The sequence below is a fragment of the Congregibacter litoralis KT71 genome, from assembly GCF_000153125.2.
Taxonomy (GTDB): domain Bacteria; phylum Pseudomonadota; class Gammaproteobacteria; order Pseudomonadales; family Halieaceae; genus Congregibacter; species Congregibacter litoralis.
The window spans coordinates 2,063,664-2,121,334 of the sequence record NZ_CM002299.1 but is presented as its reverse complement, the minus strand read 5'-3'; the positions used below and the strand labels follow the sequence as shown (position 1 = coordinate 2,121,334).

Sequence of the window (57,671 nt, the reverse complement as noted above, 5' to 3'; positions counted from 1 at the left end):
TGGCGCAGTGCATCGTGGATGAGATTGATGCCCTGGCAGCCAATCCCAAGGTGGCGGCGGGGATCATGGGGGCGGTACAGGCGCAGCTCAGCCTGGACGTTGTTACCGAGGCCTCGCAGATGGCGGGGGGCGAGGGCTTACGCATTCTCCGTGAAGGGGAGGCCTATGCGCATCCGGACTTCCCGAAAGCACTAACACGCACCATGATGGTCATCGCCGGAGATTCATCACATCAGGCGATGTATGCCGAGGAGCGTTTCGGTCCCGTACTCTTCGTCGTGGCAACGGACAGCGCCGATGCTGCCGCCCAAGAGGCAACGGAGCTTGCACGTACTCGCGGCACGATCTCCTGTTACATGTACTCCACGGATGAAGACTTTATTGATCGATGGGTGGATGTTTACGCCGCGGTGGGCGCAAACCTGAGCATCAATCTCACGGGCGCCATGTGGATCAACTTTGCCGCCGCTTATAGCGATTATCACGTCACCGGCTTGAACCCTGCGGGCAATGCCTGCCTTGCGGATCTCTCCTTTGTGGCCTCACGGTTTCGTATTGCCCAGCGCCGGCGCCCCATAGTGACACCCTTGTCGGGCAGCGCGGAAAAAACGGCAAGCACCGGATGAGTGGGGATGTTTACGTCATCGGTGCGTCCATGACGCCCTTCGGCAAGCGTTTGGATGAAACGGTAAAAACCCTCACGGCAAGCGCCGTTGCTGCGGCACTCTCCGATGCCGGACTTCAAACCCGGGATATCCAGTCCGCGTGGTTTTCCAACACCCGGCAACCGATGCTCGAAGGACAGAACACCATACGAGGACAGATCGCCCTGCGGGCGGCGGGCATCGAGGGCATCCCGATCATCAATGTCGAAAATGCCTGCGCCTCCGGCTCCACGGCCGCGCATCAGGCCATGACGGCGATCCGTGCGGGTATGGTCGACATTGCCCTGGTCGTTGGTGCAGAAAAAATGGTCTACAAGGATCGGCCCGAAAAGGTGGCAGCCGCCTTTGCCGGAGGCACGGACATCCACGACCGGCAGAGCGTCCTTGACTACATTGTTGCCATGGGTGGCGAAACCCCCGGCCCGGACCGCAGCCTGTTTATGGATCTCTATGCGGCGCAAGCCAAGGTCCACATGGAGCGCTTTGGCACGACGGTTGAGGACTTTGCGCGGGTGGCTTCAAACACCCACGGCCATGGCCAGCACAATCTCAATGCTCAATACCACACGCCGTTTACCGTCGCCGAGGTGTTGGCAGACAAACCCATCGTGGACCCGTTTACCCGCGCCATGTGCGCCCCGGTCAGTGATGGCGCCGCGGCACTGGTACTGTGCAATGAAGCGGCGGCCAGGCGGCTCGGAATATCCCGGGCCATCCGCCTCCGCTCCATTGCGCTGCTAAGTACCCAGTCACGGGACAAGTTGGATTATGAAAACCACATCGGACGCCGCGCCGCGACCGCAGCATACAACGAGGCGTCCATCGACCCCCGGGATATTGATGTGGTCGAGGTTCACGATGCGACAGCGTTCTCGACGGTGCAACAAATCGAAAACCTCGGTCTTTGTAACCCCGGAGAAGTTGGCAGGCGGTTGCGGGATGGAGATTTCGCCCTGGGCGGCAGGACCCCGGTGAATCCGTCGGGCGGACTTCTCGCCAAGGGGCACCCCGTGGGTGCCACGGGCGTTGCGCAGCTCTATGAACTGGTGACCCAGCTCCGCGGGGAAGCAGACGCGCGACAGGTGACTGGCGCCCGGATTGGCGTTGCCGAAAACGGTGGAGGATTCCTGGGCGTGGAGGAAGGTGTCACGACCGTCGCAGTACTGGAACGGGTAACGCAATGACCTCAGACCCTTTTCAAAAACTCCGTCTGCCGGTTTTCTGTGCGCCGATGTTTCTCGTGTCCGGACCGGAGATGGTCATCGCCGCCTGCAAGGCGGGCATAGCGGGCTCCTTTCCATCAACCAACACGCGAAGCATCGAGGAACTGGAGCAATGGATGGCCCGGATCTGCGAGGCCCGATCAGACGCAGATGCGCCCTGGGTGATGAACCTCATTACCCACTCGTCCTATACGCGACTCGATGAAGAGCTGGAGCTTGTGGCGAAATACAAACCTGCGGCGGTCATTACCGCCCTGGGATCACCCAAGCCCGTCATGAGTACCGTAAAAGCCTATGGTGGTCTCGTATTCGCCGACGTCATCAACCTCAAGCTTGCGAGAAAAGCGGCAGAGGCGGGTGTCGACGGCCTGGCGTGCATCAGCGCCGGTGCCGGCGGGCACACGGGAGAGCTGTCACCCTTCGCCTTCATATCCGCCGTCCGCGAGTTTTTTGACGGATACATCGCCGTGGGGGGAGGGATCTGCGATGGAGCGGGGGTGGCCGGCGCCATTGCCGCTGGCGCTGATTATGTCTACATGGGTACGCGATTCCTGCCTACGCGGGAGAGCATGGCCCACGAGGCATACAAGGAAATGATAATCGCCGCAGATTCCGAGGATCTGGTGGTATCCGCGGCGATTACCGGCACCAGGGCCTCATGGTTAAAAGCCAGCGTCGCAAAGGCCGGTATCGACCTTGATAATGCCGGCAGTATGCCCCGGGATTATTCCGGCACGGAAGCCAGCAAGCGCTGGCGGGACATCTGGGCCGCGGGGCAGGGGGTGGGACGAAGCCGGCGTATTGAGGCTCTGGCTGACATTGTTGATGATCTGGAAACAGAATATCGCGACGCCATCGCCCGCTTTCAAAGACTCACCAAGGCCTGATTTTACGAGTTGATACAACCCGCATCGCAGACCTGAGAAACCGCTAAGGCATTAACAGCATGAAGCAAATACTCCACGGTATCCGGGTGCTGGATTTCGGCCGCTATATTGCCGGACCGTTTTGCGCGACTCTACTGGCAGACCTGGGTGCCGACGTTATCCGCATCGAAAAACCCCGAGGGGGCGAGGATCGCTACACAGTCCCCGTGAGTGACGACGGAGAGGGAGCTTACTATCTGCAGCTTGGTCGTAACAAACGGGGAATGACCCTGAACCCCACTACAGAGGAAGGCCGCGGAATTGTAAAGCGCCTCGTCGAGACCGCGGATGTCGTCGTAGCAAACCTGCCGTTTCCAGCCCTCAAAAAGCTGGGACTTGATTATGAAACACTCAAAGAGATCAAGCCCGATATCATCCTTACCACAGGTTCGGCCTTTGGATCGACGGGACCCTACGCGGCCCGTGGCGGCTTCGACACCGTCGCCCAGGCAATGTCCGGGAGTATGTATCTCAATGGCACCCCGGGTTCCCCGGGTAAATCTTTCGCCCCCTACGCTGATTTTGGCACCGCATCCCTCAGCGCCTTTGGCACGCTTGCAGCAATTCTCCACCGCAATAAAACCGGCGAAGGGCAGATGGTCGAGGGCTCGCTTCTTGGCACGGCCCTGACTTTCAACAATGCGGCGCTGATGGAAGAGGCGATACTCGAACAGGGCAGGGAGGGGACCGGTATGCGCGGTCAATACAACGCGCCGACAGATACCTTTGCCACCCGGGACGGCTGGGTGACGGTGCAAGTTGTGGGTGCCGGCCTGTTCAAGCGATGGGCGACGCTCATGGACGAGACGTCATGGCTTGAGGATCCGCGATTCGCCACGGATCAGTCCCGGGGGGACCACGGTGAAATCATCGGTGAACGTATGGCTGCCTGGTGTGCAGAGAGGAACTCCGAAGCGGTGTTAAGCGAGCTTGCCGCCGCAGGGATTCCCTGCGGTGAATTACTCAGTCCGAGAGAGACCCTGAATAACGAGCAGGTAGTGGACGCAGGTATGTTCCAGGCCGTGGACTACCCGGGTTTATCAAAACCCGCACCGATTGCTGACCATCCTCTTCGCTATTCCGCGACGCCAGCGGGAACCTTCCGTCGGGCGCCGCGCCTTGGCGAACACACTCAGGACATTCTGACGGAACTGGGATACGACGCTGACAGTATTTCAAAACTCCAGGCAGAGGGCGTTATCTAGCACGACGTAACCGTGCTTGATCTCCAGGCCTCTTGTGATGTCTAATCCCTTGCGTAAACATACTTACTTGCTGAGAGCCCTTTTGCTCCCGGGAGATGTGCGATGAATAAACCTCTGATCGACCATGATGCTCCTTTTGGCCACGCTCACGGCCCCCATCTCACGGGGTCCTTTGCCCCGGTCTCCGAGGAACTGGAACTGAGAGGTCTCGATGTCGAAGGCGAGATCCCCGCGGATCTCAACGGCGTGTATCTGCGCAACGGCCCCAATCCGCGCTTCGAACCCAAAGGCGCACATCACGTCTTTGACGGTGACGGGATGATTCACGCCGGTGAGTTTCGCAATGGGCAATTTACCTATCGCAATCGCTACATACAGACCCAGGACTCCCTGAAAAACCTCGATGCGGGCAAGGAAACCTTCTGGGGGGTGCGTAATTCCGAAAAGGGCAGTGCCGATAAACCCATGGCCGATGTGTCCAACACCGACGTTATTGGACATGGCGGTAAAGCACTCACCAGCTGGTACCTCGCAGGGATTCCCCACATTGTGGACCCCGTGACCCTCGAAACCGTGAGAGCTGCGCCGGAATACGTGAGTGGTCTGGGCAATGGGATGTCCGCGCATCCCAAGGTGGATGAGCACACGGGCGACCTGATGTATTTTGATTACTACACCGAAAAACCGCATATGAGCTACGGCGTGGTAGATGCACAGGGCAAGCTGGTACACCACGTCCCCGTTGAGTTACCCGGCGACCGCCTGATGCACGACATGGGTATTACGGAGAATTACTCAATTCTCCACGATGTCCCGGTTTATCACGACGAGGAGGCGCTTAAGGCCGGTCGGCACAAGATCGTTTTTAACAGTGATCTCAAAATGCGCTTTGGCGTCATCCCGCGATTTGGTGCACCGGAGAGTATTCAGTGGTTTGAGTTCTCCTCCTGCTTTTTGTATCACGTCGTCAATTGCTGGGAAGAGGGCGATGAAGTCATTCAAATCGCCTGTCGCTATATGCCCGCGCAGAACCCCGATGGCAGTATCGATGAAGGTCGCACGGCAAAAATGATTGGCGGACTCATGATGGATGCGCGGCTTTGGCGCTACAGCATGAACCTGAAGACCGGCGAAACAACCGAGCGCTGTCTGAACCCCGATTACAACATTGAGTTCCCCAGCTATAACAGCGCTCTCACGGGCAGACCCACGCGCTGGGGGTACTTCATCGATCACCACCCCACGGATTTTCGCTGGGTGGGCGTTCGCAAGATGAATCTTGAAACCGGAGAGAGCGCGGGCGCCTGGTCCGACGATGTCGATCATTGCTGGTACAGCGAACCGTGGTTCGCACCAGCAGACAATCCAAAAAGTGAAGATCACGGATACCTTGTGGTGTTCTGCTGGAATGATGACACCCGGGTGCAGGAATTACAGGTGTTTGATGCTCAGCGGATCGACGACGGTCCCGTTGCCCGTATCAAGATACCCCGGCGTATTCCTCTGGGGTTCCATGGCTGCTGGATGAAACCCGAACAGATAGACGGCTGGGAAAACGCTGCCTGAGTTTGAGTTTAGCCAGGCCCCTGGCCAATGAGTTCGTAGTGCGTGTCGTGGGGTTGGACCTCCTGATCACAGGCGGAGCAGGCCATCTCGATCTCCAGGGCGTTTCCGCAGGGTGTGTGCGTCAGCAGTAACGGGGGGCCCTCAGCGGCCGGCAGCCATTTATCGCCCCATGCAAGCAAGGTCAGAATAATAGGGTAGATGTCCCGCCCTTTCTCCGTCAGCTTGTATTCGATCTGCCGCGTGTCGCCGGGCACGCTCTCGGCATAAATTACCGCCTTTTCGCTCAGCTCTGAGAGGCGCTCCGAGAGGATGTTTGTCGCCATGGCAGTGTCTTCGAGAATCCTCTGAAACTGGTTAATGCCGACAAACATCGACCGCAGAATCAGCGTCGACCAGCGATCACCCACAATGCGCACCACATCGTCCATCAAATCGTTAACCGGTACCGCACTTTGCCTCCGTCGCCTGCTGTAGTCTGACTCGGTAACGCCCTCGCCAGGCCCCACAGCCCAGCTGACATCCCGGGGACTGATGAGCTCCCGACAGCACTTGCAGACCGGCCGAGGCTCGGTGAGCTTGCCACAGGACCTGTGGACGAGTTCCACGGACAGGGCGCCGCTCTTTGCGCTCCAACGTCGCTCCCAGTGGAGCATCGCCAGGGCCATGGGGAAAAAATCCACAAAGCGCTGGGTGCCGCGATATTCAAAACGTTTGGGAGTATCGCTATAGGCGACTTTCACCAGACAGTCATTGTGAATCAGACGCTTGAGTCGATCACTGACAACGGTTTTCAGCAGCCCTGTTCGCTTGCAGAATTCATCAAAGCGCCGGGCGCCCAGCCAGTAACTTTCTAGTATGAGCAGAGTAGGGGTGTCGCCAATAATCTCCAGCGTCCGCCAGATTGAGCAGCTGCGGATCAGTTTGACATTGCCTGCGGCTTTTCCCACGGAGTTACTGTCCTGCTTTGTTGAGGGTGAAGCCAAGGACGTCGGCTTGCAGGTCCTAGATTAACATCCAGCCTTGGCATTCGCGGCGACCCTGGGGGAAGATAGTTGCCCCCGGGGCGCCCGGGTAGCCGACTGTCACGAGACGATAGGAAGCACGATAAGACGCACTATAGGGCAGCTGAATCTCTTTTTTCACGAGGGCTCATGATGCAGTTTTCTACTATCAGCCAAAACGATACGGACCTGATCGTTCAGCTGTATAAAGACAGCTTTAGCGAGGCAGAGGGGCCTGAAGAGGGCGCTGCCATAGCTAAGCTCGTGCGCTCACTGCTCGCTGAGGAGGAGCTTGAATCAATCATTGGTTTTGTGGCGGCTGATCAACAGGGCTTAGAGGCCGCGATCATCTTCAGTCCGCTCAGCTTTGCAAAGGGTGATGCCGGTTTTTTGTTATCCCCGGTGGCTGTGCGCAGTAAAACGCAGGGACAAGGCATAGGAAGCCGTCTTATCAGACATGGCCTTGAGGCCCTGAAAGCCCAGGGCCACGATATCGTGTTCACATACGGAGACCCCGCCTATTACTCGCGCTTTGGTTTTGTGGCCGTGAGTCACGAAAAAGTCGTCGCACCTTATCCCTTATCAATGCCCGTGGGCTGGCTAGCTGTATCACTCAAAGGAGACGACGTAACTAAACTCGAGGGGCGCTTGCAATGCGTCAGGGCCTTCGACAACCCGGACCTGTGGTGAATTCGCCATAGAGTTTGATTAGTACACAAAGCTGGATATGGAAAGGGGTTGATATCCGTCTAGTTGTAACAATGCATACAACAGGGTGTTTCCGTGGCCAATGACGCGTCCTCTCAACGTCGACCGCTCATCACGGCGCTCCAAGCCTGATGATTCTTACTACCTTCATGTCGCGGGCACCATCTTTGTCTTCGATTAAGCGCACACCCCCGCCGATCACCGCAGCTTTTCCACCAATCTCAACTACTGCTTGCGTACTCAACGCTTCGCGATCTTCACCAAGCCCAAGAAACCTGTAATCCAAGTTCACCAGAATTCTCCCATCATCCAACAACGACGGTCTTAGCGCGATTTCAAGCTCGCCACCCAGCACCTTGAGCGAGTGTTCGACCCTCCTGTCACGTGCAGTTATTAATGTGCTTGTAGACCGACTCCACGGTGTTGTGAGGACGGTATCCAAATCCAAGCCCTCTTGCTTATGCATAAGCGTCTTATTGGAGGTATCACATAATTCCTGTTCTGAAACTTCGGGAGCGCAGTAGAACTCCGCTATTTCCAAACTCAATCGAACGTTGTTATCGACATCGGCTGCACCGGCAATTCCAGACACTGTCCATACCAATGAAGCGATTAACTTGAGTTTTTTCATATCATCATCCCATCACTTGAAGCGTGGACACAGCCCGCATATCTGAGACGCCGCAATGCGCGTGGGGAGGGGCGGGCGTGCGCTTCGGTCGTACTGCCCTAAGCGTCGTCGACATACGAAATGTCACCTTTAGTGTAGCGAGTCACGTCGAATTCCGAGAAATACTTAGTACACTTCAAGTATGACCACGCTAACACCGCTTCGCCGGTTCTAGTTTATAAAAAAGACTAAAACGTTGAGGCGAATAAAGTTCCTTTACCTGTGAGTAGATAGCGACACAAAGAAGATTCAAAAGGGTATCGTGATAGCGTCGACTGAAAGAAGGCACCGAGATGAATAATGCAGAAGCCAGACAGGTGTATCAGGACATGAGACGTCGAGACGAGATTATCGTTGAAATCGAGGAGTTGCGACCTTCGGATAATCCGTTCATCCCAATCGTAGACATTCTGGTGGCTGTTGTTGTTTTTTTGTTTCTAACAGAAACAATTGACTTCGACATGACGCGAGAAACTGTTATGTCGATCACCTTGGGCGTCGCAATCTCTACGGCGCTGATCCTACGAGAAGCCAACCGGCGAACACATAAACGTATAGACGCGGTTTACAAGCTGATGAGGCTCTCAAGGGCTGAAGACAATGTGTAGCCCTCAACGACAACAGCCATACAAAGCTTGGGAACCATAACTGCGCATAATACATATTATGTTAAATAAGGGATGTTGGATGAAAGGATGTTAGACAATAAGCATTAGCCGCCAAGCAGAAACCTGACTCCCCTATCTTTATCCTCTAACGCTTAAAAGCGCTCTGAACCATAGCTTCACGGGCATAACCACGCCCGCGAACCGCTCGACCGGGCGACGCGCCGGTGTGCTCACCCTGCGCGACAACTTGCACACCATTCACCACGACGTCGCTGACGCCAACGGCATACACGTGAGGATCATCGAAGCTTGCTCGATCTTCTACAACGGCGGGATCAAACACCACGATGTCCGCAAAGAAGCCATTGGCGATACGGCCACGCTCTTCGATGCCCAAAACCTCTGCGGGTAAGCTCGTCAGACGTCTCACAGCCTCTTCGAGGCTGATCACCTGCTCATCACGCACGTAACGCCCCAGCAATCGGGCAACGTTGCCGTAGGCTCGTGGATGCGTCGCCTGCTTCAGATTGTCCCCCTCGGCGGCCATAGCCCGCGCATCAGAGCCGAACATCATCCAGGGCTGTTTGATCTGCGATTTGAGATTGTCCTCGTTCATCAGAAAGTAGACCGTATCCACGCGGGAGCCGTCGGCGATCACCAGATCGATGATCGTATCTCTTGGATCCTGATCCCGAAGCTCAGCAACTTCAGCGACGGTTTTACCGGCATAATCCTTTAAATCGGAATTTCTGAATCCGATAAGCAGCATGCCGTCCGGGCCCGCAAAATAGCCCAGGTTCTCCCAATCACTCGCGTTCTCGGCCATTTCGGCCTTTACCTGCTCGCGAATCATCGGGTCGCGAAGCCGTTCTGCCCACTTATCGTAGCCCCCCGCCTGCACCCAGGTAGGCATGGCTGCGTCCAAACCCGTCGCGCCCGCGGTATAGGTATACATGTCTGCCGACACCTCACCCCCGGACGCGGCATAGGCATTGATCCTATCGATGGCTTCCGCCATTTTTGGCCAGTTGGGCGTGCCCCCCGCTTTCAGATGGTGAATCTTTACGGGTATGTCAGCCTCTTTACCGATGCGAAAGGTTTCTTCCATCGCTTCAAGGAGCATGTTCCCTTCACTGCGCATATGCGCTGTGTAGATACCATCGTATTTCACCGCCACTTTGGCCAGTTCAATGAGTTCTTCCGTATCGGCAAAGGTCCCGGGGGCATAGATCAGTGCAGAGGTGAGCCCCAGTGCACCATCAGCCATGGCTGCTGCGACTTGCCCACGCATAGCTTGCATTTGCCCGGCATTGGGCGACACATCACCGGCGCCCAGCACATTGCTTCGCACCGTGGCGGCCGACACAAAGGTCGCAAAATTAACCGATACGCCGCTTTTTTCGACGTGCTTGAGATACTCATCGACGGTATCCCAGGGCAGCTCGTCTTCTGACACGCTTCGGCTGCGTGCGAAGAGTGTCCGGGTTTCCGGCGTAAGGGGACTCAGGGAGACTTCACTCAGCACTTCAAAGGTAACGCCCTGGAGAACATCACTCATCGCCCTGCCGTCCTCTATCAGGGAAAGATGCGCGTGACTCAGGAGGTTAAAGAAACCCGGTGCTACAGCCTTGCCCCGGGCGTCGATTTCGATAGTGGCTCTTGCGCCATCCAGGCCTCCGACAAATGCGATCCGGTCGTCTAGGACGCCGATATCAGCGCTGAATACGGCGCCACCGGTGCCGTCGTAAATGCTGCCGTGACGGATAATGAGATCGTAATCAGCAGCTTGGGAGATCGCACTTTGCAGGGCGATTACATTGACAAGGGTTAGGCCTAACATCATCGACAATGAACGCATCATTCCTTTGCCCTCTCCCGCAACTTTTCCGCAACGCATCGACAATTCCCTCAAGACTATCTCAAGACTATCTCAAGACTATCTCAAGACGATCTCAAGACTATCTCAAGACCCCTGAGAACCGGCGTCTTTAACTACCTTGGTCGTTTTTTAGCGCTTTGGCAAATGCATTGGCAAAGGCGCCGGCGGGCTTCCCTGCGCCCGGTGACGAGCGCCCTCGCCCGTTTGTGTTCTCTCTGCCCTGGCGACCGGATGTGTCTGTGGCTTTTTTATCGTGGGACCTTTTAGCCTCAGGCCGGGACCTGCGCTGCCCTGGGTCCTGCTGACTGTCCTCGGCGCTGTCACTTAAACGCATGCTCAAGCCCACACGCTTTCGCTCGACATCGATGGACATCACCTTCACGGTCACAATGTCTCCCGCCTTGGCTACATCCCGCGGATCCTTTACAAACTTCTCTGCCATGGCCGATATGTGTACGAGGCCGTCCTGGTGTACACCCACATCCACAAAAGCACCAAAGCTCGTCACATTAGTGACCGTGCCCTCAAGAACCATATCCGGCTTAAGGTCGGTGATTTTCTCGACCCCCGCCTGCAGCTTTGCCGTTTTAAACTCCGGACGCGGATCTCGCCCGGGTTTTTCCAGTTCCCCGAGGATGTCCTTAATAGTCGGTAGGCCCACAACGTCCGTGACATACTTCTCGGCGTTGACGGCGCGCAAAAAAGGGCCGTCACCGATAAGACTGCGAAGCTCGCGACCATTCTCCTTTGCGATCTCCTCGACCAGGCCATAGGATTCGGGGTGTACCGCGGACGCATCCAGGGGATTCTCGCCATCCATTACGCGAAGAAAACCCGCGCTTTGCTGATAGGTCTTTGCGCCCATCCCGGATACGTTCATCAGCGCTTTACGCGTGCTAAAGGGACCCTGGCTGTCGCGAAGAGCAACAATGTTTTCAGCGATACGCTGGCTTAAACCCGAGACCCGGGTGAGCAAGGGTCCCGACGCGGTATTGATATCAACACCCACGGCATTCACACAATCCTCAACCACGGCATTGAGTTGGCGCCCCAACTGCAGCTGGCTAACATCATGTTGGTATTGCCCTACGCCAATGGACTGAGGGTCAATCTTTACAAGCTCCGCGAGAGGATCCTGCAGACGCCGGGCGATGGAAACCGCGCCGCGGATAGTCACATCCACATCCGGAAATTCCCGCGCCGCAAGCTCCGAGGCGGAGTAAATCGAAGCGCCCGCCTCATTCACCACAACGCGCTGGACCGATAGATCCGGATGTTCCGAAAGCACATCAGCCACAAAGCGATCGGTCTCCCGACTGCCCGTTCCGTTACCAATACTGATTAACTCCACGCTGTGACGCCTGATCATTGTCATAAGTGTTGCCGCAGCCTCACGTGTCTTATTCTGCGGAGGGGTTGGATAAATGGTGCCTTGATCGACCAGTTTTCCTGTCGCGTCAACGACCGCTACTTTGACCCCTGTTCGCAATCCGGGATCAAGGCCCATGGTAACCTTGGGCCCTGCGGGAGCCGCCAGTAAGAGGTCCTTCAGGTTGCTCGCAAACACCTTGATCGCCTCTGCCTCGGCATTCTCTCGAAGCTGCATCAAAAGATCGCTTTGTATATGACTGGCCAGCTTGACGGACCAGGTCCAACGAACAACCTCGGCTAGCCATTTATCGGCGGGTCGACCGCGGTCATCAATCTTCCAGTACGCAGCGATCATGCTCTGGCAAGGATGGGCATCACTGCTGCTCTCCTCCGGCGTCAAGCGGATATCCAGCGTCAATATCCCCTCATTGCGGCCCCGAAACATCGCCAGCGCGCGGTGGGAAGGAACACTGCGCAGGGCCTCCGTGTGCTCGAAGTAGTCGCTGAATTTGGCGCCCTCCTTCTCTTTGCCAGAAATCACACGCGCGGCCAGGAGCCCTTCTGCCCCGAGAAACTGTCGCAAACGATCAAGAAGATTGGCGTCCTCCGCAAAGCGCTCCATCAAAATTTGCTTGGCGCCGTCGAGAACCGCTTTCGAACTATCAAAACCCTCATCAGCGTTGAGAAAGGCCTCAGCCTCCACCTCGGGTACGAGCTCGGGGTTTGCGAGCAATGCGTCCGCAAGAGGTTCCAGACCCGCTTCCCGGGCAATCAGCGCTTTAGTTCGGCGCTTGGGCTTGTAGGGTAGATACAAGTCTTCCAGACGACTCTTGGTGTCTGCAGCGCGAATCGACGCTTCCAGCTCCGGCGTCAACTTGCCCTGGTCACCGATGCTGCCAAGAATGCTGTCCCGCCGCTCCCAAAGCTCTCTCAGATAGCGCAGGCGCTCTTCCAGAAGACGCATCTGCGTATCATCAAGGCCTCCCGTCAGCTCTTTGCGATAACGCGAAATAAAGGGCACCGTGGCGCCCTCATCTAACAGTGAAATAGCCGCTGCGGCCTGTTTTTGATCGATAGCAAGTTCGTCTGCAATACGTGCAGCAATGGATGCGGTCATAGAGGAATACGAGCCTTGTGAGAAGAGCGAAAGGTGAACGCGGCGCATTATGAGTGCGAAAAATAAAACACTCCAGAACTAATACACTTTTAATCCTGATGGGCGACTTCAGGCGTTCGCAGCCTGTCGGGAAAGCGCTTTTTCAGCGTACATTTTCTCATCAGCACGAGCTAGAAGCGCCTCGGCGCTGACGCCATCCTCGGGGTAAACCGCAAATCCAACGCTGACGCTGGTCCTGTACTCACCATGGTCCAGGTACAGCGGCTGTTGCATACGTTCGGCGATGGCAAGGGCTGCGACCCTGGCATCGCTGCGCCCCGCGAGCTCCGAGAGAATCACGGCAAACTCATCCCCACCGAGACGGGCGGCGACATCGGAGCCTCTACAGGACATCCCGAGGCGTTTCCCAATGGCAATGAGCACCTTGTCCCCCGAGGCATGACCATGAGCATCGTTCAAGGCCTTGAACTCGTTAACATCAATAAACACAACGCCCATGGCTCGGCTGTTGCGCTCGGCCAGACAGATCGCTCTTCTCAGGTTGCGATCAAACTCGCCGCGGTTTACCAACCCCGTGAGCCCGTCGGAACGGGCCGAGCTTTTCAGTGCCTCCATGCGTAATCGGTTCCCGGCAAACTGCAAGGCAATCAGCCAGCACATCGAAAAAATCAGCAGGGCCAGAGCTAGCTGAGCAGAAGCCGTAGGCAGCAGGCGACTGGCGACGAGAACGCTTTCTAACTGCGCAGGGGGCAAATGGGACAGCACGATCCACCCCCCCTCGCCCTTACTGCCCGCTCTGGGGATGGTCCAGCTTATGGGATTTATGGAAGTGTCCTGCCCCAGCGTTGCCGGCAACAACACCCGATAGGTGAAGAGCCCGTTTTCCGAACGAAAGGACCCCGCCGTGCGTTCTCGTATACGGCCCCACTCCTCAGGAAACTGGCTTACGAAGCTTCTATCCTCCGGTGAGTTCAGAATATAGGTCTCGGGTTGAATGCTTCGGCTTTCCATGAGCCAACGTCCCTGGAGGCTCAGGATATTCGCGCTGCCCGTCGCCAGCTTACCCGCGTCAAACAGCCGATCAAGGAGCACCCGCACTTTGTAGTTGATCACGGCAACACCGACTTTATTGCCTTCTTTGTCGAAAACGGGGGTGGCCAGACGCATCACCGGCTTCAGGGGTAGCTCAAGTATCCCCCGCTCCTTATTGAACTGCACGGGAACGACGAGTACCCGGCCCTTCTTCGTAGCAAGTGCCCGCTGAAAATAACTACGGGACGACTTATCCTGAAGCTCGACTTCAGGAACGATTCGTGCACCGTCCGCCGTCGAGTCCACGCGCACAACTTCCTGCCCGTCGACATCGAGATATCGTAGTTGGTCAAAGGACGGGTGCGTCGCCGAAAAATCCAGTAAGGTTTGCGCCACGTTTTCCAGAGGACGAGATTCAGCGAGATTACGCTCCATGAGCGAGACCAGGTATTGCAAGCTGGCCGTGGTGGCAAAGAGCTCCTGCTCCACTGTTTGAACCATCGAGACCGTCACCTGGCGCTCCTCGTTTTGCAGAGACTCCAGCAAGGACTCCTCGGCGCGCTGGTCGGCATAGCGAATCACGGTAGCTACCAGGCCGCCGAGGATGATGAGCGCGATGGTCAGAGCACGAAGAAAAAGAGGGCGTACCTTCCGGTTGGGTAGGAGAAACTCGCTGACGTTATTTTTATTTGATTCGTTCACAGTGCTCCGTTCGGGCTAGTCGACCGAACCCGGTGAACATTGTGACGAAGTACGGGCTCCATTAAAACGCTGAAGGCCCATTAACTCGGGGAATTTTGCCACTCTATGAACTGCCGCAAAGGCTGTGGTGCCTGCTGCATCGCGCCCTCTATTACCAGCCCTCTTCCGGGCATGCCCGAGGGTAAGCCCGCGAATACCCCCTGCGTCAATCTGGATATGTCCACTTACAGCTGCGGCATCTGGGGCAGCTCTCGGTACCCGGCCGTCTGTGAGCAATTTACTGCGCAGGAAGATGTCTGTGGTGACAGCCGCCAGGATGCTCTCAAGCTCATCGGCGACATGGAACGCGATACGGTTTAACCACCGGTTTTCTGGGTGCTTGCGTGGACGGGACACGCCCTGCATTATCGGGCGAACTTTTCCTATTGCGGAGTGATCATGAGTGAATCGACAGTGGAGCCGCAATCAGGCGAAGGGGCAGCACCAGGGGGGCTAGTGCATTCACTGCTCCTCGACGGTGCCGGCGGCGCTCGGACCTGGGATTGGGATCGTGTCAGAGACTGGACGGCGGCGGATGGCTGTCTGTGGCTTCACTTCAATTTTGAGGACGAGGAAGCCCGGCAGTGGTTGCAGGACCACAGCGGCCTGAACGACATTGCCTACAGTTCTCTCACCAATGCAGAGACCCGCCCCCGCGCCCTGAATCGAGGTGACAATCTGCTGCTCACGCTTCGGGGTATCAATATGAACCCCGGCGAGGATCCCGACGATATGGTGTCTCTGCGCATCTGGACCGACGGCACCCGTCTCATCAGCACCCGCCGGCGGAATCTCCTTTCGACCAATGACGTACTCGAAGAGCTGTACTCCGGCAATGGACCAAGAAACGCCGTGGAACTTCTGGTTATCTGGACGGAGCGTATTACGGAGCGCATGACGGGCACCATCGAAAATTTCGAAGATCGCGTCATGGCCATTGAGGAGCGACTGTTGAGCGGCGAAACATCGGGGATACGGATAGAACTTGCCACCTTGAGAAAACAAATTATTTCTGTGCGTCGCTATCTATCTCCCCAGCGAGAGGCCATGAATCGCCTGGGCGCCGAGAACCTCACCTGGCTGGATGATCTCAATCGCCTGAGGCTGCGGGAAATCAACGATCGTCTCATACGCCACATTGAAGATATGGATGAAGTCCGGGACCGAGCCGTCCTGGCGCAGGAGGAACTCACCAGCCGCATTGCCGAGCAAATGAACGCCCGCAGTTATTTGTTTACCGTAGCGGCCGTGATTTTCCTGCCCCTTGGATTTCTTACGGGTCTTATGGGTATCAACGTGGGTGGCATGCCAGGCGTCGACAACGACGCCGCGTTTTGGATCGTCGTTTTCCTGTGCGGCATCGTAGGCCTGGGACTGACGCTGATTTTCAAGATGCGGCGCTGGGTTTAAGCGCCGGCACCTATGGTTGTTCTGTGCAACAACCGGTCGTGTCCGTCGTAGCCCCCCGTGGCGCGGTGGAGCAGACAGCGGTTGTCCCACATGATCAACATACCCTCTTCCCACTCATGGGTGTAGATGTTTTCTTCCCGGGTCTGCCAGCCGTAGAGCTCCATCAGTAGCTCGATGGCCTCGTCATCGGGCATGCCTTCGATACCGACGATATAACCCAGACAGCTGTAGAGAGACGCCCGCCCGGTTTCACCGTGCCGGCGAATGAGAGGATGTGTCTGTACCGCCTTTGCATCGGGTGAGGGACGGATATCCATACTTCGATCACCCGCGGCATCCGCATCGCCGTACATACCATCGGGCGCATACCCCGCCTTGGCCGAGTGCATGGCCATACAGCCCTCAATGCGCTGACGAAGATCGCCGGGAAGCGTGTCCAGGGCCTTGTGTTGATTGGCAAACAGGGTGTCCCCGCCCGTCGGTGGAATCGTGACCCCATGGAGACAGGTTCCGATGGGGGGCGTTGCCTGAAAGCTCCAGTCGCTGTGCCAGGCCTCGGCAAAAATAGGCGATGTCTCCTGCGCGCGACGCTCCACGGCGATCACATGCTCACGCCCGGGAATGGGGGCGATAAAGGGATCCTCACCAAAGGGTCCGAAATATTGCGTAAAACGCTCCAGATCATCATCGCTGATCGACTGATCCGGAAAAGCGAGCACGTGGTGCTCAAGCCACGCCCCGCGGAGCGCCCGCACGGTATCTGCATCGAGATTTTTAGAGAGATCAAGGCCGGTTACCCGCGCCCCGCAGGCCTGACCTGACGGTTCGACGTTAAAACTCATCGCTCTTATCCTTCTATTAGTGAGTCATAATGGAGATAGTACCAGTGCATGGGCAGCATCGCGCAAACGACGACTGACACTGGGAAAGAGGCTCAAAAGCCCCGAGAGAGGGAGAACCTGAAAGTCACGTCCGGCGCGCTTCCCACGGCGAGATCTTCCACAAACTGCGCATCAATGAGCCATCGCGTCGCAGGCTGCCAGCGAAGCCCCAGCGTTCCCCAAACGGGCGACCCGTTTTCCCTGAGCACTGCAGCCTCATAAATCACGTCGTGAGTATCAATTTGCGCAAGAATCGACACCGACGGATGTATCAGCCATGCAAGACTAAAACCCAGAAAGGGGGTGACCGTATCCGCATCTTCATCGAAGGCGCTGTCACCTACCTCGCTCACGCCGATCTGTAGATGACAACTGACATCCGCGAAGACACAGCGCTGTCGCGACCATCTCGCCCCCAGGGAGGCCCCGGATTCCCCGCTGCCCGTGAAGTCGGACGAATCACCCGTCGCAAACTTGTACTGCGCGAAAACCCCCAGGGCCCAATTGTCGCCGGCGGAGACCTGGAGCTTGGCGCCAAGCTCCACGTCCCCCAGCCCCGAGCGAGAGGAATCCAGCTCAAAGCCCTCGGGACCCGTGTAGGCATAGCGCAGTCTGTCGTCAGGTTGAACGCCGCGGGGGCCGTCGGGCATACCCCAGAACGCATGCCAGCCATCTATGAGTCCGTCGAGGTTCCCACCACTGTGGCGGATGTAAGGTAGGTTCAAGGAGAGAGACAGCTTTCGTCCAAAGCCTCGCTGGAGACGAAGGTCCAGACGCTGGGTTTCACCATCGAGTTCCAGTCCCTCACCCCCTCGTCGCTCCAGCACTGCATGGCTGGCCCAGTGCAGCGTCGAGTCCACAATCCACTCACCCTCCTCCAAGGAAGCTGCCCGGGTCATCACGGGAACGCCTAAGTTGGCATAGAGCGGTGACAGGTTCCGACTGGCGATGGGCGCAGTGAGATCCCGGCTGTCGTCGCCCCGGCTTGCCGCTGGCATCGACGCGGCGCAAAGGCAAAGGATCATGGCCGCTGCCGGCCCCAGATGTTCGCGCCATGTATGCAGGCAATGCGGTATGGTAGACATCATGCGTTTAGACACCCTCAACACCCCGCAAACCCCCCAAAGCTCGGAAGCAGAGTCTAGCAAGCCGCTCCGCCAGTGGCGCGCCCAACTGGACCTTTCTTTTCGTAAAAGTGCCGGTCTGACGCGTTTTGCCCATTGCGCGCATGAGGGCCCCTTACGGGTACAGAGACTGTTCCACCCGGAGCCCGGCGGTAAAGCCCATTGTTACCTCCTCCACCCCCCCGGCGGCGTTGTCCTCGGCGATGATCTGCAGATCAATATCGCGGTGAAGAGCGGCGAGGCGCTGGTGACAACGCCAGCGGCCGGCAGGTTCTATACCGTGGACCAACATCGGGAAGTGCAGCGCCAATCGGTGAACCTCCTTGTGGATGATGATGCCTGCCTCGAATGGGTACCCCAGGAAACCATTCTGTTCAACGGCGTGAATGCCGAGCTTGATACGCGCATTGAACTCCAGGCCCGGTCCCGACTGGTATTTTGGGACGTTGTGGTCCTCGGCCGGCCCGCCTGCGACGAGGCCTTCACCCGGGGTCGCCTCAAGCAGCGGCTGGAGATATCTCGCAAAGGCCGTCCACTGCTTATCGAGCGCCTGAGCTGCACCGCGGGCGATCGTCTCAGCCAGGCTGCCATGGGCATGCAGGGACAGAGCACCGTCGGCATCATGGTGCTCACGGACATTCCCGCGGCGCCTTGCCTGGAAGACTGGCTCCGGGCCGTAAACCCTGCGCCCAATCAGGGGGCATTCACCGTCACCCACCGGGGAGAGCTTGTCATTGCCCGCTATCTGGGCGATGACGCCCAGCACTGCCGCGCCGGGTTCGCGCGCCTCTGGCGGGCAGCGACGGAAGACGTTCTCGGAGTAACGCCGGCTACGCCCAGAATCTGGCATACATGATGCTATTACAGTGCTTGCCGAGCAAAGAGCCGATGCCTATGCTCTCGCCAACGGCAGAAAACCTAAGGAATCAGGATGGAGCTTAGCCCGAGAGAAAAAGACAAACTCCTGCTGTTTACCGCAGCGCTCCTCGCCGAGCGTCGCCGGGATCGTGGGGTAAAACTCAATTATCCCGAGGCCCAGGCCCTGATCAGCGCGGCGATTCTTGAGGGCGCCCGGGACGGGCGGACCGTTGCCGAGCTTATGAGCTTTGGGCGCACCATTTTGACGCGTGATGACGTAATGGAGGGCGTTCCCGAGATGATCAAGGAAGTACAGGTCGAGGCCACGTTCCCCGATGGCACCAAGCTCGTCACCGTGCACGACCCCATCGGCGGAGGTGATGCATGATTCCCGGCGAAACAATTACCGCCAGTGGTGAACTGCTACTTAACGAACACCGTGAGGTCCTCAGCATTTCCGTAGTTAACAGCGGGGACCGTCCCGTACAGGTGGGCTCCCATTATCATTTCGCCGAGGCCAACCCGGCACTGCTGTTTGATCGCGACCTTGCGCGGGGTTTCCGCCTCGATATTGCAGCGGGCACTGCCGTACGCTTTGAGCCGGGTCAGAAGCGCGATGTCGAACTGGTGGCGCTGGCGGGCGACCGCAAGGTCTATGGATTCCGCGGCGACGTGATGGGAGAGCTCTGATGCGCAAGATCAGTCGCAGTGACTATGCAAGCATGTTTGGACCTACCGTGGGTGACAAGGTGCGTCTCGCGGATTCCGAGCTATTCATCGAGGTGGAAAAAGACCACACGATCTACGGCGAAGAGGTGAAGTTCGGTGGCGGCAAGGTCATTCGCGACGGCATGGGGCAATCCCAGGTCAGCTGTGCAGAGTCACCGGATACGGTGATTACCAACGCCCTGATTCTTGATTACTGGGGCGTAGTCAAAGCCGACGTGGCAATCAAGGGGGGGCGCATCAGCGGTATTGGCAAAGCGGGCAACCCCGACGTGCAGCCAGGGATTGATTTTCCCATCGGGCCGGGCACGGAGATCATCGCCGGCGAAGGACAGATTCTTACCGCCGGCGGCATCGATGCGCATATCCACTTTATCTGCCCGCAACAGATCGAAGAGGCGCTCATGAGCGGCGTCACTACCATGATCGGCGGCGGCACGGGACCTGCAACAGGCACCAATGCAACAACTTGCACACCGGGTCCCTGGCACATCGGCAAGATGCTTCAGAGCGCTGAATCCTTTCCCATGAATCTCGGCTTCCTGGGAAAAGGCAACGCAAGCCTGCCCATCGCCCTGGAGGAGCAACTTAGCGCCGGCGCCCTGGGCTTAAAGCTTCACGAGGACTGGGGCACGACGCCCGCGTCCATCGACAACTGCCTGAGCGTCGCGGAGCGTTTCGACGTACAGGTGGCGATTCACACGGATACGCTCAACGAGTCGGGTTTTGTGGAGGACACCATTGCAGCCTTCAAGGGCCGAACGATCCACACCTACCATACGGAGGGCGCCGGCGGCGGCCATGCGCCGGACATCATCAAAGCCTGTGGCCTGCCCAACGTACTCCCCTCCTCCACCAACCCCACGCGGCCTTACACCATCAACACCGTCGATGAGCATCTGGACATGCTGATGGTCTGTCACCACCTGGACCCCTCGATTCCTGAGGATGTGGCTTTTGCTGATTCACGCATCCGCAAAGAAACCATCGCCGCGGAGGACATACTGCACGACCTCGGTGCCTTCTCCATCATCTCCTCGGATTCCCAGGCCATGGGGCGGGTCGGTGAAGTTATCTGCCGAACATGGCAGACCGCGAGCAAAATGAAATCCCAGCGGGGCGGACTCGGATCCGGTGCTGCGGACAATTTCCGCGCCATGCGCTACATCGCCAAGTACACCATCAATCCGGCCATTGCCCATGGCATTGCGCACGAGGTGGGCTCCGTGGAGGTAGGTAAGCTCGCCGATTTATGCCTGTGGAAGCCGGCCTTCTTTGGTGTAAAACCCGCGCTCATCATCAAAGGTGGGGCCATTGCCGCGGCACCTATGGGCGATCCCAATGCCTCAATCCCCACGCCCCAGCCCGTGCATTACCGGCCCATGTTCGGCGCCTTTGGCAAGGCAAGCCATGCCACCAGCGTCAGCTTTGTCAGCGCCGCCTCCCTGGATGCGGGCATCGGCGAGTCCCTGGGACTGGATCGGCGGCTGGTGGCGGTCAAAGACTGTCGCAGCGTGACCAAGGCGGATATGCGGCTCAATGACTTCCAGCCGCATATGGAGGTTGATCCCCAAACGTACGAAGTGCGCGCCGACGGCGAGTTGCTCACCTGTGAACCCGCAACTGTGCTCCCCATGGCGCAGCGCTATTTTCTTTTTTAGGGGCCTGGTCCGTGGACGAAATGATGCTAGAGGCTTACCACCATGCCACGGCTTTCGATGGCACCTGGCAGGATGAGGTGCACCTCGTGTTTTCCGAGCGGGAAAAATCCCGGTACCGGACGACCACGGAACGGGGCCAGGAACTGGGCTGGTTTCTTCCCCGAGGCATTGTGCTTGGCGACGGCGATGCCCTGGTTTGCAACAACGAGGAAATTATCTTGATACGTGCAGCGAGAGAATCTCTGACAGAGGCTTACACCGACGATGAGCTACTGCTTTTACGCGCGGCTTATCACCTCGGCAATCGCCATGTGAGCCTGCAGATTTTGCCGGGCGCTCTGCGCTTCCCCCGGGACCATGTGCTGGAGGACATGCTCCAGGGGCTGGGATTAGACGTGCGTGCGGTGGATGACGCCTTCACACCGGAGTCTGGCGCCTATGCCGGCGTCACCCACACTCATGAGGGTGATCACGGGCACGCCCACAATCATTCCCACCGCTAAGCGCCGTCCGACTCGCGCTAAAATAGACAATGATGCCCACGCAAACACATTCGCCACCGCCCATGGATCCCCAGCTGCATCTGCTGCATCTTTCAAGTCCTGCGCTGCCTATCGGGGCCTATGCCTATTCTCAGGGCCTGGAGTACGCCATCGAGGCCGGTTGGCTGGAGGGCGATGAACTCGCGAAGTGGTTCGAGGACGGTCTCAATCTGGGTGTCGCCCAACTGGACCTACCGGTGTTACTCCGTGTGCTGGCCGCCCTGGACGTCGACGATGGTGCCGCGCTCGATCACTGGAATGACCGTTTACTGGCCAGTCGGGAGACGGCAGAGCTGCTCCTCGAGGATCAGCAGATCGGGGCCGCACTGTGGCGCCTGCTGGGCACCCTAAACACGGGCGAGCTACCACAACTGCAGCAACGGCCCGCCTACGCGGTGGCTTTTGCCGTGGCCTGCGTCCACTGGAAAATAGACACGGGTAGTGCCTTGCAGGGCTTTGCCTATAGTTGGTTGGAGAATCAGGTAACGGCGGCCACCAAGCTGGTTCCCCTGGGACAAAGTGCGGCGCAACAGCTGCTGCTAGGGCTACTGGCAAAAATCCCCGACGCCTGCGCGAAGGCAATGACGGTAGAAGACGATGACATTGGCCTGAGCCTGCCGGGTCTCGCCATGGCCTCCTGTCATCACGAGCGACAGCACACGCGTTTGTTTCGGTCATGACCGCAGGGCTGCGCCATCCAGTGACAACTCCAGCGTCAACTTTCGGGACAACTTTTGCGACGACAAAACGTTTCGTTAAAACACAAGGATCAAGGAATGAGTAAACCTGCGCTCCGCGTTGGTATCGGCGGCCCCGTCGGTTCGGGTAAAACGGCTCTCGTGCGTCTCCTCTGTCAGCACCTTAGGGAGCGCTTCAGTATCGGCGTGATCACTAACGACATTTACACGCGTGAAGATGCCGAATTTCTCCTTCGTCACGATGCTCTTGAGGGCGAGCGCATTCTCGGGGTGGAGACCGGCGGTTGTCCCCATACGGCCATACGCGAGGATGCCTCCATGAACCTCGCGGCGGTAGACGAGCTGCAGGGCCGCTTTACGGATCTCGACGTGCTCTTTATCGAGAGCGGTGGTGACAATCTCGCCGCCACCTTTAGCCCGGAGCTATCCGACCTCACCCTCTACGTCATCGATGTATCGGCCGGGGACAAAATTCCGCGTAAAGGGGGACCCGGCATTACCAAGTCCGATCTTTTGATCATCAACAAGACCGATCTTGCTCCCCTCGTGGGCGCAGATCTTGGTGTCATGGATCGGGATGCCCGCACCATGCGTGGCGAGCGTCCCTTTGAATTCACTAATTTGAAGTCCGAGGATGGGCTGCAGGCAGTCATCGATTTTATTATCGACCGCGGCATGCTTGGCAGCGCTGATGGTAACGAGGGCAAGTCTCAGTGATTCGATTTTTGCATCAGCAGCGAGAAGTTGCCCTCGAGCAACTCCCCGCCGACACCAGCATTCTCGATTATCTCCGCGAACACCGTGGTCTTACGGGCACCAAGGAGGGCTGCGCATCGGGCGACTGTGGCGCGTGTACCGTGGTGGTCGCGAAAGCGGGTAACGATGGTCTTGAGTATGCACCGGTCAACGCATGCATCGCGCCCCTGGGAAGCCTCCACGGCACCGAGCTCATCACCGTAGAAGATCTGAAAGATGGCGACGAGTATCACCCGGTACAGCAGGCCATGATCGACAATCACGGCTCCCAATGCGGCTTCTGTACGCCGGGTTTTATTATGTCGCTCTTTGCGCTCTATCACTCACAAAAAACCGGCGATCGCGAAGAGATCCTCGAAGCCCTGGGGGGCAATCTCTGCCGCTGCACCGGTTACCGCCCCATCATCGATGCCGCGGAACAGGCCCTCGCCGGGGAGAGTGACGATGCCTTTTCCCGCCGGGCCAGGGCCACCCTGGATCAACTACGGGCGCTCTCTGACAAGGAGCGTGAGACGGAAGCGCTGGAGTTACCCCACGGCCATTACTATCGCCCCAAAGATGCCGAGCAGGTAGCCAGGCTTCTAGGAGAACACCCTCAGGCACGGGTCATCGCAGGAGGCACGGACCTTTTTCTGGAAAGCACCCAGGGCCTTAAGGACCTACCGGTGCTTATTGACGTCACGGCTGTACCTGCGCTTCACGTTGTTTCCGTGGATTCCAAGCACATTCGACTGGGCGCCGCCGTCACCCATAGAGCCTCCCAGGACGCTGTGCTGACGGACTACCCCGAGCTTCACGAGTTGATTCAGCGCTTTGGTTCCCTGCAGATACGCTCCCGGGGCACCATCGCAGGAAATGTTGCCAACGCGTCGCCCATCGGCGACTGGCCTCCCGTGTTGCTGGCCCTCGGGGGCAGCATTCAACTGCAATCCGAGGCCGGGCAACGCAGCATTGCCCTTGATGATTTTTTCCTCGACTACCGAAAAACAGCGCAGCGCGACGGCGAGTTTATAGCCGAGGTTTTCCTTCCCCGGCGCAAGGAGAATCTATTCCTTCGCGCCTACAAAATCAGCAAGCGCTTTGAGGATGATATCTCCTCCGTGTGTGCCGTCTTTGCGCTGGAATTAGAGGGTGATCGGATCACGGGCGCCCGAGCCGCGTTCGGTGGCATGGCCGCCACACCCAAGCGAGGGCAGTCATTGGAAAATGCACTGGAGGGCATGAACCTCCGCACGGACTCCCTCGATACCGCCGTCGCTGCCATCGAAGAAGACTTCCAGCCCATTTCCGATGCCCGCGCATCAGAAGATTATCGGCGCCTGGTCAGTGCAAAACTCCTGTACCGGCTGCAGGCGGAGTTTCGGGGAGACGTGGACACCCGCGTCCACGCAATGGAAATACACAGCGGCGAGTTGGCCATCCATGACTGATTCCAGCGCAGCAACAGGCCGTAACCATGCGGGACCCAGGGGCTCTGCCGGTCAGGGAGTAGCGCACGAAAGCGCGGCAAAGCACGTCTCCGGCGAAGCGATCTATATTGACGACATGATGGCACCGAAGGGCACGCTCCACGCCTATGTCGGACTGTCCACCATCGCCCACGGCGTAGTAAACGAGATGTCCCTCGCGGCGGTCAAAAACGCCCCGGGGGTTGTAGATGTCATCACCCGGGACGACATTCCCGGCATTACCGATATTGGACCCGTCTTCCCCGGCGACCCTCTGATGGTGGGTCTGGGCGACACGGTGGAGTTTCATGGTCAGGTGCTGTTTGCCGTCGCAGCCACCAGTTACGCCGCCGCGCGCAAAGCCGCTCAGCTGGCAAAGATTGAGTATTCTCCCCTCCCCGCCTGCTTAAGTATCGAAGACGGATTGGCAGCAAAGAGTTTTGTGCGGCCGGCGCATTTTCAGCGCCGCGGCGATGCAGAGCGCGGTCTGGAAAACGCCGCCCACCGTATGCAGGGCGAACTGCAAATCGGCGGTCAGGAGCAAATGTACCTCGAGGGACAGGCCTCGCTCTGTGTTCCGGAAGAAGACGGCGGCATGCTGGTGTATTCGTCCACACAGAATCCCACGGAGGGACAGAAGCTCGTGGCCGAGGTCCTCGGCGTGGACTTTCATCAGGTGACGGTGGACACGCGCCGCATGGGCGGCGCTTTTGGCGGCAAGGAGACCCATGCCAATCAATGGGCCTGCCTGGCAGCGATATTAGCCCGGCGCACCGGTCGCGCCGTAAAACTTCGCCTCGCCCGGGCCGACGATATGCGCGCTACGGGAAAACGGCACCACTTCCTGAGCCGCTATGACGTGGGCTTCGACGATGAGGGTCAGATTCAGGCGCTTGATCTTATGCTCGCCGGCGGCTGCGGCATGTCACCGGACCTCTCGGACGCTATTGTGGATCGGGCAATGTTCCACTGTGACAACGCCTACTACCTCCCCGACGTCGCCGTGGCGGGACACCGGGTCAAAACCCACACCGTGTCGAACACCGCTTTCCGCGGTTTTGGCGGCCCCCAGGGCATGGTGGCCATCGAGGACATCATTGACGCCATCGCGCGCAAGACGGGCATGGATCCCCTGGATGTCCGCAAAAAGAATCTCTATACCTCTGCCGGAGGTCGCGATGTCACCCACTACGGACAGACCATAGAGCAACACGTATTGCCGCAAATTATCGAGCGTTTGGAACAAACCTCGGACTACCACGCTCGCCGCGAGGCTATTCGCGCCTTCAATGCCGACAGCACCGTGATCAAAAAAGGGCTGGCCCTGACGCCGGTGAAATTCGGGATCTCGTTTACGGCGAAGCATCTCAATCAGGCGGGGGCCCTGATCCACGTTTACACCGATGGCAGTATCCAGCTGAATCACGGTGGCACCGAGATGGGCCAGGGCTTGTACACCAAGGTTGCGCAGGTTGTTGCCCGGGAATTGCAGGTGGACATCGCCTGCATACGATGCACTGCGACTCGTACGGACAAGGTCCCCAACACTTCCCCGACGGCAGCCTCCTCCGGGAGCGACATCAATGGCATGGCCGCGCTAAATGCAGCAAGGAAAATTCGCTACCGCCTCACAAAATTTGCCTGCGAACATTTCGACGTGAGCGAAGACGCCGTCGTTTTTGCACCCAATGAGGTACAGGTTGGCGCTCAGTCCTTCACCTTTGCCGAGCTGGTCAACCTCGCCTACCACCAGCGTATTTCCCTGTCAGCTACGGGTTTTTATCGCACGCCAAAAATACACTACGACCGCGCCACCGCCACGGGCCGACCGTTTTACTACTACGCGAATGGTGCCTGTGTGTCTGAGGTCCAGGTTGATACGCTCACGGGCGAATATCGCGTCGAACGCGTGGATATCTGCCACGACGTCGGGAACTCCCTCAATCCTGCCATTGATATCGGTCAGATCGAAGGCGGTTTTATTCAGGGCATGGGCTGGCTGACGAACGAAGAGTTGGCCTGGGATGACGCAGGTCGCCTGAGCACGACAGGCCCTGCGACCTACAAGATACCGGCCATTGGAGACACGCCGGCAATCTTCAACGTAGAGCTGCTACCCGACAGCCCCAATGCCGAGGCTACGATATTTCGGTCCAAAGCCGTGGGCGAGCCGCCCCTGATGCTGGCCATCTCCGTGTGGTCAGCGATACGCGATGCCGTGGCAAGTCTCGGCAACTATCGCGTACATCCAAAGCTCGATACGCCAGCAACTCCCGAGCGGGTCCTTCTCGCTTGCGAGAGCCTGAGAAAGTCTGCCCGGGAGAGGATTGAATGAGCATGCGGGCAGACGGACACTGGAGCGAGGGGGTCCGCGAGTGTGAATCCCTGGGCCACCCCTATGTGATTGTGACCATGCTGGGTGTTCGGGGATCGACACCCCGGGACGCCGGCACCAAAATGGTCGTTAGCACTCACGAATTCTGCGGCACCATTGGCGGCGGAGAGCTGGAGTTCCGCGCCTTACACCGCGCGCGGAATCTTCTGGGCGATGGCATCGCCGGCCAATGGGTAGAGAACTTTCCCCTGGGAGAAAAACTGGGCCAATGTTGTGGCGGGAGCACGAGCCTGCTGTTTGAGCACTTCGTGCCGGCATTCCAGCCGCTGTACCTTTTCGGTGCGGGACACGTGGGGCGCGCCCTCGCGCCAGTGCTGGCTCCCCTGCCGCTTAAGATGCGCTGGGTGGACGCCCGCACCCATGAGTTCCCCGACACCCTGCCAACGGGTGTGGAAGCGCTCCATCCCGAGGAACCCGTGGATGTGGTCAAAACCGCGCCTCCCGGCAGCTACTTTCTTATCATGACCCATCAGCATCCCCTGGACTATGCGCTGATGGAGGCGGCCCTTCAGCGGGAGGATGCTGCTTACATCGGTGTGATCGGCTCGGACAGCAAGTGGCGACGCTTCAAACTTCGCCTCGAGCACCGCGGCTTTCCTTCGGACGTCATTTCGACAATTCACTGCCCCATAGGTCTGTCCAAGGTTCCCGGGAAGCGTCCCGCCGAAATCGCGGTATCGGTAGCGGCGGAAGTCATCGCGCACTATCATGCGCGCCAGGCCGAGGTAACCGGCAACCCGGGACCCGGCTGGAAGCAACTCCAGGCGCAATTGAAAGCCTCTCAAAGCAGCCTCGCGACCAGTGATGTAATTGCCGGCACGGCGCCAGACCCCGACAGCAGTCCCCGTGGAGAACTCTCACCGCGACCCGCGGATACTCACAGTACAAAGGTAAAGTAATGACCGACGATTTTGACCGCGCCGCGATGGATGACTTCCAGTTCCGCTACATCAACTTGCTGGCGGAACGCGTAGGGGGTCGGGCTATCAACTGCAGCGACCAGTGGTTCGCCAGTTGTGACAATCTGGTAAAACCGGGACGGGGCGTCTTCAAAGCCGGCGAGTTCACAGAGAAAGGCCAGTGGATGGATGGCTGGGAGTCCCGACGAAGCTTTGGTCGCCAGTTCCGTATGAGCCAGCTGGATCACGACTGGTGCGTGTTGCGCCTGGGGTTTGCGGGCCGCATCCATGGTGTCGATGTTGATACCCATCACTTTCGAGGGAACGCCCCCCTACAGGTCGCGGTGGATGCGACCCACGTCAAACTGGATCCCGAGCCCGATACCCAGTGGACAGAGATCATTCCGCGCACGGATGTGCTCCCTGATGAGCAGAATCCTATTCCCTGCGACAGCACGGAGCGCTGGACACATCTTCGCCTGCGCATTTATCCCGATGGCGGCGTTGCGCGTTTCCGCGCCTACGGTGAAGTGATGCCGGACCCGAGTGATTATCTGGAGAATGAAACCGTCGATCTTGCCGCCGTAGGCATCGGGGGCCGTGGTGTCGCGGCCTCAGATGAGTTTTTCAGCTCCACGGATAATCTCGTGATGCCCGGGCGCGGTGTCAATATGGGTGACGGCTGGGAAACCCGTCGGCGAAGAGACGAGTTCAATGACTGGGCGATCATCAAGCTGGGCAAACGCGGAACGGTGCGCAAGGTCATCCTCGATACCGCCCATCTCCGGGGCAACTTCCCCGATCGCTTCAGCCTCGAGGGTTGTTTGGAGCCCGACGCCCAGGTGCCCCCCGAGGACGCCGTCTGGACCCCGATCATCAATCAGCAGAGTCTCTGCCCCGACCGTGAGCATACCTATACCCGGGAAGTATTGTGCCCTCCGGAGCAGAAGTTCAGCCATGTGAGACTCAATATCTTTCCCGATGGCGGCGTCAGTCGGCTGCGGGTGTTCGGTATCGCGGACTGGGACGCGGCGTGACTCTCGAGGAGTTTAACGCGCTGGATGAAGCCGCTGCGGCTCAGGCCCTGGAGCTGTGCTGCGTCAGTCAACAATGGATAGAGGGTATGCTCAGGGAGCGGCCCTTTGCCAACAAATCGAATCTCAGGAACTGCGCTGAGACCGTTTGGAATACCCTGGGTCGCGATGATTATCTCGAAGCCTTTGAGGGCCACCCCAAGATCGGCGATGTGGATTCCCTGAAGGCTAAATACGCCGGCAGCGGTAATCTCGCCGCCCATGAGCAGTCCGGTGTTGCCGCCGCCACGGATGACGTGATCGAGCGTCTGGCGGCGGGTAACGAACGCTATGAGACTCGTTTTGGCTACATCTTTATTGTCTGTGCCACCGGGAAGTCAGCCCTGGAGATGTGCGAGCTTCTGGAACAGCGGCTGGACAATGATCCCGAGCGCGAGCTAGCCATCGCAGCCCGGGAACAACTCAAAATCCTACAGATTCGTCTGGAGCAGTGGCAATGAGTCAGATCACTACGCATATTCTTGATACGGCGCGGGGATGCCCTGCGGCGGGGGTTCCCCTGGCGCTTTTTCATCGTCAGGACAGCGACTGGGTGGAAATCGCATCCGGTACAACCAACGAGGACGGTCGGGTGGCGGGCCTTCTGGATGGAGACCGAGTCCTGCCGGCAGGCACCTATCGCATGCACTTTGCCACGGGCGGGTATTTTTCCGCCTTGGACCTGAATATTTTCTACCCCTACGTGGATGTGGTTTTCAACCTCGATGACGGTGGCGAGCACTACCATATTCCCCTGCTGCTCTCGCCCTTTGGGTATTCCACATACCGCGGCAGCTGATGCTGTGAAAGAGCTTGTTCTACAGCCCCTCAGCGCGGAAGCCTTTGCGCCATTTGGCGATCTCATCGACGGAGACACGCCCTGCGAGCAGTACCCCATCAACGAGGGGCTAACGCAGCGTCACAACGCCCTGGCACGCGTCGACTGCGCTGCCCAGGGCGGAACACCCGCTCTCAGCCTGTTCCGGGCGCAGGCCGTGACTGCCGGGTTTGTTCTGCGGAGCATGGAGCGACACCCCCTGGGCTCCCAGGCGTTTGTCAATACCAGCGGTCATCCCTATGCCATTGTTGTCGCACCGCCGGGCCCCCTGGATGAGGAGGCGATCCAGGGCTTTCTGGGCACCCCCCACCAGAGCATCAGCTATCACCGGGGTACCTGGCATCATTATCTCCTGGCCCTGGAAGCACCGTCAGATTTCGTGGTCGTGGACCGCCTGGGTCCGGGCAACAATTGCGATGAGGTCGAGCTTCGCACACCCCTGAAACTGGTGCTGACTCCGTGAGTCGCCTATTCCATCGCGGACAGATCCTGCATTTTCTAGGCGACCCAAGCCAGGGAGCCGAGGAAAGCTATGAATACTTTCCCGACGGCGGTTTGCTCATCGATGACGGCAAGGTCATTGCCGTAGACCACGCTTCAGTGCTTCTCAGCTCTCTGCCCCGGAACACGGAAATTCGTGAGCATCCCAGCGCCCTCCTCGTTCCCGGGTTTATCGACACGCATATCCACTATCCACAGATGGATATCATTGGTGCCCACGGCGAACAGCTGCTGGAGTGGCTCGACAAATACGTGTTTCCCACGGAGGCGCAGTTTGGAGACTTCGCCCATGCCCAGGCGGTGGCCAAGCGTTTTCTCGCGGAATTGCTTCGCAACGGTACAACAACGGCACTGGTGTTTGGCACGGTACATCCCGAGTCCGTCGACGCCTTTTTTGGCGAAGCCGAGGCCCTGAACCTGCGCATGATTGCCGGCAAGGTCATGATGGACCGCAATGCCCCGGAGTTTTTGAGGGATACGGCGGCGTCGAGCTACACCCAGAGCAAGGCGCTGATTGAGCGCTGGCACGGCAAAGGACGCTTGCGCTATGCGGTCACACCGCGCTTTGCCCCCACTTCAACGCCGGAACAGCTCAAGGCCGCCGGACGCCTTCTGCGGGAGCACCCCGGGGTTTACCTGCATACTCACATGTCAGAAAACCTCAATGAGATCGCCTGGGTTGAGGAGCTGTTTCCCCATCTCGACCATTATCTTCACAGCTACGATGATGCGGGTCTTCTGGGGCGCCGAAGCGTGTTTGCCCACTGTGTGCATCTCAGCGAAGCGGAGTGGCAGCGCATGGCGGAAACCCAATCGAACATTGCCTTTTGCCCGACGTCCAATCTGTTCCTGGGGTCGGGGCTGTTTCCCCTGGCAAAAGCCGAGAGCTGTGGCGTGCACGCGGGATTGGGCACCGACATCGGCGCGGGCACCAGTTTTTCTTTATTGGAAACCATGGATGAAGCTTATAAAGTTCAACAGCTTCAGGGGCACTCGCTGACGCCCTTTAAGAGTTTTTACCTTGCGACCCTTGGCGGCGCGAGAGCCCTCGATTTGGAAGCGCAGCTGGGTAATTTTCTGCCGGGGAAAGAAGCGGATTTTCTGGTTTTGGATCTTGCCGCTACGCCACTCCTCAAGCAGCGGATGGCCCATTGCGAGAACCTGTTCGAGACCTTGTTCGTGCTATCCACCCTCGGAGACGACCGCTGTATTCGCGAGACCTGGATTATGGGTGATTGCAAATATCAACGAGACACCGCGGCTGATTGCACTATGCAGCACGATCAACAATCGCAACAGTCGCAAGAACGGCAAACAACGCAAAGCGCAGCCCAGCAGGGAGAGTAACAGTTCATGGAAACCTATCTCGTTGACTGGATAAGCCTCATTGTGCGGTGGCTACATGTGATCACGGGTATCGCGTGGATCGGGGCCTCCTTCTACTTCATGTGGCTGGATAACAGCCTCGAAGACCCGCCCCAGTGGAAAAAAGACAAGGGCATCAAGGGAGATCTCTGGGCCGTCCACGGTGGTGGCATTTACGAAGTTGCCAAATACCAGGGCGCCCCGGAAAAGATGCCCGAGCACCTTCACTGGTTCAAATGGGAGGCCTACAGCACCTGGCTCACGGGCATGGTCCTCCTTGCGGTGATCTATTACCTGGGCGCTGAGTCTTACCTCATTGATCGGCGCGTGGCGGACCTGAGTCAGGGTCAGGCCATCGTCCTGGGCCTCGCCTTCCTTGTGGGCAGTTGGGTCGCTTACACCGTCCTGTGTCTGAGCCCCCTCGCAAAAAATGGCTGGTTGCTGGCCGTGGTGCTCCTGATCCTGGGTGGTGGCCTGGCGTGGGGCTTGTCGCAGCTCTTCAGCGGGCGGGGCGCCTATATTCACTTTGGCGCCATCATCGGGACCATCATGGTGGGCAACGTCTTTCAGGTGATCATGCCGGGGCAGCGGAAGCTGGTCGCTGCCCTGGAATCGGGGGATGCGCCTAACCCCCAGTGGGGAGCGAGAGCGAAGCTGCGTTCCACGCACAACACCTATCTCACGCTGCCCCTGCTCTTCATCATGATCAGCAACCACTATCCCATGACCTATGGGCATAGCTTTAACTGGGCGATTCTCCTGGCGCTCGTGGTCATCACCGCGGTTTCAAGACAGTATTTTGTTCTCCGCCATATGCAGATAAATCGCCCCGCTATTCTGGGGGCGGCCATGGCTGCCACGGTTGTTTTGGCTGTCGTGATTGCACCGAAGCCCGCCGTCATCCCCGACAGTGGATTGGCTCGCGCCGATCTCGCAACCCGGGCCCATGGCATCATTCGCGAACGCTGCACCAGCTGTCACGCGGCAAACCCAAGCGACGATGTCTTCACAACTCCGCCAGGGGGTGTGATGCTGGATACGGTGGAGCAGATGCAGCAATGGTCACCGCGAATCAAGGCCCGCAGCATCGACAGCCATGACATGCCCTTTATGAACAAAACCAACATGACCGACGAAGAACGGGGCATCGTAGCGCAGTGGATTGAAGCAGAGGGCGCAGTGGATTGAAGCAGAGGGCGCAGTGGATTGAAGCAGGGAGCCCGGCCGCTTAGGGCGACGCTCATGGACCTTTTGTGTCCCGCCATCGAGTCTTTGTAACCGTGGCACTCCAGGTCATCGGGGCGGGTTTCGGAAGAACGGGCACCCTCTCGCTCAAACTCGACCAGCGCCCCGTTCTGTCCCCGCTTTTTGAAAATCAGGACGCACGCTCTCCGTTGGCCAGACGCTCCGCCATTTGTCGATGAGCTGCCAGCAAAGGGGGCAGGTCCAGCCCTCGTAGCGTCCCCTGATCGACCACCACGTCCCCACCGACCACGGTGTAGGCAGCGATACCCGAATAACAGAGCAGGATACTGGCCACGGGATCGTGACTCGCGCCGGCATGCCAGAGATCGTTGACGGCGAAGGCCGCGCAGTCTGCCTGATAGCCGGGACTGAGCTGCCCTATCTCAGCCTCCCGCCCCAGGGCCCGGGCTCCACCGCGAGTGGCAACCTTCAGCATGTCGCGCACACCACAGGCGTCTGCACCCTCCCGAAGGCGCTGCAGCAGCAAGGCCTGTCGCGCTTCGGACAGGATATGACCGCTGTCATTGGAGGAGGATCCGTCTACACCCAGGCCCACGTTTACGCCGGCGTGGAGCATGGGCATCACGGGGGCAATCCCCGAGGCCAGACGCATGTTTGAGCAGGGGCAATGGGCGACGCTCGTGCCGGTGCTCGCAAAGCGCTTGATGTCGTGAGCATCCAGCTGCACGCAGTGGGCATGCCATACGTCATCCCCCAGCCAACCCAGATCCTCTGCATACTCGCCGGGGGTCATATTGAAGCGCTCGCGACTGTAGGCTACGTCCTCTACGTTTTCTGCCAGGTGCGTGTGCAGGCGCACGCCGTGTTTCCGGGCAAGATCCGCGGAATCTCGCATGAGCTCAGGGCTCACGGAAAAAGGCGAACAGGGCGCCAGGGCCACCTGAACACGTGATGCCGGAGAGGGATCGTGATGAGCGGCGATGAGGCGTTCGCTGTCAGCAAGGATGCTGTCCTCGCTTTCCACGAGACTGTCCGGCGGCAAGCCGCCCGCGGACTGCCCGACACTCATACTGCCGCGAAGGGCATGGAAACGAATACCGGTTTCCCTGGCCGCCGCGATGCTGTCGTCCAGGCGGCTGCCGTGGGGAAAGATGTACTGGTGATCAGAGCTTGTGGTGCAGCCCGACAACAGGAGTTCCCCAAGACCGAGGATCGCGGAGACGCGGAAGGCTTCCGGTGTTAAACGCTCCCACACGGGATACAGGGCCTGCAGCCAGCCAAACAAGGGAGCGTTCTGAGCCTCGGGCATCAAACGGGTCAGGTTCTGGTAAAGATGGTGATGGGTGTTGACCATGCCGGGCATGAGGACGTGACCCCGAAGGTCGATAACGCGATCTGCGGTGTCTGGAAGCTCAGACCTGGCGCCGACAGCCTCGATCACCCCATCGCGGACAAAAATACCGCCGCCGGGAATTTCCCGCTGCGCATCATCCATGCAGAGCAATACCTCTGCATCGCGCATCAAAAGTGTAGCCACCTGTCCCCTCCTCTATGAAGCCAGCATTATGTGGCTAGCAGGAAGTTGCTGCCAGCCCCGGCCGCGACGGCCGACGGTTTCTGGGACAAGGGAACCCCCGGGCACCGCCATGGTCGAATTTGTATCGAATTTTTAAGGACGATGATTTATGCCCCGGTTCCACCCCATGCTGGCTACATGCCTCGCGCCCTTGCTCCTCGGAGCCGCACTGCTCCCGCAGTTGAGTCACGCTGACGACAGCGCCCGACAAATAGCCGTAACCGGTAAGGCGGAACACCGCGTTGCGCCCGATATGGCGGTGCTTCAGCTGGGTGTGATGACGGAAGACAAAGATGCCGCGGTCGCCCGGCGGGAGGCCGATGCCATTGTGAATCGTGCTCTGGCCGTTTTACGTGATGCGCAATTAGCGGAAGCCGACATCGACACCACGGGTCTCACCATTTCACCCCAGTATCGCTGGCTTCCCGACGTTCGAAAGCAGGAGCTGACGGGCTATCGAGCCACCCGGAACATTGAGGTCCGGCTCCTTGATCTGGATGCCTTGGGCGTACTCGTAACGCAGCTGACTGACGCCGGCATCAACCGCATGCAATCACCGCAGTTAGGTCTGCAGGACGAAGAGCAGGTCTATCAGGAGGTGCTGGCAGCCGCGGCACAAAATGCCCGGGCACGTGCCGAGGTTCTGGCCGAGGCCCTGGGAGAAGACCTCGGCCCCCTGCTGTCTCTGAGCACCGAACGGGCGCCCCTTCCCCGCCCCGTTCGCGCTGAACGGATGATGATGGCGGCGGATGCCGCGCCCGCAGCTCCCGAGGAGAGCTATTCCCCCGGGTATCTGAACTATTCGGTGACGCTCAACGCGAGCTTCGAAATCGACTAGGGGCAATGGGTTGTCGGATCGGGCATCAAGGCATACCCCATTTCTCCCAGCTGCTGCGACCCGGCCGCGTTCAACGAAGCCGCCTCGCTGGCGGTGAATACCCGCTTTGACCATAAAAAGTAACACGCTACACTCCCTCAACCAGTGAATCAGCAATAAAAAGGCAAGCGATTGTGCGAAAAGCATTCCTGAATACTGCGGCGACTCTGACCCTCCTTACGGGTCTCGGGCTGTCGGCGTCGAGCTTTGCGCTCATCGAATACAGCAAATCCCAGCAGGAAACCGCCTCGGAACTGATTGAACAGCTAGAGGAGCGTCATTACGCCAAGCTGAAATATGACGATGCCATGTCCTCGGCGCATCTGGACAATTATCTCAACAACCTCGATGGCGGAAAGATGTTTTTTACCGCGGCGGATATCGCTGATTTTGAAACTTTCCGCACGCAGATGGATGACGACCTACCCCAGGGCAGGCTTGACGCGGGCTTTAGCATTTTCAATCGCTTTCATGGACTGCTCACCACCCGTTTGGAAAATCTGGTGGAGTCCCTGCCAACGATGATCGAAGCGATGGACTTCGAGATTGATGAGCGCTACGAGCTCGATGTGGATAAGCTGGCCTGGGCAGAAACCCAGGCCGAGCTCGACGAGCGCTGGCGCCTGCAGATCAAAAACCAGGTGCTGAATTTACGCCTTGCCGACAAGCCTCAGGACGAAATTTCAGAAACGCTGGTCAAGCGCTACAAGAATCAGTTGAGCCGCGTCACCCAGTACAACGCCCAGGACGCATTCCAGATCTACGCCAACGCTCTGACGGAGTTGTACGACCCCCATACCAACTATTTCTCACCGCGGCGATCAGAGAACTTCAATATCAACATGCGGCTCTCCCTTGAGGGCATCGGTGCTGTGTTGTCCCCGGAAGACGAGTACACCCGCGTGGCGCGCATCGTCCCCGCGGGACCGGCGGACAAGCAGGGTGAGCTGAAACCCTCGGACCGCATTGTTGCCGTTGGTCAGGACGAGGAAGGCCCTTTTGAAGATGTCATAGGCTGGCGTCTCGATGAGGTTGTGGAGCTCATCCGCGGACCGAAGGGGTCAACAGTGCGTCTCCAGGTATTACCTGCAAAAGCTGGCACCGACGCCGAGCGAAAGACCATCAAGATTGTTCGCAACAAGGTCAAGCTTGAGGAGCAGTCGGCGCAGAAACGCGTCATGGAGTTACCCAAGGGTAATGGGGAGACCATAAGGGTTGGCGTTATCGATATTCCGACCTTCTACATCGATTTTGAGGCCATGCGCCGGGGCGACGAGAATTACAAAAGCACCACGCGCGACGTCAAAAAGCTCATTGAAGAGCTCGAAGAAGAAAATGTGGAAGGCCTCGTCATTGACCTTCGTCGTAACGGTGGGGGCTCCTTACAGGAGGCGAACGATCTCACGGGTCTGTTCATTGAATACGGGCCCACGGTACAGATCAGACACTCTTCTCGCCGAGTGTGGCGCGACGGTAAACGCCTGCGCAGCACCTATTACGACGGACCCCTCGTCGTGCTCATCAATCGCCTGAGCGCCTCCGCATCGGAAATCTTTGCCGGCGCGATACAGGATTATGATCGCGGCTTGATCGTGGGTGACCGCTCCTACGGTAAAGGCACGGTCCAGACCATGGTGCCCCTCACCGAGGGCCAGTTGAAAATCACCGAGAGCAAGTTCTATCGTATTTCCGGTGACAGCACCCAGCACCGCGGCGTGGTACCGGACATCACCTTCCCTTCCCTGTATGATCCCGAGGAAATTGGAGAATCCGCGCTGGATAACGCTCTGGACTGGGATCAGATCAACCCCGTGCGCCATCGCCGCTACAGCAATATTGATTCCCTCGTCCCGCAGCTGACGGAGATATACCGGACGCGCAGCAGTAACAACCCGGAGTTTCTCTATCTCCAGGATCAGCTGGCGGTAGCAGAGCAAAACCGGGCCATCACCAGTGTATCTCTTAACGAAAGCGTGCGCCGCGAGGAGCGTAAAGCGCGTCAGGAACGCTCTCTGGAGATCGAAAACCGACGCCGCATGGCGAGGGGTGAAGAGCCTCTCGCATCCCTCGATGAGCTCGACGAGGAAAACGAGGCTATGGACGCGGACGAAGATTCCAGCGAGGATGCCGTCGATGATGGCGTGCACCTCGCGAGCAGCGACAATGGCGACAATGGCGACAATGGCGACAATGGCGATGATACTGACGACAGCTCGGATGAGATCGTATCCGCTGAGGAGCTTGCTGAGGAGGACGTGCTTCTTTCGGAAGCAGGCAGCATTCTCGTTGACGCCCTAGTGCTCCAGGAGCGCGCGTACGCGCTGACTGCGACGAAGCAGGAAGACTAGGGGCAGCGCCAGCGCTACGCCGGTCCAGTCAACCAGCATGTCACTGGTCCCGGGGCCCCGTCCCGGGACAAAGAGCTGTAGGGTCTCCGTGAGGGGCGCAAGCATCAGCATATCAATCCACCCCTGAGGTCTCGCCAGCGCCAAAAAGAAAGTCGCGCCGCAAAACAGCACGGCGTGGAGGTAGGTAAACAGCGAGAAGCCACCAATGGGAAACTGCTTCTCCAATAAGGCGTCCATGGAGACGCCGGCGTCGATGCTCCGCCCTCCCGTTAACAGCGCATAGATATCCGCCTTCAGGCTTACGCTGACACAGCAGCCAAAAAGTATTCCCACCACGATCACCATGCCGAGGAAAACCAGCCAACGCGGTCTTTCGTGACGATAACTGCTCAACACCACCGCCAGCAGCCCAAGGCCGAGGAGCAGCATGGACATGCGAGTGATGCGCCAGACGGGGTTTTCCCGCTCAGGCGTCACCGTTAGGGTTTCAAGAGACAAGGCCGCCGGCCCCTGGAGCAGCTGTAATTGAAACACCGCGGCACCGTCACCGGCCCGCCGGGGAATCGCTTCGCTGAAGCACTCACCCAACTCACCGCTGTAGAAACTGTTGACTCGGTACTGACGGTTGAAGTCCAGCTGACCCTCGCGCACGGACGCCATCAATACGGCTCCCGTCTCCGGCGGTACGGCCTGTTCTAAACAAAAACCAATACGTGCAAACTCCGCGTCCGCTGAAAACTCCAGCGCCCGGGACGCCCAGTGCGCGCCGGGGGTTGCCGCCGCTAATGTCAGCTTTTGATGATCTCCCTCGACCCATGCCCCTGCCGACAGGGTCCACAGCTGCGGATCTCCGAGCAGGGGTCGAGGGGGCGCTATCGCCAGGTAGCTGGGAATCAGCGCCGAAAGGGACCAGGCGACGAGTAAATACACGGCGAGAGAACGCCAGCGCAGAAGCGTGTTACGCGCTTGCATGGAGAAAGACTCAGCCACTGCCGTACCACCGCAAACGGTCGGCGAGAAGGACCACCTTCCCTACGATGATCAGGGTGGGCGCCTTAGGCTTGGCACTTTCCACGAGGGATTCGATACTCTCCAGGGTGCCGCTCAAGAGCCGCTGCCGGGGCGAGGTCGCTCGTTCAATAAGCGCCACAGGGGTATCCCCGGGGCGCCCGTGGGCGATCAGCTGGGCGCAGATTATCGGCAGGCCCACCAGCCCCATGTAAAAAACCAGGGTTTCGGTTTCGCTGAGGAACTCATTCCAGCGATGGTGAAGTTCACCGTCCTTGGTATGACCCGTCACAAAGCGCACGGACTGGGCATAGTCCCGGTGCGTCAGGGGAATGCCTGCGTAGCAGGCAGCGGCGTTCCCCGCGGTAATGCCCGGCACTACCTGAAAGGGAATGTTTTTCTTTGCAAGAAGCTCAATCTCTTCCCCCCCACGACCAAAGACAAACGGATCGCCTCCCTTGAGACGGGCGACCTGCTTGCCTTCCAGAGCAAGCTCCACAAGGAGTTCGTTGATGCGTTCCTGGGGAACGCTGTGCTCCGATCGCCGTTTGCCCACATAGAGTTTGTCGGCGTCCCGACGGGCCATGGCCACGATGTCGGGATTGACCAGGCGGTCGTGGAGAACGACATCGGCACGCTGGAGAAGCCGCAAGGCCTTAAAGGTCATAAGCTCGGGATCGCCGGGACCGGCACCGATCAGATAAACCTCGCCGACGGTGGCGGCCCTGTGGTTGTCGAGAAGCTCTGCAAGCGCCTGCTCGGCGGCCTGCCATCGGTTACTCAGAATCAGCTGGGCGATGGGGCCGTTGATTATCTGCTCCCAGATTCGCCGGCGATCGTTCTCGCTTTCGCCGGTTTCCCGGATTCGGTGCCGATGTAACTTTGCGAAACGGGCGATATCCGCCGTAGCCGCCGGCAGCATTGCCTCAATACGGCTACGCACGGAGCGGGCCAGCACGGGGCTGGCACCACTGCTGCTGATGGCAACGGTCAGCGGTGAGCGATCAACGATGGCAGGAAAAATAAAGCTGCAAAGATCCGGAGAATCCACCACGTTAACCGGTATGCCCCGCATCGTCGCCTCTCGGTGCACGGACTCGTTCACCTTTCTGTCAGGCGTAGCCGCAATCACCATGATGGCCGTGGCAAGATCGCCATCGGCATATTCCCGTGCATGCCACAGGAGCTTGTGCTCTTCGGCAAGGGACCTGAATTGCGCGTCCTGCTCCGGCGCAATAACCGTCAGCTGTGCGCCAGCGCCAAGAAGGAACCGCGCCTTGCGGGCCCCTACGACCCCTGCCCCCACCAGAACCACGGGTTGATCCCGCAGGCGCAGGTTGATGGGGAGAAAGTCCACAGGTCTCGCCCTAGGCTCTCGCGATTTCCGTCTGCCCACCCATGTAGGATTGCAGCGCCCGGGGTATGGCAATGCTACCGTCCTCGCGCTGATAGTTCTCCATTACCGCAACGAGGGTTCTCCCTACCGCCAGGGCGGAGCCGTTGAGCGTGTGGAGCAGCTCAGGCTTTCCTGTTTCCGGGTTTCTCCACCGGGCCTGCATGCGCCGGGCCTGGTAATCGCCAAAGAGACTGCAGGAGGAAATCTCCCGGTATTTATCCTGCCCCGGAAGCCAGACCTCCAGGTCGTAGGTTTTACGTGCAGAAAAGCCCATATCGCCGCCACAGAGCAGCATTTTTCGATAGGGCAACTCAAGGCGCTGGAGCACGGTTTCTGCCTGGCCCGTGAGTGCCTCCAGGGCTTCCTCGGACTGCGACGGCCGCGTGAGATACACCAGTTCGACTTTCTCAAACTGATGCTGGCGAATCATGCCCCGGGTATCGCGCCCGTAGCTACCGGCCTCACTGCGAAAACAGGGACTGTGACAGGCAAAACGAATGCCCGCCTCGCCCAATTCTGCGTCTTCAAAGATGCGCCCCCGGGCAATGTTGGTCACGGGAACTTCCGCCGTAGGAATCAGGTAGTAACCCTGATCGCCCTCAAGACGGAACAAATCCTCGGCAAACTTCGGCAGCTGCCCGGTCCCCCGCAGCGAGTCGCTGTTCACGATGTAGGGAACGTTGAGCTCGGTGCAGCCGTATTCCCGCGTGTGCAAATCCAGCATAAACTGAATCAGGGCGCGGTGAAGCTGCGCCAGGGGACCGCTGATAACGGTAAACCGTGATCCTGTGATCTTGCCACCCATTTCACTGTCCAGGCCGCCCAGGGCTTCGCCAAGGTCCACATGATCTTTTACTGCAAAGTCAAAACCTGGGAGCTCACCCCACTGTGCGACGACAGCATTGTCCTCCTCATCGGTTCCGGCGGGGACGTCGGCGTCGGGCAGATTCGGAACGCTGTGAAGAAAGGCTTCTAATTCGGATTGCACGACCCTTGCTTCCGACTCAGCCTGATCCAGTTGCGCGGCAATTTCTTTGAGGGTTGCGTCGACGGATGCCTTGGCCTCGTCCACGCTCATACCGCTTCCTACCAACTGGCCGATTTTTTTACTGGCGCTTTTGCGTTCCGCCTGCAATTGCTGACTGGTCACATCCGCAGTTTTGCGGCGGGCATCCAGGGCCTCAAAAGCGGCGGTGTCGAAAACAAAGCCACGCTTTTCTAATGCGCTGACAACCCCTTCGGGGTCTTTTCTGATTTCTTTGATATCAAGCATGGTCCTGCCTAGATCCTGTGTATGCAGCTCAAGCTAGCAAGCTGCGGGTCAAATAAATCCCTACCGCGGCCGCGGCGATGCAAGACGCCACGCTGGCCAGCGCGTAGCCCGCTGCCATAGCCGGGTGCCCCTGCAGCCATAACTCTACGGTTTCCAGGGAGAAGGTCGAAAAGGTGGTAAATGCACCCAGAAAGCCCACCATCAATACGCTGCGCCAGTCGGGGTGCACCGCTGCTCGCTCAAGAAGCACAAACATTACGCCGATGCACAGGGAACCACTGACATTGATGAACAGCGTGCCCAGGGGCCAGGCGTGACTCCACAGCCTGTGCACGTGAAATGACAGCCCATAGCGCGCGAGGGCACCGCAGGCACCTCCGAGCGCAATAAAGATCAGCTGCTGCATTGTCCCTGCCTGCAGAAAAGCGCGGATTGTAAAGGGTTTGCGGGACTGCGTTAAGGGTCGCCGTTCAGCCCTGCCCCCTTGGGATCACGCAGGCGGCTCTCGGATTTGGCATCACGCCGCGATTGCTTCAGGAATAACGCCGGCGACTGGCCAGACGATCCCGCACCCGTAGATCATGGAGCCGCGCTTTAATACGCCCTTCAAGGCCCCGGTCCGTGGGTTCGTAAAAGCGCGAGCCGTGGAGAGATTCGGGAAAATAACTCTCCCCCGCGGCAAAAGCGTCGGTTTCATCATGAGCATAGCGGTAGTCGGCGCCGTGCCCCTCAGCCTTAGCCAGCTTGGTGGGAGCATTTCGAAGATGAATGGGCACCTCGTCCGAGCCCCCTTCAGCGACAGCCCGTTGCGCGGCCTTGAAGGCCGTATAAACAGCATTACTCTTGGGTACTGAGGCTAGGTAGGTGATCGCCTGGGCGAGAGCCAGCTCTCCCTCAGGGCTTCCCAGGCGCTCCAGGGTTTGCCAGGCATCCAGGGACAGACTGAGGGCCCGGGGATCGGCATTACCGATGTCCTCGCTCGCCATACGGATCACCCGCCGGGCGAGGTACAGAGAATCGCAACCCCCGTCGAGCATCCGGCAATACCAGTACAGGGCCGCATCCGGCGAGCTTCCCCGCACGGCTTTATGCAGCGCAGAGATCTGATCGTAGAAATTGTCTCCGTTTTTATCAAAGCGCCGGGGCGAGCCACGCAGCACTTCCTCAAAACCGGCTTCGTCCAGACGCCCGTCTTCACCGCTGAGACTCATCGCGAGTTCCAGAAGATTCAGGGCACGACGGGCGTCTCCGTCAGCAGCCAGGGCAATACCTTCGCGCTGGGCCTCCGTGAGCGTGAGAGAAAGCTGCGCTTCGCCCCGCCGGAGAATCATCCCAAGCTCCTGTGCGGTCAGGGAATGGAGCCGATAGACCCGCGCCCGGGACAGTAGAGCGGAGTTCAGCTCAAAGGCGGGATTCTCCGTGGTTGCCCCGATGAGTATCAGGGTGCCGTTTTCCACAAAGGGTAAAAAAGCATCCTGCTGGGACTTGTTGAAGCGGTGCACCTCGTCCCCGGATTATAGCGCACTAAAACGTTGTAATCTTAAGCAGTGAGTGAGTGAAATTAAGAGTTTTAATGGAGATGGCGGTAATATCTTTGTGCACTTGGCAAAAAACGAACACAACGTTTCTAACAACTTAATGTTTGCGTCGATTTCACTAACGAAACCACAACGAAGTTGGTCTAATGCTAATGAACACAGTAGATGTTTTACTAGGTGGACCCGCTTTAGTAAAAGGACGCTGCGGCATATTTGCCAGCATCCGTCGCCTGCATGAAGCAGAGCGCTTCGCGGAAAGTTGAGAACTGTAGCGCGTTACAGTTTTGCTTTGCCGACTTCAGGAAACTACCAGCATTGGCTTCTGCGTCTAGTACTCTTGTTCTGCCGCCCCCTGCTGCAAGACCTAAAACACGTTATTAGTATTCGCCCCACCCAGACTCTATATCATCCTCTAAGGCGGCGGAGTACGTGCCTATTTCAGTATCGGCTTCATTCCTAAAAGCGTATTCGTAGGCTCGCATTTGGTCCACGATGTCGTCCGCCGCCTGTTGAGCGGTTTCGCCCTCCCGTTCTTGCCACTCCACATCCAACGTGCTTTCTTCCTCAATGCACAACATTTCAGCGAAGGCCATCGCGTCTCTGGTCAACAAAGCCCAAAGGCCATCAGCGCGTTTTACGGAAATAGTCGCGTCTCCCCTCCGCAAAAAGTCCCTCGCTTCCTTCAAGGCTGCCGCATAAGTGCTGAAAAAAAGAATAGGCGTCGACTCAAAACCAGCCGGCACGTTGCACTCTGCCAACTCCTCAGCCGTTCGCGTTGAATTAAAACCGTTTTTGCTGCTCGTCACTGCGCTGCCCTCTGGGACTCCGCTAGCCTAGCCCCACCAGTGCACCCAACGGGGCTCTCTGATGCAAGCCCCAAACGTTAGATTAATATTTTCGTGTATTTGACCGACCTTCTTATCCAAACCTCTTATCCCACTAGCAAACTGCAGACCTAGTGCGAAAGCAGCTTAATCGTTGTTGAGGCATGATGCTTACCGACATTGCACTCTCGGCAAGTAGTCTGAAGGTTTTCAAGGCAAGTCTGCCCTCCGGCTTCCCAGGCGATTTTGTGGTCTGCTTCCAGCCAGCTTCCGGCTCGTTCTACTTCTACCCGCGGGCGTAAACAGATCTGGCAAGTGTAGTCATCTCTTTCGAACGTTAATGATCTCAGGCGAGGCGGGGCGTTTCTAGATGCGTACACTCGATCCTTGATTTTTAAAAACAAGGCACGTTTATCCCACGCTTCTTGAATGCCCTGGATCTTTCTCTCGTTTTTAACTTTGACGAGATCTAAAAAGCACGATGGAACCTGAATAGTCCTAAAGATTGGAGTGACCTTAGTTCTTAAACCCTGCGGTTCCTCACACCCTACACACAGTTCTGCCTTCCGTCGATCATGCTCAAGTTCATCGTATCCGTGTCGGTAACGGTCTCCCTTACGTGCACACTTTGTATACATCTCCCACCGCTCCGCATCTGAGCACATGCGATGTATCTCGATGTACCGAAGTCTATGTACTAACGCGCAATGTGAGATGTAGGTAAGCGCTCCATAAAGTGCATTCTATTCGCCTAGCCTGAAGCCTGCCATGCTCGTGTTTTCCAAAACGGAGCACACCATGGCCACCAAGCCCATCACAAAACGTCAGCGTTACTGGCTTGTTCATCTGAAAAACGCCGCATCCAGCGGTGGCTCACTCGTCGCCTACGCTAAGGCGAACGACCTAAAGCCCAAAGACCTTTACGTCTGGAAAACACAATTAATCAAGCTCGGGCATCTGCCTGCATCCGGCAAACGTGCAGGTTCCCAGTTTGTCCCTGTTGTTCCCGTCTCCAATGCCACGTCTGTCACGCTCGTCATGCCCAACGGTTTCCGCCTCCAGCTGTCCGGAGGCATTGACCGTGCTCTACTGCAAGACTTGGTGGCTGTTGCACAGCAAACCCCATGATACGCCCTGGTGCTGATGCGCGCATTCATTTGTACCGCGAGGCTGTGGATATGCGTAAATCCATTAACGGGCTAGTCGCCATCGTCGAAGCCGAGATGGCCCTCGATCCCTTCAGTGCCCAGCTGTTTATCTTTTGTAATCGACAGCGCACGCTGATCAAGATGGTCGCCTGGGAAGGCAACGGTTTTGCACTGCTCATGAAGCGGCTGGATAAATCGCGCTTCCAATGGCCGACGGCATTGCCACTGTCAGTGGTTGAGCTCAACACGCAACAAATTGACTGGCTACTGGCCGGCTATAATCTCACCGTGATGCAAGGCCACGATCGTCTGCCACATCATCGCGTCTTGTAGGGTTTTTACTGGTGTTGTTGTGTTTCAAAAAACTCACCAGCGGTATAATCCAATAATGGATAAATCTGCCATTCCTGCCGACTACGAAGCACTGCGCGAGCTGTACACCACACAGCAAGCGCAGATGACGCAGCTTCAGGAATTTGTGCAGAGTTTGCTTGAGCAAATCCGACTGTCGCGCCACCAGCACTTCGGCGCGCGCAGCGAGGCATTCAATGTCGACCAATTGTCGCTGCTAACGGCTGACGACATCACAACGTCTTCTGGTTCAGATAATGCAGATAGCAATGACCCTGCTAAAGACGATGATGGCATTGACGTACCAGCCCATCGCCGCAAGCGTGGTAAACGTAAAGCGCTACCGCCGGATCTGCCGCGCATTAACATTGTGCATACGCTCGAAGGTGAGGCCTGCCAGTGTGAGCAGTGCAATAGCATCATGAGCCCGATCAGTGAGCGTATCTACGAACAGCTGGATCTGATTCCGGCCACCGTTCAGGTAATGCGCAATATCAAAACGGTCTATGGCTGCTCGCAGTGCGAGGGCCAGATCAAAACAGCGCCCATGCCGCCGCAGATACTACCTAAGTGTATGGCATCCCCCGGCACACTGGCCCATATCGTAACGGCGAAGTTTGTGGATAGTCTGCCGCTGTATCGGCAGGAGAAGCAATTCCAGCGGATGGGCATCGATTTACCCCGCTCAACCATGGCCCATTGGATGATCAAGGCCGGCGATGCCATTGTACCGCTCGTCAACCTGCTCAATGAGCGAATGCTCTCCGGTCACTACATCGGCATGGATGAAACCACGATTCAGGTGCTCAAAGAGCTGGGTAAAAAGGCCCAGAGCAAATCCTATTTGTGGGTGCGCAAAGGCGGGCCACCGGGCCATCCGATTGTGTTGTATGACTACGATCCGAGCCGGAGCCAGGCCGTTCCAGTGCGCTTGTTGGATGGCTTTGCGGGTTATCTACAAGCCGATGGCTATGAAGGCTATGGCAAGGTGTGCTCGAATGGTCAGGTCACACGAGTGGGCTGCATGGCCCATGCCCGACGCAAGTTCGATGAGGCGGTAAAGTCACAGCTTAAGCCTGATCCGCACTCACTGCCCGGCATCGCTTTGAAGAAGATCAAGGCGCTGTACCGTATTGAGCGCGAAGCCGCTGACCTCACTAGCGATGAACGCAGAACAAAACGCCAGCAAGAAGCCGTTCCTTTGCTCAACGACTTGCGCCAATGGCTGGACGAACATCTGCCCTTGGTGCCAAAGCAGTCGGCCCTGGGTAAGGCGTTGAATTATCTGCACAAGCAGTGGCCGACGTTAATCGTCTATACCGAGCAGGGTGATCTGAGAATTGACAACAATCAGGTCGAGAATGCAGTGCGCCCCTTCGTGGTGGGGCGCAAGAACTATTTGTTCTGCGACAGCGTGGCCGGTGCCAAAGCGACCGCAAACCTATACAGCCTCATTGAAACGGCTAAAGCCAATGGCATCGAGCCCTACCGCTACTTGAGGCATGTGTTTACAGAACTGCCAAAGGCGACTAGTCTGGAAGATTTTGAAGCGCTGTTACCACATCGGATGGGGTAGACATTGCGCTTACCAATTATGTTGATGTTGGGAGCCTTAAAGGCACGATTGACAATGGGTGAAATAAGGACAAGGGAGAGAAAATGATCAGTATGAAAGAGCGTGGGATATCCAGAAGAGGTTTGTTGAAGCAGGTTGGAGCGACCGGATCGTTACTTGGATTACACTCACTCGTACCTGCATTTGCTGGCGAGGTGTTGGGATTGAAACCTTATGTAGGTGTAGATCCAATTGATCTTGATATAACCCGGCAGCCTCTCGATATCGGCGGCCTGATGGGTGACACGATCACAATCAATGGCTCTATCCCTGGTCCACTGCTCCGCTTTAAAGAAGGCCAGGACGCTGTTATGCGCGTGACCAATCGGTTGGACGTGGACACATCCATTCATTGGCACGGTCTTCTTGTACCCCCAGAGATGGACGGCGTGCCTGGTGTGAGCTTTGCCGGTATTAGGCCAGGCGAAACGTTTCGATATGCGTTTCCTCTCAAACAAAGCGGTACTTACTGGTACCACAGTCATTCAGGATTACAGGAGCAGCAGGGTCACTATGGACCCTTGATCATTGACCCTATCGAGCCGGAACCGTTTCGCTACGACCGTGAGTACGTGGTTATGTTGTCGGATTGGACGTTTGAGAAGCCGATGGCGGTTCTGAAGAATCTTATGAAACAGAGTGACTATTACAATTATCAACGGCGTACCGTTCCGGAGCTGTTCAACGATGCCGAGAAGAACGGTTGGAGTGCAACGATACGTGAACGCATGATCTGGGCTCGCTCGCGCATGGCGCCCACGGACATTGCCGACGTCAGTGCCGCCACCTACACCTACTTGATGAACGGGATGGCGCCCCAGTCAAACTGGACCGGACTGTTTCGGCGCGGTGAGCGTATTCGTCTGCGCTTTATCAATGGTGCAGCGATGAGCTATTTTGACGTCCGCATCCCGGGTCTCAAGATGACGGTTGTGCAGGCCGATGGACAGAACGTCCAGCCCGTAGCGGTGGACGAATTCCGCATCGGCGTCGCGGAGACCTATGACGTGATCGTCGAGCCGCGGGACGAAGCAGCCTACACTATTTTCGCCGCGTCGATGGGCCGCAGCGGCTATGCACGCGGTACGCTGGCCTCAAGTGCTGGGCTTGAAGCACCAATCCCGTCGCTAGGTGCGCCGCCTCTTCGCACGATGAAGGACATGGGTATGGGCGCTATGAATATGCCAGGTATGAGCAACACTGCAGACATGCCAGATGGAAAGGAAAGCGCGCCTGGTAATGCCATGCCCGGTATGGATATGAAAGGCGGCATGAAGTTGGATGCTATGGCGTCAGATGCGAAGACGATGGCTGCAATGGACATGAATAACGAAAACGCCATGCGCAGCTCGACGCCACCGACGCCGGTAAAACACGGCCCAGACCATCACGGTAGGGGCAATACAATGGTGGCGGCGTTTCCGAGTAATCGCCTCGACGAACCCGGTGATGGCCTGGAAAACAACGGGCGTCGGGTGCTGGTCTACACCGACCTGCGAAGTCTCGCGCCTTATCCGGATCAGCGACCACCCGAACGTGAAGTCGAACTGCATTTGACTGGCGTTATGGACCGGTACATGTGGTCCTTCGATGGCAAGAAATTTTCCGAGGTCGACGGGCCGATTCAGTTTGAGTACGGCGAAAGGCTGCGGCTGGTTCTGGTGAACGACACCATGATGGAGCATCCGATTCATTTACACGGCATGTGGATGGAGCTCGAGAACGGCGCGGGTGAATTCAGGCCGCGCAAGCACACGCTAAACATAAAGCCCGGCGAGCGATTAACCGCATTGATCAACGCGGATGCACGGGGCAATTGGGCGTTTCATTGCCATCTTCTCTATCACATGGATATGGGGATGTTCCGCGTGGTGACCGTTGTCGACCGAGCAGACAAAGGAGTTGGCAATCATGGATAGACAACAATGTGTAGCCTGGTCACTCGTCCATGTCATTGCTACTGGAATTTTGATCAGTTTGAGTCCCATGGCTTTCGCCGAGGAACCCGGCTGGCCGGAACCCGTCGAAGATAATCCAAAGGCAGGAATGTTTCTTGTTGACCAATTCGAATACCGGGACAACGAGGGTGCGGACACATTGCGGTGGGATACCCAGGGTTGGTACGGCACGGGTTTTAACAAGCTTTGGGTGAAGTTTGAAGGTGACGACGAGACGTCTTCCAGCGCGGGTGAGTTAGAGCTTCAGGCGCTGTACAGCCGCATGATTGCACCGTTTTGGGACTTGCAAGTTGGTTTGCGACACGACCGAGTTTACGGGCCTGGACTCGATCAGGATCGCAGCTTTGCGGTGCTGGGCGTCCAGGGTTTGGCACCTTATCGGTTTGAAGTCGAACCGGCGTTATTTGTCAGCAATGATGGCGATGTCTCGGCCCGCTTGGTCGCGACCTACGATCTATTGTTTTCCCAGCGTTTGATATTACAACCCCGTTTTGAAACTAATATTGCCGCGAACAACGCCCCGGCCTTCGGAGTGGGCAGCGGTCTCAACGATGTGCAACTCGGCGTGCGATTGCGTTACGAATTCCGCCGTGAATTCGCGCCCTATGTTGGCGTGAGCTGGAAACGACAGTACGGCAACACGGCCGATATGACACGCGCGGAAGGGGGCGATATCGATAATTTGGCAGTCGTCGCCGGTGTTCGGTTTTGGTTTTAAATCGCACAGCCCAATAAGAACGAGTCAGGAGCGAATCCAATGCTACCCATTGAACAGTTTCATCCTTTAGCGGTCCATTTTCCCATCGTATTCACGCTGTTGCTGGCTGTTTTTGATTGCGGCGCAATGCTATGGGGGAAATCCATTGGTGGTCGCACAGTCATAGGCAACGTGTCAGCAGGTATCGCACTGTGTGCAGGCGTCTCTGCGGCGATCGCGTTTGTATTTGGTGATCTCGCCTTGGACGTCGCGTTGGCCAAGGGCACGCCACTATCGGTACTCGAAACCCATGAGGAGCTCGGCCGTATTACGGCTGGAGTGCTCGTTTTTTGGTCGATTGTCAGATCGATCATATGGTGGCGAGATACAACTCTATCCAGAACCTTAAGTTGGACTGTCGTAGCCATCGAGCTTGCCCTGGCCGGGCTTATTGTAGCGACGGCGTATTTCGGGGGTCAGCTCGTTTATGAATTCGGAATCGGCGTCACCACAGGAGGCGCTCGAACGCCGTGATGGACAGGCGTTGTTGGTGATGCCGAATGTAATGGATCGGAGCTGATCATCACTTCTGATGTATCCAAAGCCTGGCAGATCGCCCATGGTGGCTTAGGCGCAGTCACTTAGATGTTTGAGGTGTTGATGGGTACTATGGGGGCGCGCGCGATGGCGAACCATGCCCTGTATGGTGGTGCTGTTCGGTATCGCCGTCGTGCCACTGGGCGTGACAGCATCTATTTCATCATCATCCAGCCGATCGTTATCGGTTTACAACGCCGAGAGCATCCAATCTGGCAGTGGACACAGTCTCATTGGCTATGCCAGCCGGACGCGATAATGGCCATCCCCATTAACGCGACACTCGCTCCCAGCCAATCTGTTCTGGTCAAGTCGACCCCGTCTACCACCCTGAGCCAAACTAAGGCCGTGGCAACGTAAACACCGCCGTAGGCTGCGTAAACACGACCTGCGGCGCTTGGGTGCAAGGAAAGCAACCAGGCAAACAATGCCAGACTGATAGCAGCGGGTAACAACACCCAGACCGGTGCAGATTTTTTGAGCCACAGGTAAGGCAAGTAACAACCGACAATCTCGGCGATGGCGGTGACGACAAAAAGAGCAAGCGTAGTTAGAATTTGCATCAGGCACCCCTGCTGATTTGTCGCGAGAAAAAACGTACCTCTCGAATCATAATATATGAAGAGATTGATAATGGGTTTGATTTATTTCATGAAAATCTAATCTGACTTTGTCGCGCTTTTTTCAAATTGAATGAGTAGCTTAGCCCGACATACAATATGTGAGCCAGGTACTGGGAATAGAGAAATTACGTGCTGGAGAATTGTCAGATCGAGAGTGTTCAATGATCGTCTTTCGGACCAGTTTTTCCACGAGCCGTCAATATCTGATACTGGGCTTCGGAAAGTTCTGGCAGGCGCTGCAAGAAAGCCACCATGTTCCATATACGCTCGTCGCTGTGCGATGGTCCCCAGGCAGGCATGCCCGAGGCCTTGATACCGTGTTTAATAATCCAGAATTGTCGCTTGGTGGCCGCGTTACTATTTTCTGAGCCATTGGTATGCTCGTGCTCATGTTCATCACCAGCTAGTGCGAGATTGGGCGGTGCCGGATACAGCCCCAGAGTGAAATCGCTTTCAGATGTAGGCGATGAATCTTAAATTATATTGGTCTGAGTTTAGGCCCTTTGGTCCTGTCGCAAGATATTGCCAACCCGGGTATGTGCGATTCGAATCTGCGATGGCACAAAGCAGCTGTTCGATGTCAAACTCGATGTGCAGACTATTCGTACCGCTGATGTTTTTGAGATATCGAGAAACTGGCATTTCCGTAGGTTCCTTTGACTGCAGAACCAATACCATTAGTCCAAAATTCGCTAATTTGCCAGCTGCTAGGACTTCCTATTTTCGAAGCGTCGAGAACACCCATGAACCTTAAGCAAATTCAATTGTGATTTTGTATGCTCAATATGCAGTGCCGATTCCCTAAGTTATAACTTGAGCAGCGCAGCCGTCGCTGGGTCGTAGACGTAGTCTTGAATCGTTTTGTCTTTAATCCTTTCAACAGCCTCATCGATGACGAACAGCGGCACCATAAACCACTCCCGCGGTTCCACCGGATTGCCGAAACGGTCAGTGATCGTTATGTCTAATCGTGCAGGGCCGAAGATTCTGTGCAGCAGGTTTTCGAGTTTGACGCGATTAATGTTGAAGAGGTCGTATGTAGCTACGATGTCCACATCCGCCATCAAGAAGGTTGGCTGTAGGCGAGCGCCGGCTATCCTCCTCTTCACGTCGAGATTGGTAACTCCGATCTTGTGAATGAGATCGCGATTTTCATCGACGATGGGCAGGTCTGACCGACTTCGAAGTACATAGATTGTACCGCTGGACTCATCGCCATCGACAGGGTTGTCGGTGAACAGCGGCCCTGCGTCGGACTCGGTAATCCGGCGTCCAGCCTCATCCTTGTTGAGCGCCCGCTGCAATGACCGCATGAGCATGTTGCTCTCAGTACCGTTGTCAAAGATCACCCGCAAGCGAGCATCGGTTCGTCCTTGGTCTGTGAGCGTGAGCTCACCCATCTCGGCGACGTAGGCCTTCTGCCCACCGACGATGAAGAGACGACCCTCCTCGATCTCTGCCTTTAGTTCGAAGGGGCGAGTCGAACGTACGCCCGCATCCAGTTCCTCTTGCACTCGTTCGAAGATGGGCTTAAAAAGATCAAAGTCCTCACAACGGTTTCGCCGGGCTATTTCCTCGGCGGCCTTCTTTTCTACTGACGACCTTACGTGCTTGAGTTCGGTAATCGGCGCCGCGGCCTGCTCAACCCCGAGTTCGGCGAGCAAGGCGTCATCGTCAAGATCATTCTCATCCTCGCAGGACGGCTTGCTGGTCGCTCCCAGCAATGATTGATGGTCCATGGCCTCGACCAAATTTCGGCACTCTTCGAGGGCTCGAATGCGGTCAAGTCGCACGGCGTAGAGTCGCTCGAAGATATCCCGATCCTCACCGTGCTGCGGCGCTCGACCGTGCTCTTCCGCGAATCGCTGTATCTCCTCGAAGCCTGCGATGATTCTCTCTTCACGAGGCGTTCGCGCGAGGACCTGCTTTTTCTCGGCCTCGACGCCAAGCTCAGCTAGGAGCGCGTCATCCTCATCGGTGAATGTCTTACCCACCATGCGCCTCCTGCTTCATCCGAGCCAGGAAAGCCACACCCTCTGCCATTCTTCGCTCCCATGCGTCGGGGGAGGTAATGTCCGGTAGCCTACCGCGCTCCTGCTTGAACTTAAGGGCTCGTCTCGCGAGATCTCGGGCCTCCTCCGGAGTCAGCTGAACTCGCTTCGCAGAAATGATTGCGGCAACCTGCTTCAGGCTGTCTTCCGTCATAGCCTTCGCAAGAACTGCGTATGCTTCGGAGAAAGGGTTGATTCGATCGATCAGGTCGATATCCAGATCACGCACATCCATCGCGAACTTGCGCACTCCATCGATCAGAGCTGTATTTGCGCCCGGTTCGTTATCATCACTCTCGATGCCAAGTGCAGCTTCTTTTGCTTTCTGAGTCAGATTTAGCGCCGCGACAGCATGCTGGCGAACCGCTTCCTTGTCTTCGTCGTCAAGCTCTGGGTAGCGCTCCTTGATGATCTTGCCCATGCGTACCTGAGTCAGTTCTTCAGGTACTAGCTCCTCGTCAAACAGACCGCGCTCAACCGTTGTCTTGTCCTGCACAAAACTCGCAATAACCTCGTTAAGATCCTCCTCGCAAATACGGCTCGCCTCCTCGCTCTTCGGTTCAGTAAGACCCTTGATCTCAACCTGGTATTGCCCTGTCTCTTCGTTCACGCCGACGTTGCACTTATCCGGGTCATATCCGCCCTCACCGTAGTCATATCCTTCCGTCGGACCACTGTCTGCGTGCTTCGGTGTGAAGTTGAATCGTGGCGCAAGCACCTGCTCCATGAGCAGGCTCGCCGCTATCGCCTTCAGCGTGTCATTCACCGCTTCAGTCACGGCACTCTCGGAGGCATCCGGTTCCGCAATGAGATTGGTGAACCGCGCGGCCGTCTTACCGGGCGCGTCCCTAGTCGCGCGCCCGATGATCTGAACGATCTCGGTAAGGCTCGCACGATATCCGACGGTCAAAGCGTGCTCACACCAGACCCAGTCAAAGCCCTCTTTAGCCATGCCCAGGGCAATGATGATGTCGACATAGTCGCGGTTGCTCTTCTGTGACGGATCTTTGAGTGCGGCCGACACCCTGTCCCGTTTGGCGGGCTCATCATCAACCAGGTCGGCGATTCGAAGAATCCGACCATCCAGCGATTTCACCAGCTGGAAGCCCGTGACGTCATCCGTGCCCTGCCAAACACCCAGCTCATCGATGATGTGTTCAACTTCCCGGTGCTTGTCTTTCGTGCTCTCACGGGAGTTCACGCTGGGAATGTGAATTATCGTTTTCTCCGTCGGATCCAAGACTTTCAGGATGTCATCGGCATACGGTCCGGAGTAGAAGAAGTAGCCTATGTCGAGCGTCTTCAAATATCTGTAGCCATTAAGCTGCTCATAATAAGTATAGGTCACGGATTCGAATCGGGCCTCGTCGTGAGGCAACAGTACCGGCTCAGCGTCTCCGCGGAAGTAGGATCCGGTCATTGCCACCACGTGTACTTTGTCCCGAGCGATGAGCTGCGTTAGGTGCGAGCCGAGCCTGTTCTCCGGGTTGGCGGAAACATGGTGAAACTCGTCGATTGCGATCAGACGATCGTCGAAGACTGCAACGCCGAACTTCTCAACGGCAAACCGAAAGGTCGCATGCGTACACACCAGAGCCTCGTGTTCACCATCGAGGAAGGCTTTGACAGAGTTGACTTTACCGCCGTCGCTGCCAGGTGCATTGCAGAGGTTCCACTTGGGCTCCACCTTCCAGTCAGCCCAGAACCCGAAGTCGCTGAGAGGCTCATCATGAAAGCTGGCGCCGATCGATTTCTCTGGGACTACAATCACGACCTGCTTCAGCCCCTGATTGCGCAGCTTGTCCAACGCGATGAACATGAGCGCCCTACTCTTGCCGGACGCGGGGGGAGACTTGATCAGAAGATATTGCTCTCCGCGCTTTTCGAAGGCACGCTCCTGCATCGGCCTCATGCCCAGCTCATTCGACTTCGTAGAGGTGCCGTTTTGAGCATAGGCGACAGAAACTGCCGGAACTAATTCATTTTTGCTCATAGATCAGGATTTCTCTTTTTTACTGACGCGCTTCTTCTGCTCATCTTCAAACATCCCTTTATACAGATCGAATAACTTCTCAAGTCGTTCTGTATCATTCCTAAATCGCCGACCGATATAAATGCGCTCCAGCACTTCATCATTACGATCATGCGCGGCACGCAGCGCCGAGGGCATTTTTTCAGGATCATAAAGATCGGCGATCGTGGACGGGAAATGTGCTTCACGCGCTAAAAGAATGTCTTCAGCGCAGCGGGTGAGATCTCGCTTATTCTTTTCGGTTAGAGCGGGAATTGGAAAAGTGTTCCAACCGAGCGTGTTCGAGTAGCTAAAGTCGGTACGCATCCGCACACACACAGTCCCAACCCAAACCCAGTGTAGCCGAGATGCAATTAAAGCCATATTCCACAGTGGGGCATCGTAAATTGCAAATGCCTTCGCATAAATTATCGCATCGCGGGCAAGGATCCCTACGGGCAAATAAGGCCGTCTTTCAGAGCTTACCGCCGGAATGATTATGCTATGGGTCTTCGCTACGCCCTGGATCTGTCGAAACTTATATGGCCATTCTGCGTATTGCCGAGTTGATGCGGCCTGGCTTGCGAGACGCATTTGCCTAACGCCATCAATCCTAGCTTTTATGCACTTTATCGACTGCGCCTCTTCAACACTGTCCTCGTCAATCCAGATGCAGTATCGATAGTTACCTCGAATGTATTCTGCGGAACCAAAAAAACGTCGAATAAACTTCTGCTTCTGAAGGCTCGAAAGCTGCATCGCTTCGAGATCCGATGCATCCAAAAGTAAATTTCCGCCGTCGGTCGGCTTATTTCCCCAGACCATTATCGCTTGGCCACATTTTGGCCTACTTTCCGGCTCAACTATTATGGTCGGGCCCGCTACCAGATAGGCATTGATACTCGGCACCTCGTTGCAGATGGTCTCCTGCTGCGCGTCTGGTGAATAGATCTTTTTGGTTGAACCCACATTTTGAGACAAGCCAACGATCACAACAGTGACACCAGCATTATGACTCGCCAAATTGGCCCATTTAAAGGATGTATGAGCAAAGCTGATTCTAAAACCCTTACCAAAAATAAGCGGCCAGAGAATGGGGACTTGTTGACCTTGGCACACTGATTTCGTTGACACAAAGGCAATGCTCGTTGGCGTTCGCTCGCCGAAATCAACAGCCTTAATCAACCAACATGCTACATAGTCGAGGGACCTCCAGCTGCTCGTTCTATGAGCGAGAAGCGCCTCAAGCTCTCCTTTTTGATCTTTGGACTGCCAAGTAGACCCGACATAAGGCGGGTTGCCACAAATATAGGTTTCACCGCCTTGATTCTCGAAATCTATTTCAGCCTGATCGAGTGGCGCACTGAACAAGTCGTCACCTTGTAGCTGCACCGCCTCACCCGTTGGCGGACATACACTAAGCCAATCGGTGTGAAGCGCGTTTCCGCAGGTAATCCAATTCATAGACTCGAGCGGAAGAAAATCCCGTAGGGCGTCCTGCTGACCGCGATACAGCACGTCACACTGGTATTCGGCAATGATCAATGCAAGCCGCGCGATCTCCGCCGGAAAATCGCGTAGTTCTATCCCGCGGAAGTTCGTCAGCGGGATCACCGAGCGCAATTCCGCCTCTCCGCGACGCTCATTGATGACCGCCTCGATCGCTCGCATCTCCTTGTAGGCGATCACCAGAAAATTTCCGGAGCCGCATGCCGGATCGAACACGCGAATCTTCGACATCCGATTGCGTAGATTCAGCAGTTTGCGTGAATTATCGCCCGCCTCCTGCAGCTTCTCACGTAGCTCGTCGAGGAAGAGCGGGTTGAGCACCTTCAATATGTTCGGGACCGACGTGTAGTGCATGCCCAACGCCCCACGCTCATCGTCATCTGCTACCGCTTGGATCATTGACCCGAAGATGTCTGGGTTGATCTTCTTCCAGTCAAGGCTACCGATGTGTAGCAGGTAGCTGCGCGCTATCTTCGTGAACACAGGCACGTCTGTGGAGCCCGAAAATAGCCCGCCGTTGACATATGGAAAGCGGTCGGCCCGAGGTCTGAAGCCTCTCTCGGCAGGATCTGCCGACTTGGTATTCATGGCCCGAAAGATCTCGCCGATCACTTTATGAGTGTTCGAGCTATCGCGATCGCTCATTTGCTCAATCGTCGACGTGAACAAATCTTCCCCGTCAAAAATGCTGGTGTCTTCTGCGAAGAAGCAGAAGATCAACCTGGCCAGGAAATGATTCATCTCATGGCGACGATCGGCGCCGCCCCACTCTGGATTGGACCTAAGTAGCTCAATGTAAAGCTTGTTGAGACGACCCGTCGCCTTGATATCGAAGGCGCTTTCGCGAACTTGTTTTACTGTGCTGATGCCAGCGAGGGGAAGAAAAAAACCAAAGTGATCTGCAAAATCAGGATAGTCGCAAGCGATTGTCTCGCCAGACCTGAGATCCTCAGCTTCTAGCCAAGAACCGTCGGTAGCCAAAATGAACTTCGCTCGCGCTTTTGAGGTTGCCGGGCTTTGCTTAAGTTGAGAAAGAGTCTCGCTCACAGAGCCGTGGAGACACGGTTTTATATGTATGTTATTGGTCTGGAGCACGCCGCCAATATCAGACTTGTTGGACGAGCCCGACTGTAGTCGTTTAACGGTAGTGGGTTTGTTGCCGAATGCCTCCAAAAACT

Annotated in this window: 52 protein-coding genes and 1 pseudogene (2 of these 53 cut by a window edge); 33 read left to right on the top strand and 20 right to left on the bottom strand. The window is 57.2% G+C overall.

Translation table 11 applies throughout. The features are described from left to right. The 5 genes from paaN to KT71_RS09770 all read left to right on the top strand — a co-directional run. Positions 1 to 626 carry the end of a phenylacetic acid degradation protein PaaN gene (paaN, locus tag KT71_RS09790; RefSeq protein WP_023659550.1) on the top strand. The gene continues 1,153 nt to the left of window position 1, outside the view, so 626 of the gene's 1,779 nt are visible here — the last part of the coding sequence; its start codon lies off the left edge, out of view; its stop codon occupies positions 624 to 626. Next, positions 623 to 1,849 carry a thiolase family protein gene (locus KT71_RS09785; RefSeq protein ID WP_008295572.1) on the top strand — a complete coding sequence of 409 codons (1,227 nt, stop codon included), beginning with the start codon at positions 623 to 625 and terminating at the stop codon, positions 1,847 to 1,849. The genes paaN and KT71_RS09785 overlap by 4 nt, the downstream gene beginning before the upstream one ends. Then, a complete protein-coding gene (locus KT71_RS09780; protein ID WP_023659549.1) occupies positions 1,846 to 2,775 on the top strand; it encodes an NAD(P)H-dependent flavin oxidoreductase in 930 nt (309 codons plus the stop codon). Before KT71_RS09785 ends, KT71_RS09780 begins: the two co-directional genes overlap by 4 nt. Positions 2,776 to 2,834: 59 nt before the next feature. Next, positions 2,835 to 4,019 carry a CaiB/BaiF CoA transferase family protein gene (locus KT71_RS09775; RefSeq protein ID WP_008295574.1) on the top strand — a complete coding sequence of 395 codons (1,185 nt, stop codon included), beginning with the start codon at positions 2,835 to 2,837 and terminating at the stop codon, positions 4,017 to 4,019. 102 nt (positions 4,020 to 4,121) lie between these two features. Next, on the top strand, positions 4,122 to 5,585 hold the full coding sequence (locus tag KT71_RS09770; RefSeq protein ID WP_008295575.1) for a carotenoid oxygenase family protein: 1,464 nt from the start codon (positions 4,122 to 4,124) through the stop codon (positions 5,583 to 5,585). 8 nt (positions 5,586 to 5,593) lie between these two features. Here the strand turns inward: KT71_RS09770 and KT71_RS09765 are convergent, their stop codons facing one another. Next, entirely contained in the window at positions 5,594 to 6,532 is a 939-nt protein-coding gene (locus tag KT71_RS09765; RefSeq protein ID WP_008295576.1) for a winged helix-turn-helix transcriptional regulator, read from the bottom strand. A 204-nt stretch (positions 6,533 to 6,736) separates the two neighbouring features. Here KT71_RS09765 and KT71_RS09760 point away from each other — a divergent pair, with 204 nt between their 5' ends. After that, on the top strand, positions 6,737 to 7,276 hold the full coding sequence (locus KT71_RS09760; RefSeq protein ID WP_008295577.1) for a GNAT family N-acetyltransferase: 540 nt from the start codon (positions 6,737 to 6,739) through the stop codon (positions 7,274 to 7,276). Positions 7,277 to 7,406: 130 nt separating this feature from the next. Here the strand turns inward: KT71_RS09760 and KT71_RS09755 are convergent, their stop codons facing one another. After that, complete coding sequence (locus KT71_RS09755) at positions 7,407 to 7,925, bottom strand: hypothetical protein (RefSeq protein ID WP_008295578.1); 519 nt, start codon at positions 7,923 to 7,925, stop codon at positions 7,407 to 7,409. A 332-nt stretch (positions 7,926 to 8,257) separates the two neighbouring features. Here KT71_RS09755 and KT71_RS09750 point away from each other — a divergent pair, with 332 nt between their 5' ends. Then, entirely contained in the window at positions 8,258 to 8,572 is a 315-nt protein-coding gene (locus KT71_RS09750) for a hypothetical protein (protein ID WP_008295579.1), read from the top strand. Between the two features lie 145 nt (positions 8,573 to 8,717). On the opposite strand, the gene KT71_RS09745 is transcribed toward KT71_RS09750, so the two are convergent. The 3 genes from KT71_RS09745 to KT71_RS09735 all read right to left on the bottom strand — a co-directional run bounded on the left by KT71_RS09745 (position 8,718) and on the right by KT71_RS09735 (position 14,673). After that, on the bottom strand, positions 8,718 to 10,433 hold the full coding sequence (locus KT71_RS09745; RefSeq protein ID WP_238549469.1) for an N-acyl-D-amino-acid deacylase family protein: 1,716 nt from the start codon (positions 10,431 to 10,433) through the stop codon (positions 8,718 to 8,720). A gap of 127 nt (positions 10,434 to 10,560) precedes the next feature. Further along, positions 10,561 to 12,939, bottom strand: a complete 2,379-nt coding sequence (locus KT71_RS09740; protein ID WP_008295581.1) for a Tex family protein — start codon at positions 12,937 to 12,939, stop codon at positions 10,561 to 10,563. A 108-nt stretch (positions 12,940 to 13,047) separates the two neighbouring features. Further along, entirely contained in the window at positions 13,048 to 14,673 is a 1,626-nt protein-coding gene (locus tag KT71_RS09735; RefSeq protein WP_008295582.1) for a sensor domain-containing diguanylate cyclase, read from the bottom strand. A 105-nt stretch (positions 14,674 to 14,778) separates the two neighbouring features. Here KT71_RS09735 and KT71_RS09730 point away from each other — a divergent pair, with 105 nt between their 5' ends. Then, complete coding sequence (locus tag KT71_RS09730; protein ID WP_008295583.1) at positions 14,779 to 15,033, top strand: YkgJ family cysteine cluster protein; 255 nt, start codon at positions 14,779 to 14,781, stop codon at positions 15,031 to 15,033. A 78-nt stretch (positions 15,034 to 15,111) separates the two neighbouring features. After that, positions 15,112 to 16,122: a zinc transporter ZntB gene (locus tag KT71_RS09725; RefSeq protein ID WP_008295584.1), complete on the top strand. Its 1,011-nt coding sequence runs from the start codon at positions 15,112 to 15,114 to the stop codon at positions 16,120 to 16,122. On the opposite strand, the gene KT71_RS09720 is transcribed toward KT71_RS09725, so the two are convergent. Both KT71_RS09720 and KT71_RS09715 read right to left on the bottom strand, forming a co-directional pair. Next, positions 16,119 to 16,964, bottom strand: a complete 846-nt coding sequence (locus KT71_RS09720) for a TauD/TfdA dioxygenase family protein (RefSeq protein WP_008295585.1) — start codon at positions 16,962 to 16,964, stop codon at positions 16,119 to 16,121. The genes KT71_RS09725 and KT71_RS09720 overlap by 4 nt on opposite strands. A 92-nt stretch (positions 16,965 to 17,056) precedes the next feature. Beyond that, positions 17,057 to 18,028: a DUF3187 family protein gene (locus KT71_RS09715; protein ID WP_023659546.1), complete on the bottom strand. Its 972-nt coding sequence runs from the start codon at positions 18,026 to 18,028 to the stop codon at positions 17,057 to 17,059. A gap of 49 nt (positions 18,029 to 18,077) precedes the next feature. Here KT71_RS09715 and KT71_RS09710 point away from each other — a divergent pair, with 49 nt between their 5' ends. The 16 genes from KT71_RS09710 (at position 18,078) to KT71_RS09635 (ending at position 33,075) form a co-directional block, all read left to right on the top strand. Next, positions 18,078 to 18,983 carry an urease accessory protein UreD gene (locus KT71_RS09710; RefSeq protein ID WP_008295587.1) on the top strand — a complete coding sequence of 302 codons (906 nt, stop codon included), beginning with the start codon at positions 18,078 to 18,080 and terminating at the stop codon, positions 18,981 to 18,983. A 75-nt stretch (positions 18,984 to 19,058) separates the two neighbouring features. Continuing rightward, entirely contained in the window at positions 19,059 to 19,373 is a 315-nt protein-coding gene (gene ureA / locus KT71_RS09705; RefSeq protein WP_008295588.1) for an urease subunit gamma, read from the top strand. Beyond that, complete coding sequence (locus KT71_RS09700; protein WP_008295589.1) at positions 19,370 to 19,675, top strand: urease subunit beta; 306 nt, start codon at positions 19,370 to 19,372, stop codon at positions 19,673 to 19,675. Before ureA ends, KT71_RS09700 begins: the two co-directional genes overlap by 4 nt. Beyond that, positions 19,675 to 21,372: an urease subunit alpha gene (ureC, locus tag KT71_RS09695; RefSeq protein ID WP_008295590.1), complete on the top strand. Its 1,698-nt coding sequence runs from the start codon at positions 19,675 to 19,677 to the stop codon at positions 21,370 to 21,372. The genes KT71_RS09700 and ureC overlap by 1 nt, the downstream gene beginning before the upstream one ends. A 20-nt stretch (positions 21,373 to 21,392) precedes the next feature. Next, positions 21,393 to 21,875: an urease accessory protein UreE gene (gene ureE, locus KT71_RS09690; protein ID WP_008295591.1), complete on the top strand. Its 483-nt coding sequence runs from the start codon at positions 21,393 to 21,395 to the stop codon at positions 21,873 to 21,875. Between the two features lie 62 nt (positions 21,876 to 21,937). Beyond that, a complete protein-coding gene (locus KT71_RS09685; protein ID WP_008295592.1) occupies positions 21,938 to 22,594 on the top strand; it encodes an urease accessory protein UreF in 657 nt (218 codons plus the stop codon). A 96-nt stretch (positions 22,595 to 22,690) separates the two neighbouring features. Further along, entirely contained in the window at positions 22,691 to 23,329 is a 639-nt protein-coding gene (ureG, locus tag KT71_RS09680) for an urease accessory protein UreG (RefSeq protein WP_008295593.1), read from the top strand. Beyond that, entirely contained in the window at positions 23,326 to 24,798 is a 1,473-nt protein-coding gene (gene xdhA, locus KT71_RS09675; protein WP_008295594.1) for a xanthine dehydrogenase small subunit, read from the top strand. Before ureG ends, xdhA begins: the two co-directional genes overlap by 4 nt. Continuing rightward, positions 24,791 to 27,151, top strand: coding sequence for a xanthine dehydrogenase molybdopterin binding subunit (xdhB, locus tag KT71_RS09670; protein WP_008295595.1), 2,361 nt, complete (start codon positions 24,791 to 24,793; stop codon positions 27,149 to 27,151). The genes xdhA and xdhB overlap by 8 nt, the downstream gene beginning before the upstream one ends. Further along, the gene (gene xdhC / locus KT71_RS09665) at positions 27,148 to 28,110 is read left to right on the top strand and encodes a xanthine dehydrogenase accessory protein XdhC (protein ID WP_008295596.1); all 963 of its coding nucleotides are present in this window, start codon (positions 27,148 to 27,150) and stop codon (positions 28,108 to 28,110) included. The genes xdhB and xdhC overlap by 4 nt, the downstream gene beginning before the upstream one ends. Further along, positions 28,110 to 29,147, top strand: coding sequence for an allantoicase (gene alc, locus KT71_RS09660; RefSeq protein WP_008295597.1), 1,038 nt, complete (start codon positions 28,110 to 28,112; stop codon positions 29,145 to 29,147). The genes xdhC and alc overlap by 1 nt, the downstream gene beginning before the upstream one ends. Beyond that, positions 29,144 to 29,644, top strand: coding sequence for a 2-oxo-4-hydroxy-4-carboxy-5-ureidoimidazoline decarboxylase (gene uraD / locus KT71_RS09655; RefSeq protein WP_008295598.1), 501 nt, complete (start codon positions 29,144 to 29,146; stop codon positions 29,642 to 29,644). Before alc ends, uraD begins: the two co-directional genes overlap by 4 nt. After that, positions 29,641 to 29,982 carry a hydroxyisourate hydrolase gene (gene uraH / locus KT71_RS09650; protein WP_008295599.1) on the top strand — a complete coding sequence of 114 codons (342 nt, stop codon included), beginning with the start codon at positions 29,641 to 29,643 and terminating at the stop codon, positions 29,980 to 29,982. Before uraD ends, uraH begins: the two co-directional genes overlap by 4 nt. Before the next feature lie 4 nt (positions 29,983 to 29,986). Next, positions 29,987 to 30,484, top strand: coding sequence for an ureidoglycolate lyase (locus KT71_RS09645; RefSeq protein ID WP_008295600.1), 498 nt, complete (start codon positions 29,987 to 29,989; stop codon positions 30,482 to 30,484). Continuing rightward, entirely contained in the window at positions 30,481 to 31,869 is a 1,389-nt protein-coding gene (guaD, locus tag KT71_RS09640; RefSeq protein ID WP_008295601.1) for a guanine deaminase, read from the top strand. Before KT71_RS09645 ends, guaD begins: the two co-directional genes overlap by 4 nt. 6 nt (positions 31,870 to 31,875) lie before the next feature. Then, the gene (locus KT71_RS09635) at positions 31,876 to 33,075 is read left to right on the top strand and encodes a urate hydroxylase PuuD (RefSeq protein ID WP_008295602.1); all 1,200 of its coding nucleotides are present in this window, start codon (positions 31,876 to 31,878) and stop codon (positions 33,073 to 33,075) included. A gap of 187 nt (positions 33,076 to 33,262) precedes the next feature. On the opposite strand, the gene KT71_RS09630 is transcribed toward KT71_RS09635, so the two are convergent. Beyond that, positions 33,263 to 34,630, bottom strand: a complete 1,368-nt coding sequence (locus KT71_RS09630) for an 8-oxoguanine deaminase (protein WP_023659544.1) — start codon at positions 34,628 to 34,630, stop codon at positions 33,263 to 33,265. Positions 34,631 to 34,778: 148 nt separating this feature from the next. Here KT71_RS09630 and KT71_RS09625 point away from each other — a divergent pair, with 148 nt between their 5' ends. Continuing rightward, positions 34,779 to 35,507: an SIMPL domain-containing protein gene (locus KT71_RS09625; RefSeq protein ID WP_023659543.1), complete on the top strand. Its 729-nt coding sequence runs from the start codon at positions 34,779 to 34,781 to the stop codon at positions 35,505 to 35,507. Between the two features lie 173 nt (positions 35,508 to 35,680). Then, positions 35,681 to 37,894 carry a carboxy terminal-processing peptidase gene (locus KT71_RS09620; RefSeq protein WP_008295605.1) on the top strand — a complete coding sequence of 738 codons (2,214 nt, stop codon included), beginning with the start codon at positions 35,681 to 35,683 and terminating at the stop codon, positions 37,892 to 37,894. Here the strand turns inward: KT71_RS09620 and KT71_RS09615 are convergent. The 7 genes from KT71_RS09615 to KT71_RS21340 all read right to left on the bottom strand — a co-directional run bounded on the left by KT71_RS09615 (position 37,841) and on the right by KT71_RS21340 (position 44,571). Further along, positions 37,841 to 38,866 (bottom strand): VanZ family protein, encoded by a 1,026-nt coding sequence (locus KT71_RS09615; protein ID WP_008295606.1) that lies wholly within the window; start codon positions 38,864 to 38,866, stop codon positions 37,841 to 37,843. The genes KT71_RS09620 and KT71_RS09615 overlap by 54 nt on opposite strands. Positions 38,867 to 38,876: 10 nt before the next feature. Further along, positions 38,877 to 40,259 (bottom strand): siroheme synthase CysG, encoded by a 1,383-nt coding sequence (cysG, locus tag KT71_RS09610; RefSeq protein ID WP_008295607.1) that lies wholly within the window; start codon positions 40,257 to 40,259, stop codon positions 38,877 to 38,879. A 10-nt stretch (positions 40,260 to 40,269) separates the two neighbouring features. Further along, positions 40,270 to 41,571, bottom strand: a complete 1,302-nt coding sequence (serS, locus tag KT71_RS09605) for a serine--tRNA ligase (protein ID WP_008295608.1) — start codon at positions 41,569 to 41,571, stop codon at positions 40,270 to 40,272. A gap of 28 nt (positions 41,572 to 41,599) precedes the next feature. Continuing rightward, positions 41,600 to 41,977 carry a fluoride efflux transporter CrcB gene (gene crcB, locus KT71_RS09600; protein WP_008295609.1) on the bottom strand — a complete coding sequence of 126 codons (378 nt, stop codon included), beginning with the start codon at positions 41,975 to 41,977 and terminating at the stop codon, positions 41,600 to 41,602. 127 nt (positions 41,978 to 42,104) lie between these two features. Continuing rightward, positions 42,105 to 43,073, bottom strand: a complete 969-nt coding sequence (locus KT71_RS09595) for a replication-associated recombination protein A (protein WP_008295610.1) — start codon at positions 43,071 to 43,073, stop codon at positions 42,105 to 42,107. Positions 43,074 to 43,486: 413 nt separating this feature from the next. Further along, positions 43,487 to 43,915, bottom strand: coding sequence for a hypothetical protein (locus tag KT71_RS09590; protein WP_023659542.1), 429 nt, complete (start codon positions 43,913 to 43,915; stop codon positions 43,487 to 43,489). A 149-nt stretch (positions 43,916 to 44,064) separates the two neighbouring features. Beyond that, on the bottom strand, positions 44,065 to 44,571 hold the full coding sequence (locus KT71_RS21340) for an HNH endonuclease (protein WP_169729149.1): 507 nt from the start codon (positions 44,569 to 44,571) through the stop codon (positions 44,065 to 44,067). A gap of 160 nt (positions 44,572 to 44,731) precedes the next feature. On the opposite strand from KT71_RS21340, the gene tnpA reads away from it, so the two are divergent. The 6 genes from tnpA to KT71_RS09560 all read left to right on the top strand — a co-directional run bounded on the left by tnpA (position 44,732) and on the right by KT71_RS09560 (position 50,236). After that, on the top strand, positions 44,732 to 45,061 hold the full coding sequence (tnpA, locus tag KT71_RS09585) for an IS66 family insertion sequence element accessory protein TnpA (protein WP_152025207.1): 330 nt from the start codon (positions 44,732 to 44,734) through the stop codon (positions 45,059 to 45,061). Then, positions 45,058 to 45,414, top strand: a complete 357-nt coding sequence (tnpB, locus tag KT71_RS09580; protein WP_008295613.1) for an IS66 family insertion sequence element accessory protein TnpB — start codon at positions 45,058 to 45,060, stop codon at positions 45,412 to 45,414. The genes tnpA and tnpB overlap by 4 nt, the downstream gene beginning before the upstream one ends. A gap of 55 nt (positions 45,415 to 45,469) precedes the next feature. Beyond that, a complete protein-coding gene (gene tnpC / locus KT71_RS09575; protein ID WP_008295614.1) occupies positions 45,470 to 47,008 on the top strand; it encodes an IS66 family transposase in 1,539 nt (512 codons plus the stop codon). Between the two features lie 83 nt (positions 47,009 to 47,091). Further along, complete coding sequence (locus KT71_RS09570) at positions 47,092 to 48,966, top strand: copper resistance system multicopper oxidase (RefSeq protein WP_023659540.1); 1,875 nt, start codon at positions 47,092 to 47,094, stop codon at positions 48,964 to 48,966. Then, positions 48,959 to 49,723 (top strand): copper resistance protein B, encoded by a 765-nt coding sequence (locus tag KT71_RS09565; protein ID WP_023659539.1) that lies wholly within the window; start codon positions 48,959 to 48,961, stop codon positions 49,721 to 49,723. The genes KT71_RS09570 and KT71_RS09565 overlap by 8 nt, the downstream gene beginning before the upstream one ends. Before the next feature lie 39 nt (positions 49,724 to 49,762). Next, on the top strand, positions 49,763 to 50,236 hold the full coding sequence (locus KT71_RS09560; protein ID WP_008295617.1) for a DUF2231 domain-containing protein: 474 nt from the start codon (positions 49,763 to 49,765) through the stop codon (positions 50,234 to 50,236). A gap of 293 nt (positions 50,237 to 50,529) precedes the next feature. Here KT71_RS09560 and KT71_RS09555 read toward each other — a convergent pair whose 3' ends face one another. The 5 genes and pseudogenes from KT71_RS09555 to KT71_RS09535 all read right to left on the bottom strand — a co-directional run. Beyond that, entirely contained in the window at positions 50,530 to 50,862 is a 333-nt protein-coding gene (locus tag KT71_RS09555; RefSeq protein WP_008295618.1) for a YnfA family protein, read from the bottom strand. A 218-nt stretch (positions 50,863 to 51,080) separates the two neighbouring features. Next, a pseudogene (locus KT71_RS20065) lies at positions 51,081 to 51,380 on the bottom strand (c-type cytochrome); the annotation flags it as partial. A gap of 348 nt (positions 51,381 to 51,728) precedes the next feature. Further along, positions 51,729 to 52,919: a GIY-YIG nuclease family protein gene (locus KT71_RS09545; protein ID WP_008295619.1), complete on the bottom strand. Its 1,191-nt coding sequence runs from the start codon at positions 52,917 to 52,919 to the stop codon at positions 51,729 to 51,731. Further along, on the bottom strand, positions 52,909 to 54,966 hold the full coding sequence (locus KT71_RS09540; RefSeq protein WP_008295621.1) for a DEAD/DEAH box helicase: 2,058 nt from the start codon (positions 54,964 to 54,966) through the stop codon (positions 52,909 to 52,911). Before KT71_RS09540 ends, KT71_RS09545 begins: the two co-directional genes overlap by 11 nt. Before the next feature lie 3 nt (positions 54,967 to 54,969). Then, a protein-coding gene (locus KT71_RS09535) for a class I SAM-dependent DNA methyltransferase (protein WP_023659536.1) crosses the window boundary here: on the bottom strand, positions 54,970 to 57,671 show its 3' portion. It continues 76 nt past the right edge of the window; the window shows 2,702 of its 2,778 coding nt (coding positions 77-2,778); its start codon lies beyond the right edge, outside the window; the stop codon is at positions 54,970 to 54,972.

Bases quoted from the DNA above. Each gene is read 5' to 3' on its own strand.
- ureA (WP_008295588.1), top strand. From the start codon at position 19,059: ATGGAGCTTAGCCCGAGAGAAAAAGACAAACTCCTGCTGTTTACCGCA.
- KT71_RS09615 (WP_008295606.1), bottom strand. From the start codon at position 38,866: ATGCAAGCGCGTAACACGCTTCTGCGCTGGCGTTCTCTCGCCGTGTAT.
- KT71_RS09710 (WP_008295587.1), top strand. From the start codon at position 18,078: ATGGTAGACATCATGCGTTTAGACACCCTCAACACCCCGCAAACCCCC.
- uraH (WP_008295599.1), top strand. From the start codon at position 29,641: ATGAGTCAGATCACTACGCATATTCTTGATACGGCGCGGGGATGCCCT.
- KT71_RS21340 (WP_169729149.1), bottom strand. From the start codon at position 44,571: ATGTATACAAAGTGTGCACGTAAGGGAGACCGTTACCGACACGGATAC.
- KT71_RS09570 (WP_023659540.1), top strand. From the start codon at position 47,092: ATGATCAGTATGAAAGAGCGTGGGATATCCAGAAGAGGTTTGTTGAAG.
- KT71_RS09715 (WP_023659546.1), bottom strand. From the start codon at position 18,028: ATGATCCTTTGCCTTTGCGCCGCGTCGATGCCAGCGGCAAGCCGGGGC.
- KT71_RS09740 (WP_008295581.1), bottom strand. From the start codon at position 12,939: ATGACCGCATCCATTGCTGCACGTATTGCAGACGAACTTGCTATCGAT.
- xdhC (WP_008295596.1), top strand. From the start codon at position 27,148: ATGAGCATGCGGGCAGACGGACACTGGAGCGAGGGGGTCCGCGAGTGT.
- KT71_RS09635 (WP_008295602.1), top strand. From the start codon at position 31,876: ATGGAAACCTATCTCGTTGACTGGATAAGCCTCATTGTGCGGTGGCTA.
- KT71_RS09780 (WP_023659549.1), top strand. From the start codon at position 1,846: ATGACCTCAGACCCTTTTCAAAAACTCCGTCTGCCGGTTTTCTGTGCG.
- tnpC (WP_008295614.1), top strand. From the start codon at position 45,470: ATGGATAAATCTGCCATTCCTGCCGACTACGAAGCACTGCGCGAGCTG.
- tnpB (WP_008295613.1), top strand. From the start codon at position 45,058: ATGATACGCCCTGGTGCTGATGCGCGCATTCATTTGTACCGCGAGGCT.
- ureC (WP_008295590.1), top strand. From the start codon at position 19,675: ATGCGCAAGATCAGTCGCAGTGACTATGCAAGCATGTTTGGACCTACC.
- KT71_RS09755 (WP_008295578.1), bottom strand. From the start codon at position 7,925: ATGAAAAAACTCAAGTTAATCGCTTCATTGGTATGGACAGTGTCTGGA.
- KT71_RS09750 (WP_008295579.1), top strand. From the start codon at position 8,258: ATGAATAATGCAGAAGCCAGACAGGTGTATCAGGACATGAGACGTCGA.
- KT71_RS09685 (WP_008295592.1), top strand. From the start codon at position 21,938: ATGGATCCCCAGCTGCATCTGCTGCATCTTTCAAGTCCTGCGCTGCCT.
- KT71_RS09720 (WP_008295585.1), bottom strand. From the start codon at position 16,964: ATGAGTTTTAACGTCGAACCGTCAGGTCAGGCCTGCGGGGCGCGGGTA.
- KT71_RS09560 (WP_008295617.1), top strand. From the start codon at position 49,763: ATGCTACCCATTGAACAGTTTCATCCTTTAGCGGTCCATTTTCCCATC.
- KT71_RS09745 (WP_238549469.1), bottom strand. From the start codon at position 10,433: ATGATGCGTTCATTGTCGATGATGTTAGGCCTAACCCTTGTCAATGTA.
- alc (WP_008295597.1), top strand. From the start codon at position 28,110: ATGACCGACGATTTTGACCGCGCCGCGATGGATGACTTCCAGTTCCGC.
- tnpA (WP_152025207.1), top strand. From the start codon at position 44,732: ATGGCCACCAAGCCCATCACAAAACGTCAGCGTTACTGGCTTGTTCAT.
- KT71_RS09770 (WP_008295575.1), top strand. From the start codon at position 4,122: ATGAATAAACCTCTGATCGACCATGATGCTCCTTTTGGCCACGCTCAC.
- KT71_RS09625 (WP_023659543.1), top strand. From the start codon at position 34,779: ATGCCCCGGTTCCACCCCATGCTGGCTACATGCCTCGCGCCCTTGCTC.
- KT71_RS09545 (WP_008295619.1), bottom strand. From the start codon at position 52,919: ATGGTGGGTAAGACATTCACCGATGAGGATGACGCGCTCCTAGCTGAG.
- ureG (WP_008295593.1), top strand. From the start codon at position 22,691: ATGAGTAAACCTGCGCTCCGCGTTGGTATCGGCGGCCCCGTCGGTTCG.
- KT71_RS09540 (WP_008295621.1), bottom strand. From the start codon at position 54,966: ATGAGCAAAAATGAATTAGTTCCGGCAGTTTCTGTCGCCTATGCTCAA.
- ureE (WP_008295591.1), top strand. From the start codon at position 21,393: ATGATGCTAGAGGCTTACCACCATGCCACGGCTTTCGATGGCACCTGG.
- KT71_RS09775 (WP_008295574.1), top strand. From the start codon at position 2,835: ATGAAGCAAATACTCCACGGTATCCGGGTGCTGGATTTCGGCCGCTAT.
- KT71_RS09725 (WP_008295584.1), top strand. From the start codon at position 15,112: ATGAGTGAATCGACAGTGGAGCCGCAATCAGGCGAAGGGGCAGCACCA.
- KT71_RS09565 (WP_023659539.1), top strand. From the start codon at position 48,959: ATGGATAGACAACAATGTGTAGCCTGGTCACTCGTCCATGTCATTGCT.
- KT71_RS09730 (WP_008295583.1), top strand. From the start codon at position 14,779: ATGAACTGCCGCAAAGGCTGTGGTGCCTGCTGCATCGCGCCCTCTATT.
- xdhB (WP_008295595.1), top strand. From the start codon at position 24,791: ATGACTGATTCCAGCGCAGCAACAGGCCGTAACCATGCGGGACCCAGG.
- crcB (WP_008295609.1), bottom strand. From the start codon at position 41,977: ATGCAGCAGCTGATCTTTATTGCGCTCGGAGGTGCCTGCGGTGCCCTC.
- KT71_RS09555 (WP_008295618.1), bottom strand. From the start codon at position 50,862: ATGCAAATTCTAACTACGCTTGCTCTTTTTGTCGTCACCGCCATCGCC.
- KT71_RS09700 (WP_008295589.1), top strand. From the start codon at position 19,370: ATGATTCCCGGCGAAACAATTACCGCCAGTGGTGAACTGCTACTTAAC.
- KT71_RS09785 (WP_008295572.1), top strand. From the start codon at position 623: ATGAGTGGGGATGTTTACGTCATCGGTGCGTCCATGACGCCCTTCGGC.
- serS (WP_008295608.1), bottom strand. From the start codon at position 41,571: ATGCTTGATATCAAAGAAATCAGAAAAGACCCCGAAGGGGTTGTCAGC.
- KT71_RS09760 (WP_008295577.1), top strand. From the start codon at position 6,737: ATGATGCAGTTTTCTACTATCAGCCAAAACGATACGGACCTGATCGTT.